This window comes from Ruegeria sp. AB11 (assembly GCF_056536325.1).
The window spans coordinates 1,480,001-1,537,671 of sequence record NZ_JBQFJO010000001.1; the positions used below are offsets into that span (position 1 = coordinate 1,480,001).

The window sequence follows — 57,671 nt, forward strand, 5'->3', positions numbered from 1 at the left end:
GAACTGAAACATCTAAGTACCCGGAGGAAAGGAAATCAATTGATACTCCCCTAGTAGCGGCGAGCGAACGGGGACCAGCCGAGCCAGATAAGTGACTAGAACACGTTGGGAAGCGTGGCCATAGCGGGTGACAGCCCCGTATAGGAAGCTTTGATGGACGTATTAAGTAGGGCGGAACACGTGAAATTCTGTCTGAAGATCGGAGGACCACCTTCGAAGGCTAAGTACTCCTTGCTGACCGATAGCGAACCAGTACCGTGAGGGAAGGTGAAAAGCACCCCGACGAGGGGAGTGAAACAGTACCTGAAACCGAACGCCTACAATCAGTCGGAGGCTCCTTGCGAGCTGACGGCGTACCTTTTGTATAATGGGTCATCGACTTGGTCTCACGAGCAAGCTTAAGCCGTTAGGTGTAGGCGTAGCGAAAGCGAGTCTTAATAGGGCGAATGAGTTCGTGGGATCAGACCCGAAACCGAGTGATCTAGGCATGGCCAGGTTGAAGGTAAGGTAACACTTACTGGAGGACCGAACCCACATCCGTTGAAAAGGATCGGGATGAGCTGTGCCTAGGGGTGAAAGGCCAATCAAACTCGGAGATAGCTGGTTCTCTGCGAAATCTATTTAGGTAGAGCGTCATCCGAATACCCCGGGGGGTAGAGCACTGGATGGGTAATGGGGCCCCACAGGCTTACTGATCCTAACCAAACTCCGAATACCCGGGAGTACTAGATGGCAGACACACTGCGGATGCTAACGTCCGTAGTGGAGAGGGAAACAACCCTGACCTACGACTAAGGCCCCCAATTCATGGCTAAGTGGGAAAGCAGGTGGGACGACCAAAACAACCAGGAGGTTGGCTTAGAAGCAGCCATCCTTTAAAGATAGCGTAACAGCTCACTGGTCTAAATAAGTTGTCCTGCGGCGAAGATGTAACGGGGCTCAAGCCATGAGCCGAAGTCTAGGGATGCGTAAGCATCGGTAGCAGAGCGTAGTGTGACATAGAACCTTGTCTATATTGCCGCCGGTTATGCGGCGCGAGTAATCGCGCTCAAGTAGCCGAATAGGCGGTAGCGCAGACATAGGTTCTTTCGATGAAGCCGGGGCGTGAGCCATCCGGTGGAGAGATCACTAGTGAGAATGATGACATGAGTAGCGACAAAGAGTGTGAGAGACACTCTCGCCGAAAGTCCAAGGGTTCCTGCTTAAAGCTAATCTGAGCAGGGTAAGCCGGCCCCTAAGCCGAGGCCGAAAGGCGTAGGCGATGGGAACTAGGTTAATATTCCTAGGCCAGGAGGATGTGACGGATCACAGGTGTAGTTCAATCTTATCGGATTGATTGGGCTGCTGAGTGGTTCCTGGAAATAGCCCTCCATCAGACCGTACCCTAAACCGACACAGGTGGACTGGTAGAGCATACCAAGGCGCTTGAGAGAACGATGTTGAAGGAACTCGGCAAAATACCTCCGTAAGTTCGCGAGAAGGAGGCCCGGTTCCTAGGCAACTAGGGGCTGGGGGCACAAACCAGGGGGTGGCGACTGTTTATTAAAAACACAGGGCTCTGCGAAGTCGCAAGACGACGTATAGGGTCTGACGCCTGCCCGGTGCCTGAAGGTTAAAAGGAGAGGTGAGAGCCTTGAATTGAAGCCCAGGTAAACGGCGGCCGTAACTATAACGGTCCTAAGGTAGCGAAATTCCTTGTCGGGTAAGTTCCGACCTGCACGAATGGCGTAACGACTTCCCCGCTGTCTCCAACATCGACTCAGCGAAATTGAATTGCCTGTCAAGATGCAGGCTTCCCGCGGTTAGACGGAAAGACCCCGTGCACCTTTACTACAGCTTCGCACTGGCATCAGGATTGTGATGTGCAGGATAGGTGGTAGGCTTTGAAGCGGAAACGCAAGTATCCGTGGAGCCTCCCTTGAGATACCACCCTTCGCACTCTTGATGTCTAACCGCGGTCCGTTATCCGGATCCGGGACCCTGCGTGGCGGGTAGTTTGACTGGGGCGGTCGCCTCCTAAAGCGTAACGGAGGCGCGCGAAGGTTGGCTCAGAGCGGTCGGAAATCGCTCGTTGAGTGCAATGGCAGAAGCCAGCCTGACTGCAAGACTGACAAGTCGAGCAGAGTCGAAAGACGGCCATAGTGATCCGGTGGTCCCGAGTGGAAGGGCCATCGCTCAACGGATAAAAGGTACGCCGGGGATAACAGGCTGATACTGCCCAAGAGTCCATATCGACGGCAGTGTTTGGCACCTCGATGTCGGCTCATCTCATCCCGGGCTGGAGCAGGTCCCAAGGGTACGGCTGTTCGCCGTTTAAAGAGGTACGTGAGCTGGGTTTAGAACGTCGTGAGACAGTTCGGTCCCTATCTGCCGTGGGTGTAGGAGACTTGAGAGGAGTTGCCCCTAGTACGAGAGGACCGGGGTGAACGATCCACTGGTGGACCAGTTGTCGTGCCAACGGCAGTGCTGGGTAGCTATGATCGGACAGGATAACCGCTGAAGGCATCTAAGCGGGAAGCCCCCCTCAAAACAAGGTCTCCTGAGGGCCGTGGAAGACCACCACGTCAATAGGCCGGAGATGTAAGCGCAGTAATGCGTTCAGTTGACCGGTACTAATCGCCCGATAGGCTTGATTTGATCCAGTAATGGAAAGACAAAATCAAACCAGAAGCATACACCGACCTTGAGTTGGACAACGTTGATTGATGTGAAACCCCGTAAGGTGACATAACAACCGTGCGGCAACGCGCATTCGCTTCGCGAATACGCTGCCTGCCGCGCGTCGCCTTTTTGCACTGCAAAAAGAGCGATGGGGATTTTCCTCGGTTTGGTGGTCATAGCGCAAGTGAAACACCCGGTCCCATCCCGAACCCGGAAGTTAAGCACTGCCGCGCCAATGGTACTTGGGCTTAAGCCCCGGGAGAGTAGGTCACCGCCAAACCTAGTAAAATCCCCCTTCTCTCTAACACGATGATACAAATCTGACTCTGACGCGGGATGGAGCAGCCCGGTAGCTCGTCAGGCTCATAACCTGAAGGTCGTAGGTTCAAATCCTACTCCCGCAACCGCTTTTATCGAACCAGCCGCCGCAAGGCGGCTTTTGTCGTTCTGAGATGTTCCCAACGCCATCAAGCCCGCCAGTTCCCCAATGAGTTCAATTGTATATGTCCCATATTCAGGGACCAATCGAATCTCTGATAGCCGACAATGGCATATATTCAGAGAGGTTCTTAGTGTCATTTCGCAGTTTGTGGCAGTTGGTTGAATCTATGAATACCTCCCGTAACTTATGGACCGATTTTTCAGTGGCTTTATCGCAATGAACTATCACTGGGCGGATCTAGGAGACCCGCTTCCTCTATACCATGTTACTAGGTAGTAGCGCGCTAGAAGCCCCCTTTTCTAACAGTCCGTAACTATCGTCCGTCGTTCGGCAAACCTACCCGTTGAGTTATCATACTATCGGAATCTCAAAATTTCGATTAATTTGAAGTTACGTGCCCCAACTCAATCAAACCTATTTCTGAAGGAAAGGGAGCATAGTTTTGTCTATTGATTTTCCAAATTGGCCGCCAGAACCTTACAACTCTGACAGTTGGCCACCACCGTGGCTTAGATTTGAGCGCGAGTATCCAAATTCGGAGCGGCGTTCGCGACTAATATCGCATTCCGATGCGCCGTATATCGCCATCGCAACGGATGAAGAGTCTGATCGGGAAACACTTGGAGCTATTGCATCGGACTATTTGGATAAAGTTGAAGATTATCTAACAAGACATGGGCAATCGTTGAATTGGCCTGAAGGGTGGGGCGGAAATCAGTTTAATGACAACGCCAAAGCTGGAAACTGGGACTTGGTTCACTGGCTGAATATCTGGCCTCCGGTTGACAGTGGTGCGGATGACAACCCACCTCAAATTGCGTCATGGAACCTGTCCCACGATGAACTCCACAGATTGCCAGCGACAATAGTTATGGTGGCGACGGAATTCATAAATAATCAGGGGGAACCTGCCGAGTTCTCTATCGGTGTCAGCGTTCCTATGCTGGTTGAGAAAACTGATGGCGGTAAACTCCGTTTCATCATTCGCTCGTTCACAGCAGAGTACCCGGTTGTATCGCAACAGAGTTGGTCGACCGTGGATGCCAAGGCCGCTTTTCCGTCTCGAGAGGAACGCCAGATCGAACTTGGGGCGCTTACAAATGATTTGGTAAACTACCCATCTGATATCTTGAATCAAATTGGAGCCGCGGCTTCCGTTGAACCGAGGTCCATCGATCTAGAGCAAATCTTTGTCTTGTCCGATGTTGACCCGGATTTTCTGGAAGAACCGGTTGTTATAGAAACAGTTTCGAAAGCGCTTGGGTCAATCGAGCGATTTCCAAATCGTTTGAGCTATTTGGTAACCAACAAGATTAAGGCAATTCCAAATGACGGTGCGCAACAGAGGCAATTCCACTTCGAATTGCTATCCACTGAAAATTGCCCACTGATCACCCATATAGGTGAGGGCGAAGCAAAAATCTGGACTCAAGTTCCACCTGCTTCGAAATTACCCTTTGATCCTGCAAATCCCGCATTGCCTTACGAGTGGGATCGAAGGCGACCCACTCGTACAGATGATTTCCTTGATCGATTCAGAGAGTTGGGGAAACTGACGAACGGGAATGAATTGACGCTGGAAGATCTGGGGTTTCGTGTTCGACGATGCCCAGATTTTGTTCCGGGAGACCAGGATGGACTTGGCAATCCAGGACCGACCAAAGTTTTGAGGCTACCTGCGAACAAGGAGATTCTACTACGAAGTAATGAGTATTCAGCGTTACTTGCCTATGTTAACTGCGTTGAATTTTTCGAATTGTTGAGATCGTTTGGAATTATCTTGGACGATTTCGTTGTTCGGGCAGAAAGGGACATCCAGATCTTTTACCGGTACGGTATTGCTCCGGGTCCTGGCAAAGATGGGCGAACGGTGAACGCACAGGTCGCCTATGACTGCAAATCTGATGCTGCGACGTTGCCGACAATTCGAATGAATCTCGCACTTGCAGAACTGACACGTTGGGACCGGCCATTGAACAGTGACGGAGAGCGTACCTGGGCGCAGCCCCTTGGCCTCGCGACTGACAAGCGCTGGATGCTTCATGAGTTTGGGCACTATTTGTTGGCTGCGCGTCTTGGGAAGCTTGAATTTGATTTTGCGCACAGCGCCGGTGACGCAATGGCCGCTATTGTTTGTGATCCGGAGTCTAGGCTGGCTGACCCACGAAATGGTGTCGCTGGAAGCTATCGCGGAATCACATTTCCATTCGTCTTTTCAACGCGTCGCCACGACAGATCCCCCACGTTAGGTTGGGCGTGGTACGGAGAATTGAACCGGTCTGTTATTGAGTCACCGCCGACTGGTTGTGATGACCTGAAGGGTTATTTGACAGAACAAATTCTTTCGACAACGCTCTTCCGGCTTTATCGCGCACTGGGTGGAGATTCGATGGATGCGGACGCACCGGATGTTTACCTGCGCCAACGTGCGTCTTTTGTGACGATGTATTTGTTGGTAAGGGCAATCCAATCATTCGGACAATCACCATCTAGGGCAGAAATGCTGGAGCTCGCGATCGAACAAATTGACCGTTTGCAGGCTGGAGTGATTGAAATGCCTCCAAGCCCAGATCTACCAAATAACCTACCCCAACCGGATGGTTGGAAAGGGGGTATGGTCCACAAAGTGGTACGGTGGTCATTTGAAACGCAAGGCATGTTTGTCGAGAACATTGAAGAGACGCATAATGGCATGGGCAAAGCGCCTGACGTCGATGTCTATATCGAAGATTCCCGACCGCTTAGAGAAATGGTGAACGGAAGTTGGTTCAATTACGGCGTGGGCAGTTATTGTCCGGTCTCGCTAGATTGGCGTGATGATGCGCAATGGATAATGCCGGATCAGGTGATTTTCGGGAATCGTGGATCGGTTGCAGCTGAGGGCTGCACGCTTCGCCGCTGGTATGGGGTGGTCTTTAATCCCGAGGAGGATTGGGGTCTTTCCTCCATTATTATCTGGCTTCCGCTCTTTTCACAGGAAGACAATTTGCCGGACATTGGAGCAGGCGACAGGCGGGTTCTGCCGTTCAACGACGAGGGCGAAGCCCTGGCTGAGATTAAGCGAATAGTGTACGCCGACCGACCGCAAGGTAGCACAGCGTATGGTCTGGCGCTTTATGAAATCACTTGTCCAGACGATCGTGCCAATACAGATCCGCTGCAAAGCCTTGGGGTTGCTGTCGGGACAACATCCAGCAACCTACCCAAAACACCCCGAGCGTTGACCGACCTCGTAGCTAATGACAATAACCTTGGGTTGCGGGTTATTCAGTTCATATGACTTCCGGCACAGGATCACTGTCCCATGGCGTGGGCCATTCGACTTTTGACGCGTCCAGCACCGTCATCAGCGTCGGACAATCGATACCCGCTATTGGATTTCCATCGACGTCTGTGTCGTTGGCTCTGTCAAACAGGGCATCCCAAATACCTGCAGCCAGATGGCGACTGGCCGTACTGTCGGTCGGGTAGTGCACGCCAATACGTTCTCGGTTCACTGCTATTCGATGCGCAATTGCAAGCAGTGGTGACTTTATGGGCGCGGTCCCGCGCAAGTCACTCCATCGTGGTTTCCGAAGCAGTTGCCCATCCTCTGGGCTTGGAACAATATCCGCACCATCAATCGAAACTTTATCTTTCAGCACTCCGTAGCGGTAATAAATTCCCGGTATTTCTAGCAAAAGAAGCGAAATGAAATGCGCAAGAAATGAATGTCCGCTTGGGAATGCCGGATGTGCGGGTGGGCCGAACGGTACAGTCAGGCCGGGGCGGAGGATCGATGGTCGCACTCTTTTGTAATGTGCTTTGTAAGCCATGTAGATCACGTTACCTATTGCCAGCCCGACGTTTATCAGGTCGAGCGTATTGGGGTGATCAAACGAATTGATGCCCAGAAAATGAATGAGATAATCCGGTAGACCATCTGCCTGGACGTCGCTTTCCACAAGATAGTTCCACCGATCGTCCTCCATATAGATTTTGAGTTTCTCCAACTCGCCCTTGATAAATAGGAACGCGGCCAAATTCTCAGCGGCTGTATCTCCGGGTTGCCATTTCAGGTCGTTTGCTTCCAGCCAACGCAGCTTAATCGGGTCGATACCTGGCGGGATGCGGCCAAGGGAAATCGGTAACCATTTCCCAAATTGCCCAGCGATTTCAAGGGCTGCGAGCGTACCGGGCTCACTCCGGTCAGCGGCGCGCAGCCACTCACCCAATTGCGGATCAAACGGAAGTGTCCAGAAACGCAAATCCGGATCCCAGTCGGCGGTCGTCCATTCCAGCGGGTCACTGTTAGGTTGGTAGGGATTGATTATGAATTCGAGCGGAAATGGAGTTTCACCGGAATTGTCTGGTGTGAAGTTAAGCGACCAAGGCAACAGCGCCAGTTCAATGGGGGTAGCATAGTAGCTACGGATAAAGCCGATGCCACCGTCAGCTCCGACCGGGATCGCACCCATGCCCATGCCGTTACCCATGCCCATGCCCATGCCGTTACCCATGCCCATGCCCATGCCGTTACCCATGCCCATGCCGTTACCCATGCCCATGCCCATGCCGTTACCCATGCCCATGCCCATGCCGTTACCCATGCCCATGCCCATGCCGCGACCCATGCCCATGCCACTACCCATGCCCATGCCCATGCCGTTACCCATGCCCATGCCACTACCCATGCCCATGCCCATGCCCATGCCCATGCCGCGACCCATGCCCATGCCACTACCCATGCCGTTGGCTGTGTCCTTTCTAGAAGTCATTGGAAATCCCCCTATCGAATAATATGGACTTGAGATTTCGTCGACTCAAAGTCCTCTAACGCGGCAAACCCGCAATAAATAACCCACTTTTTAGGGCCAATTTGTCTTCTCTACGTACAAATGGATACCACGAAACAAACCGATCCACCGAGAAATCTTTGTCGAGCCTTAGAATCTCGGCTCCAACGGCCCGTGCCTTTTCCTCTTGACCGTTCATTGCAAGACTGGCCGCCAGAATTCTCAAGGTCGCAATAAAGCGAGAGTTGACCTGACGTGCCTTCTGCAACCAGGAAATCGCTTCAGCATAATTTCCCGAGGAAAACTCGGCGATTCCAACCCCGGTCCACCAAGTAAAGTTCAAGGTGTCAAACGGGCTTAGTTTAAATGCATTCTGAAACCGGGGTATCGCCTCGTCTCTTCGGCCTAAATACGACAATGTTACTCCACTGGTTGCCCAGCCGAGTGCATTATTCTGATCGAGGGACAGGGCCAGATCAAACATCGACATCGCTTGATGCGGATCACCCTCAATGAGGCTTGTCAGATGCCCAGCGACCACTTGGCAGAAAGGATCATCAGGATCCAATGCGATGGAATGTCTGGCATGCTCAACAGCCAGCAGTTTGTCGCGCTCAGGATTGTTGGAGCGTTCCTCGCCAACGAGGTAATTCAATCGCCAAGCGGAGTAAGCATAGGCTCTGGCATAGGTAGGATCCAGTTCCATAGCCCTTTGCAACGCTATTCCGGATTGATGATACCCCTCATCTGTGAACCGATACAGTTCTGATGCCGCCTTGAGAACGCAATCATACGCATCAAGGCTATGGGTAGAGCGATTTCGAACGCGTTCAATCCCGTGCGCGTTCAGGCGGGGCTCGAATGAGCCGACAACTGCGGCAACTATTGTGTCTTGAAAATCGAACAGATCTTCGGCGGTCCCGTCGAACGACTCGGACCAGATTGATCGGTTCAAGGCAACATCAACCAATTCCGCTGTAATCCGAAGCCGATTGCCCTGTCGGCGCACGTTTCCATCCATTACATAGTTTACGCCCAACTGCGCCGCGATCTCCTGGAGATCAATCGATCGATTGGCAAAACGCAATGTGGAGGCGCGGGCGATTACGTGAAATGCATGGCTGCGGGATAGGCCGCTGATAATGTCTTCGGTGATCCCTGATCCAAAATACTCTTCCATTTCATGGCCAGAAGACGCGCGAAATGGCAAGACGGCCACTGTAGGTCGCGATGTCCATTCAATGAAAGGTTGGTGTAGGCTCGCGCTTTCTGAGGAAGAAGTTTCCAGTGGCACAACCTGAAACAAGTGGATAACTCGATTGATGTTTTTTAGTCGCGGCGTACCAATATCTCTGAAGCGAACATTGATCTTACTTCCTGCCAGTTCTCGAACCAGTCCTGTCGCAACGATTTGACCCGGCGCTGCAGCGTCATGAATACGCGAGGCAATGTTGACGCCGTCACCCAATATGTTTCCGTGGCTCACCAAAACATCTTCGACATTTACTGCAATCCTTAATTGCAAATTTTCACGGGTGCCCCTTTGCGCCTCTGGATGTGGTTTCTTCTGAGCGTCGACAGCCCATTTCAAGGCAGCCACCACGCTGCTGAATTCAACGAGGATCGCGTCTCCGACAGTTTCGACCAATCGGCCATCATATTGCTTAAGCAATGGCAACAGCAACTCTTCTCTGAGCGATTTCCACTGGTTGCTTGTCCAAACATCGTCTTCTGCCATTAGGCGGGAAAAACCGGCAACATCTGCGAACGCGACAACTGCAAGCCTGCGCGTTTCAGAAATTGGAGGTTCGTTTTCACTCGCCATTGAAAGTCTTTCTGAAGAATCCTGTTCGTTGTTTATGAATGATAACTTGAAGGCAGAGTAACGATAGGATTGTCTTCGGTCTATTGCCTCATCTAATGAATGGCGTCTTCTAACTGCTCTGATATAGTCGATATGCTTCTTTTGCCGAACGTTTTGGCTTCTATGACTTCCTGTTTGGTCATAGGGCGGATCATCTTGGAATAGAAACTAATTCTAAAAAATCGTGCTGAGGCGGCGCGAGTACCTTCGACTAGCAGACCGATGCTTGAATAAGTGGTCGAGGGCTTTTTGATTTGAGGCTTCAAACCAGACATTGCAACCGTATTCGACAACGGTGGTTGCACCCTCCCGAAACCACTTTTACCGAACCATCCGCCGCAAGGCGGCTTTTGTCGTTTTGGGCCAGCCCAACCATTGCTGCCAGGGCACCCTCCAGTTCGATCTGCACGCCATCCCGTTCATGTTGGATCGTAACACGTTCGATCAAGCCCCGAATGATCTCCAAAGCCACTGTGCGGATAGACGGATCCGATAGCGCCTGTGCCAGATCAGTGACCTTGGAGCGATAGAGTTCAGACAGATTTGGGTGCAGTCGCACCGGCGATGGCGCGGGCTCAGACAGCTTCGCATCAAGTTCGGCGATCTGCGCTTCGAGATCTTCAAGCCTGGCCTGAAGAGCTGAGGCGCGAATGCCTTTTGCAATCGCGTCATAAAACCCATTCAGTTTGCGCGCAGCTTTGTCCCGCTCGGATTACTGACGGGTCCGGGCTAGGCTAAGTGTCTTTGGGGTCTCAAGCTCGTCGAGGACTTTGGTCGCACGTCGAAAAGCTTACGTGCATCAAGGCAGTACCGTTTGCTCAGAAAGCGCTGGTTGAGACGAGGCGATCCCCTCAAAGGTTGCACACAGGAAAGAACAGGAAGGGAACAATTTGGTTAGGTTCTGTGTCGAGCCGCTGACCCGAACCGCCTGCGCTATTGGTGGGCTGCGGTGTTTAGTTGTCCTTTTGAGTTACGTGATCATAGCTCCACAAAATGGTAATCTTAAAAATCGCGTCAAGAATTGACGGAATCCGTCTCACGGCACTCAGTCTGCCCGCAGTTTGGCCCATACATGGTTTTCAAGAATCAGACCGTGCGACTGGGTTCTGGTTATTTCTATACAGGACGCGTACTGTCACGTACGATCAACTCGACGTCGACAATACTGACTTCATTGTCGTCGGCTTGTCCGTTTAACCTGAGCATAAGCCGCTCAGCTGCTTGCATTCCGATTTTGTGACGGTCTTGGTGGATAGTTGTCAGAGCTGGCACGTAATACTCAGACATTTCAATATCATCAAAGCCAACAACGGAAATGTCCTGTGGAACGGAAAGTCCACCCTGTTGCAACCCGGAAATCAGGCCGAAAGCAACCATATCAGCTGCACAGAATACAGCGCTAGGGCGTTCCGGCATTGCCAGAATCTGCGCAGCTGCCGCATGTCCGGATTCTAATGAAAAATCTCCCCTAATGATCCATTGGGGCCTGGATTGAAGATTGAGCCTTTCCCGCTCTTCAATCATGCCCGTCCGCCGAGCTCGGGTCAGGACATTGCCTTCGGGGCCGGTAACATGAGCCACACTTCGATGGCCCAGCTTGTGAAGATGCCGGATTGCCAATCGTGCGCCTTCGGTATTATCGCTCCGAATGGACGGGAATGTTGTATCGGTGCTCCATTCGCAGGCAAAGACGATCCTGTCTGCCACGTTGGCCGCCCGGCAGTGATCCAGCACCGATTTGGATACCGAGCCGTCAAGCGAAATAACACCATCTATGCTGCCATCCAGGAATCGGCCAGCAAGATCATTTTCGATAATCGGACTGCTTTCAGTGTCGGTGATGAGGACTTCGAGGCCGCTGTTTTCAAAGCCGTCATTGATGCCTGACAGAACCATCGAGTAGAACGGTTTTGCCAAGTTTGGCACCAAAACGAGTACAGCTCCCGCTTGTCTTGTTCGCAAGTTTCGTGCGGCGCGGTTCACCCGATAACCTGTTGTTTTGATGGCTTCAAATACCGCTTTTCTCGCCTTTTCGGATAAGAGGTCGGGTTTGCTCAAGGCCCGACTGACGGTGGCCGTCGAAACCTTTGCAGCTTTTGCGACATCCTGAATTGTAGCGGGTTTTTGGGCCATGTGGTCAGATCGCTCCTGAAATATATTCTTGACAACTCGCATCAGCTGCCGTGATTATGTAATCGATTTCATAACTCGAAATCAATTGAACTTAAGCTGTTTCTCCAATCATGGACCAAAACGGCGCAGAGGGGGGCGAGGAACTGTCATTTGGATCGATCATAAACTCTAAGCTCAGAGAAATTTGTAGTATCTATGGCTTGGGACTGGCATCCGGCGCCGCGCCCGCAAGAGCATATTCCTATTTGTTCGTGGGATTTAGTGAGAGCTCTCGGTCTGGGTATCAATTTGGCAATTTCTCCCCTTTTTTACCACACGATGTAATCGATTACAGAGTTGCAATGTTTGGTCTTCCACACGGTGACGGCACTTTTGGCTGGAGGTGTAAGTGATGACTGCTTTCGGAACTATTCGTGCTGCTGTAATCGGTGCCGGTTTCATTGGGTCGTTGCATATACAAATGTTACGACGTCTTGGAGTTCAGGTGGTTGGTGTCCTAGGTTCGAGCGCTGAGCGAGGTTCTCTACGCGCCCGAGAATTGGGTGTGCAGATGGCCTATCCTTCGATCGATGAACTGGTCGCAGACAAGACCGTCGATGTGGTGCATGTGACCTCACCCAATCATGCGCATTACCAACAAGTGTTGGCCATATTGAAGGCTGGCAAGCATGTGGTTTGTGAAAAGCCACTGGCGATGACATCCAAACAATCCGCTGAAATGGTGTCAGTCGCAATGACGTCCGGAAAAATCGCCGCAATCTGCTACAACATTCGGTTCTACCCATTGAACCAGCACGCACATGCAATGGTTCGTGACAACAAGCTTGGGGATATTCGGTTCGTAAGTGGGCAATACCATCAGGACTGGCTGGCCAAGCGTACCGATTGGAACTGGCGATTGCAGTCCGAGATTGGCGGTGCGCTGCGATCGGTCGGGGATATCGGGACACATTGGGCCGATCTAACGGGCTTCGTATCCGGCCTGAAGATTGACGAGGTCTTTGCCGAACTTGCCAACTTCATCTCCGAACGCGAGCGCCCTGTAGGATCCATAGAAACATTCTCCGGTGCCAGCGGAGAAGCCGACACCGTGACTGTAGATACCGATGACGCCGCAATGATCCTGATCCGCTATGTGGGTGGCGCGAAAGGAGTGATGTCGACGAGTCAGGTAAATTTTGGCCGAAAAAATGCTCTGCGTTGGGATATTACCGGATCAAAATCCAGCGCCGCTTGGGACAGTGAAATGCCCGAGCAATTGTTTATCGGGCACCGCGACGAACCCAATCAAAATTTGATGCGGGATATTTCGCTGATGAACTTTGCCGGTTCGGCTTCGGCGACTTTGCCACCGGGGCACGTCGAAGGATTTGCCGACAGCTTTCATGCGTTTTTTCGCGCCGTGTATTCGGACGTTCTAAGCGGGGGGCGGCAAGCCGGCTCAACCTGGGCAACATTCCAAGACGGGCATGAAGAGATGCTCTTTTGCGACGCCGTGCTTCGATCCTCCAGAGAGGGGCGATGGGTTCAAATTCAAGAAATCCGGAGTGAACTATGAAACTTGGGCTTTTGACAGCACCATTCGAGGACATGCCGTTGAAGGATGTGGCATCCTGGGCGACGGTGAGCGGATTTTCAGCTTTGGAAATCGCGTGCTGGCCTTCGCTTGGCGGTGAAAAGCGGCGTTATGCCGGGACGTCACACATCGACGTCAGTGATCTGACGCAAGTGCAGGCCTCGGAGATTACAGGCATGCTGACTGATCTGGATATCGAGGTATCCGGTTTGGGCTATTATCCAAACCCGTTGCATTCAGATCCCTCTCACCGTGACGAAGTTATCTCTCATCTGAAAAAGGTGATCACGGCGGCGCAGATCATGAACATTTCTGTGGTCAATACTTTTGTCGGCGGAGACAGAAGCTTGAATGTAGATGAAAACTGGGATCGGGCCCGGGTCATCTTCGCTCCGATCATCGCCCACGCACAAGAAGCTGGTGTCAAACTGTGCTTTGAAAATTGCCCGATGATCTTCAGCTACGACGAATGGCCCGGCGGCCACAATATCGCTCATTCACCAATGATATGGCGGCGCATTTTTGAAGAATGGGGTGATGCCGTCGGAATGAATTTCGACCCAAGTCACTTGGTTTGGCAAATGATCGACCAGGGGCGCTTCATCCGTGAATTTGGTTCGAATATGGAACACGTCCACGCCAAGGACGTGATGATTGACCGTGAAGGTTTGTACGAACGCGGCGTAATGAGCGCAGGCATGGGGTGGCAGGTGCCTCGCTTGTGCGGCTTGGGCGATGTCAACTGGCCGGAGTTTTTCTCGGAACTCTACAGGGCCGAATATGACGGCCCAGTTATCATCGAACATGAGGATCGGCTGTTTGAAGGTTCGGACGAGAAGGTGAAGCGTGGCTTCACTCTCGCCCGTGATGTTCTGCAGCCGTACATCAAATGACGAGGGCGCCAAGCCCCTGAAGTAAAACAACAACAGAAAGGGAAACAACATGCGAAATCTTAAGATGACCCTGACAGCTTTTGCGTTGGGTAGTACAATGGCGACTTCTGCTGCCGCTGAAAGCTATACGATCGGTGTGTCCAACACCGTGCAGGGAAACGGCTGGCGTGAGCAGATGATCTGTGCCATGCGAGCACAGGCTTTGGTCGAGGGCGATGTGGCGAACCTTATTGTGTCTCATCGCAATACGGACAGTGCAGGTCAGCTCGAAGATCTGAACAATTTGATTGCGGCAGGTGTTGACGCGATCGTCCTGAACCCGTCGAACCCGGACGCGTTGAACTCGGCAATTGATACGGCGATCAGCAAAGGGATTGTGGTTGTCGCGGTAGACGCAGGCGTATCGGCAGAAGGGGCTTATATCCTGTCCAACAACCAGGAGCAGTACGCTTATCTGGGCGCGAAGTGGCTGTTCGAGCAACTTGGTGGTTCGGGAGACGTTGTCTACATGCGCGGTATTGCCGGTGTCTCGGCGGATACAGATCGCGACAACGGCTTCAAGCGTGCGTTGGCCGAGCATCCTGATATTAACGTCGTGCATGAGGTCTTTACCGGCTGGCAGCAAGACCAGGGCAAGCAGCAGATGTTCGATTTCCTTGCGACAGGTGTTCCTTTTGATGGCGTCTGGACCAGTGGTATCGACAACGTGATTGTCGACGCTATTGTCGAATCTGGCGCACCATTGGTGCCGATCGTCGGCGCTGACAATGCGGGGTTTGTTCAATACCTGACAGAAGTTGAGGGGCTGAATGGAGCGGCGGTGACCAATCCGGGATCTGTCGGGGGTGCGGGCGTGGCACTTGCCGTTGACGTCCTGAATGGCAACGCTCCGGCGGATAAACTGGTGTTGGTCGATCCGGTTCTCTGGGAAAACGCCACGGACGAGGGCCGGGCCGTTATCGAAGCAGCGCAGAATCCGAACCTCGATCCTGAATGGCCTGTCTCCGTTATGGTTCCCGGTTGGACTGATTATACGATGGATCAGATCATTGCGTGCGAAGGTCCGGAATCCTGATCAGAAACAAGCGACCTCCGAAATCTATCGGGGGTCGGTCACTTAGAACTGAGATAGACGATGTCAACTGTCAAACCATCTCAACACATTCTAGATGCTGCCGGTGTATCGAAGAGTTTCGGTGCCGTACACGCGTTGACCGATGCCAGTTTGCATGTGAGCGCGGGTGAAATCGTGGCTCTCATGGGGGCCAACGGTGCAGGTAAATCGACATTCGTAAAGATATTGACCGGTGCGCTTCGCCCAGATGGAGGCGAGGTACTCATCAAAGGCACCGCCGCCCATGTGGGATCACCGGCCGAGGCGCGGGCATCGGGACTAGTCCCGGTATATCAAGAACCGTCGCTCGTGCCCGACTTAAGTGTCATCGATAATCTCCGGCTCACGAATACACCGGTGGGAGATTTCAAACATTTTGTAGAGCACTTGGGGATCTTAGACCTGTCGCTAGAAGCGATGATTTCCGCATTACCACTGGCAACGCTCCGCGTTCTCGATCTTGCAAGGGCGCTCGCGTCGAAACCGGACGTTTTGCTGCTAGACGAGATGACAGCGGCCCTCCCAACAGATTTGGTTGAGCGTGTTCTTTCAGTCGTGCGGAAGGCGGCCAACGAGGGTTGCGGTGTGGTCTACATATCCCATCGGTTCACAGAAATTTCTGCCATTTGCGATACCGCAACAGTCTTGCGAGACGGAAAAACCGTGGGCCAGTTAAAGATTGAACCCGGCGTTGAAGACCGGGTGGTTGAACTGATGCTGGGTGCCAAGATCGAACTTGGACAACGCGAGGTCGGCAAGGAAAGCGGTTTTCGAACTGAGACACCGCGCGTACGTGTCAAAGAGATCACTGCCGGGCCAAAGCTCGAAAATGTGTCCTTTGATCTCTTTGCCGGGGAGGTGCTTGGCGTGGTAGCCCTCGAGGGTCAGGGTCAGGATGAACTGTTTGACGTTCTTGCAGGGTTCGAAAAGCCGTCTGCAGGGATCATCGAAGTCAACGGCGACCCTGTGAGTTTCTTTCACCCAGCCGACGCGATCGCACTGGGATTGACGTTTGTGCCCGGTGATCGGGCCGATGCGCTAATGGCCGAGCGCTCTATCCACGAAAACATAGCCTTGCCGTTCTCGGCGCGTATGCGCAATTGGGGGGCTCTGAAACGACGGCACGAGAAATCGCGCGTGGCACATGCGATTGAACGCTTGCAGATCGACACACGCGCGCAAGGTGAAGTTCAACGATTGTCGGGTGGAAACCAACAAAAGGTCACCATTGGCCGATGGCTTGCCAAAGGCGTCGAAACGCTTCTGCTATTCGATCCGACGCGCGGCATCGATGTGCGAACGAAGCGCCAGATTTATCCACTTGTCCGCGAGCTCGCGGAACAGGGGGCAGCCGTCTTGTATTACACATCCGAGTTGGAGGAGGTCCCGCTGGCGTGTGACCGCGCGGTGGTAATTTTCAATGGTCGGGTCGTTGATGTGATCGACGCTGAAAAGGCCAACGAACAGACCCTAATGCGAGCGGCATACGGGCTTTCGAAAACGGAGAAAGTGGCGTGAAGATGCTTTTTTTGCGAAACGCGTGGAGCCTTGGGCTGCTCGTTCTCTTTCTGGTCTTGATGGCCGTGGCGAGGTCGATTCAGCCGGACTTCGGTATATCAGGCCTCGAAAGCCTGTCGCGTGCCGCATTGCCTTTTGCATTTGCGACGGCAGGCATGGCCGTTGTGGTTCTGGTCGGTGGTATTGATCTGTCGGTCGCTTCTATGATGGCTGTTTGCTCAGTTACCGCAGCAGTCTTGATGCCGGAAATTGGTGGGCTTAGTGGCCTCGTCGTGGTCCTGTTGTTAGGTGCCGCGATGGGAGCGATCAATGGTGCCTTAATCGTTCTGACCCGTGTTCCGGACATAGTGGTGACCTTAGCCATGCTGTTCGTGTGGGAAGGGACAGCATTACTGATACTGGAATCACCGGGTGGGAGCGTACCTGACTGGCTGCGACAAGCCATCAGCGGGGATATCCTGATACCCGGGCTGCCGAAGGCTTTTGTTCTGATGGTGCTCCTTGTCGTAGTGATCTGGATGCCTTTGCGAAAATCCAAAACAGGTCTGGCGATTTATGCGACAGGTAGCCTAGAGAGCGCTGCGTTTCGTTCCGGCGTAGCTGTCGGGCGAACTCGAGTACTCGCCTACGGTATATGCGGGGTTTTCTGTGCACTTGGAGGATTGAGCCTAGCATCTCTGACCGGGATCGGAGAGCCGGTCCCAGGACCATACCTTTTGGCGTCGGTCGCGGCTGTCGTTTTGGGCGGGGTAGTGCTTGGGGGCGGTCGTGGCGGTCTATTGGGGCCAATCATCGCGGTTTTCGTCCTGAGAATAATCCGAACAATCCTGACCTTGGCGGGCGTGGACCCTAATGTAACGACAATTGTGGAAGGTACGGTCATGGTCGCCGTCGTCATGCTTGCCACCATTGTAACCTATAAGGGAGCCAGGGCATGAGTATGGTGTCTGATGTAACGATGACGGTGCGCTTCGGCCGGTTCGTCAGAGCCAATCCTGTCATGCCATTGATCGCGTTGCTGGTCTTCTTGATTGCAGTACTGGAGGTCATGAAACCAGGAATGATCATTCCGTTACGCGGCGGGCGAGATGGATTGATATCAATCTTCTGGGTAGGCAACCTGATTAAGTTTGCAATTCCGCTGGCCATGTTGGCTGCCTGTCAGGTCTTGACCATGTTGACGGCCGGTATCGACCTGTCGGCTGGGGTTGTCGCCACAGTGGCAGCATTTGTCTGCGCAACTCTTTCACCGCTCATTGGGGTGCCCCTTGCGATCACGATAGCCTTGGGGGCAGGGGGGCTCGTCGGTTTGGTCAACGGGATTGGGGCCGGCGTCGTTCGTGTTCACCCATTGATTATGACGCTTGGAACCGGCCTGATTGCAACAGGGTGCCTGCAGGTTTATCAGCGGTTCGTAATTTCGACAGGCACCGAAATTCCTGAGATGCTTTTGTGGTTGGGTACCGGACGGACATTTGGTTTACCCAACGGATTGTTTTTGTTTGTGCCCTTCGCTGTTGGCATTCTATGGGTGATGCGGTTTTCCGGGTTCGGACGATTGTTGTTTGCGCTTGGCTCAAACGAAAATGCGGCGAAGGTTTCGGGTGTCCGTTCGTGGCAGGTTTTGGTGGCTCTTTACGCGTTATCCGGTTTGATCGCAGCGCTCGCGGGTTTGCTTTATCTCGGGATGATCCGGACCCCATCACTCAGCCTGGCGAACCCACTATTGTTGCCATCGGTCGCGGCAGCAGTAATTGGCGGTACTTCAATTTTTGGAGGGAGAGGAAGCTATGGCGGCGCAATTGTCGGTGCGCTCATTCTGCGCGTTGTTGATACTATGCTAACGCTTTTACAGATGCCTCAGGGGGTGCGGATTCTTATCTTCGGCCTGATCATTCTGGCAGTAACCACTATTTATGAGCGGATCATCGGTCAAAGCTAGGTGTTCAGTCCCGGCATCTGGTTTGACAGAGCGTCATGCAATCGGCACGCAAACAGAAAAATAGAAACTACATCGAGATACTCGGGTGAGTTTTACTGAAGTTCCAAGTGCTCTCTCATAGGTATAGGCCCATTTTCTCTGTAAGCAGACCTTCGCCGCGCCAGTCCCGAATGACCGCTTTGCGGGACATGGACGAAACCGCTCTCGCGGTAATGGCGATTGTGGCGGGACTTACGCGCTGATTTGAGCGGTGGATTTGGTGGATAGGCGCGCCTGTCTGACGATTGGGACCTTCTCAATCTGATGACAGGAGGTTTCGATGTCAGATCATTATGTTCCTAAACTACGCCAACGTTTTGTCGAAGACATGCAGATCAAGGGACTGCAAGCAAAGACGCAGACGATGTATCTGCGTGCGATGCGGGACTTCACCCGGTTTTTGGGGCATGCACCCGATAGCGCAACGCCGGAGGAACTGCGAGCGTTCCAGCTTGATATGAAGGAACGGGGTGTCGGTGCGCCAACCTTCAACAACCGTCTGACGGTGCTGAGTTTCTTCTTTGCGACCACGTGCCCGCGCCCGGAGATGAAGCGGCATATGCGGTATCAACGGGCCGCCAAGAAGATCCCGGTGGTGCTGAGTGCGGAGGAAGTGTCGCGCATTCTGGAGGCCGCGCCCGGACCAGGTCTTCGTTATCGCGCAGCCTTCAGCGTTGCCTATGGCGGCGGGCTGCGCGCCAGCGAAGTCACCCATTTGAAGCTCGGCGACATCGACAGCGACCGGATGTTAATCCGCGTCGATCAAGGAAAGGGTCGCAAGGACCGTCATGTCATGCTGTCGCCGAGCTTGTTGGAACTTCTGCGCGACTATTACCGTGAGGCCCGGCCCGCAGGTTGGATGTTCCCCGGGCGCAACCGGGTCGATCCGATATCGACTAAACAGTTCAACCGGGCCTTCGCGGTGGCGCGCGACTTCGCCGAGATCAAGAAGAAGGTGTCGCCTCACACGCTCCGGCATAGCTTTGCGACGCATCTGCTGGAGGGCGGGACGGACATACGTGTAATCCAGGTTCTCTTGGGACACGCCAAACTGGAGACCACGACGATCTACACGAAGGTGGCGACCAAGACGATTCAAGATGTGACCAGCCCACTTGATCTGCTGGTGAGCCGGGAGGCCGGTCCCGGTTAGGTCGCGCCCAGATACCCCGGCCAAAACTGGAGGTTGCGGATATCTTCCGCGCCCATGGGGCTGCCTATCGTCGGGACCATGCCGGACACCTGAACCTGCCGCAGCTCAAAGTGATGTCTGCCATCGAGAATTGCCGGACCGCCGCGCTCGGCGGGCACGTTGCGGCCTGCACAAAGTGTGATCATCACCACATCGCCTATAACTCCTGTCGCAATCGACACTGTCCGAAGTGTCGGGGCAACGCAGCACAGGACTGGATGCAGGCACGGATGGAAGATCTGCTACCGGCCGAGTACTTCCACGTGGTCTTCACCCTGCCATCCCAGATCGCCGACATCGCATATCAGAACAAGGCAGCGGTCTACGGTCTGCTGTTCAAGACATCCGCGCAGACGCTCCTGACCATCGCTGCTGACACCAAACATCTGGGCGCTCGGATCGGCATGACATCGGTGCTGCACACATGGGGATCAGCGATGACCCATCATCCGCACGTGCATGTCATCGTGCCGGGAGGCGGGCTGTCGCCGGATGGCACCTCCTGGATCGGTTGCCGTCCGGGGTTCTTTCTGCCGGTGAATGTCCTGTCGAGGCTGTTTCGGCGCTTGTTCCTCGATGGGCTGGTCAGATTGCATAAGGCAGGTAAGCTGCGCTTCTTCGGTAATCTGGTGGGATTGGCAGACCCGGATACCTTCGCTGCCCATCTCGCGCCGCTGCGCAAAACCGATTGGGTCGTCGCCCTTCGGCGGGCCGGAAGCGGTGCTGGCCTATCTAAGCCGTTATACCCACCGCGTGGCGATCTCCAACCATCGTCTGGTCAGTGCCGACGCGGGCACCGTGGTCTTCCGGTGGAACGACTATCGCATCAAACGCGGAGACAGGATGAAGGTCATGCGCTTGCCAACGGACGAGTTCATCCGCCGCTTCCTGATCCACGTTCTGCCATTCGGCTTCCACCGCATCAGAAACTCGGGCTTTCTGGCTAACGGCATTCGTCGCAACAGGATCGCGAAGATCAGGCGTTTGCTGAATGCAGAGCCAAAGCCCGATCAAACACCGGATGAGGTAACCAGCGCCGAATGCGATGATCGACCCGCGCACCAGTCTTGCCCAAAATGCGGCAGTACCATGATCGTTATCGAGGTCTTCCTGCGCGGCCAAGCACCCAAATCCTGGCACCACCATGGGAGGATGCCGCATGAACAGCCCAACCCAATCGGCCTCGCAACGAAAAGGCACCGGACCATTCAGTGCGGCCACCTCTCCAAATCATGCGCGCCATCAGGCCCGCAACCTCATGGCGAGAGGCCATCCAATCAGGCAGTATCGGGAAAAAAGGCTCTCATACACCGCCCGTCGTCAAGCAGCCGTTCACTCTAAACATTCGGCATCCCAGCTGTAGCCCACAATCCCCATAGCTCCAAAACAGCCCGCGCTTTCCTCCTTGTCGGATTTGTCGCCGCTGCAGCTCGCGCTGACAGCAGCCACAAACCATAGACAGAGTCGCCGTCCACTCAGCACAAAGCAATGACCGCTCTCAACCCAAAGCGGACCTTCAAAACCGATTTTGAAATATCCGAGATGTGAACAAGTCCGTTCATTCTCATTCGCCGCTGCAACACCCTTAACCGGCCCGGCCGAGAATTTTCGGCCAAGCGTCCCTTCGAACGATCGTAAAGCCGTTTCTTAATTGGATATTGAGACAATTACGCTGGTTTCTGGGTTCAGATCATCGTTCGGATCCGTCAAAACGCCGGCTGGAAAGGAAACCGAGATAGGTCGATCTTTAGTATCAAGGCAGAGCATGTGGTTATTGTCCCCGTCACCCAGATCGGCCAGCGCTGCGGGCGTAACTGTGCGTTGAGATCCATCTTCGACCTCTACGATGATACTGTACAGATCACGTTCCACATTGCCAGGTTCCTTGCCGTTAGCCAGCGTAACGCCACCCGCCCAAGTTACCCGAATGGCCTGTACGATGTTTTCACTTGGACAAAGGCTTCCTCTGGTTCGGCGTGGCCCCAAATTTCCGACCAAAGTCCAATCTTCAACAACCTCGGCAAAGATCAATGACGGCCCGTCTTCCAGAGGAGTCACGGCGACAGTGGCACCTCGAAAATCAAGCGTTCCATCGATGGAATGAAGGTGTCCAATAATCTCGACTTCAACCGGTGGATCCTCGGAAACGTTACCAAAATCCCCGATGAGAAGCACAGTGCGCAATTCACCGGGATCGGTAGCAGGCAACACTGACGCGCAGTGCATTGTTCCGATCTGGCCTGACTTTGTTATGACTCTGAAGTCACCAGCCTGCAAAGTTTCCAGATCTACCTGGGTAGAAAAAATAACAGGCATCCCGTCTTTGCCCCTGGAACCTCTGCAAATCAGATTTGCTACACGGGGCAACGCCTCGAGCCCGTGGAACGCAGAAAGCAACTCGGCCTCTTGCCCTCCAGCTGAACTCGGCAATCCGAGGTTTGGAGTTGTATCTTCAAGTTCTCGACTTGAGACGTCCTTTGCGCATAAAGCCGTGCCTGACAAGACAAACGCAGTGGCAGGTGCGAACAATCTGATCGCTTGGCTCCATTTCCTAAACTGCTTCAGCAATTAGGTTTTTCTCCATGTTTGGTCCGCGGCGCTGCGGGCTTACGAGCTGTTACGTGTAGGAATTCAAGAAACACACGCAAACAAGTTTGGTCTAACTTGCTGCTATGCGGTCGCCAACAACGCATCGGAAAGCTCGTATTCCGAAAGTGCCCCAGGTGCACCTATTGCAACAAGCCTTGTTTCGGGTTTTCGGTGGCCCCATGCGCCATCCCTTGCGATGTCCATGCGCTTTCCGACAACCTGTACAAGAATGCGATGATCCGGATCCTCCTCGCTAAAAACAAAGCCCTTGAGGCGATAAACGTCGCCCGGAAGCTTTCGAATTGCACTCCGAAGAGAAGACAAGCTTATCGGGTGTTCAGCTTTCATCATAGTTGTTGAGAAGCTGTCCGAGTGATCAGAGTGGTGGCAACCACAATCCGGTCCATGCTCGTGATGATCGGGTATTTCTGTTTCTAGCTGTTCGGCGGCAAAACGACCAACTGAAAGAAGTATATCCAGTGGGACGTCTGCGTTGACAGCTTCGACCAGGCGATATCGACGGAAGCGAGATCCGAGCCAATCGTGCACCCTTTGAACAGCCGCCCTGTCGACGAGGTCGACCTTGTTCAAAATAACCATGTCCGAAAACGCAATTTGACGGAGCTTCAGTTCCATTTGTTCTGGTGCAGCAAATAGTTGTTCCGCATCGACAAGACACATGAGGCTGTCCAAGCGGATCATGTCCCGAAACTTTTGATCTGTAAATGTCATCGCGATTGACGATGGATCCGACACTCCGCTTGCTTCAAGGACGATGTATTCTGGTTTCTCAGGCCGGGCGAGAACGGCTTCTACCGTTTCGATCAGGTCATCTCGGATCGAGCAGCAAACGCAGCCATTCGCAAGGCTCATCACATCATCTTCGAGACCGACGACCAAGTCAGCGTCAACGTTTATTGATCCAAAGTCATTCACCAGAACCGCAACCCGCAACCCGTGATTGCCTGTCAGGATGCGGTTCAAAAGTGTTGTCTTACCGGCTCCAAGAAAGCCGGTAAGGATCGTTACGGGGATTGCGGAAGACGACCCAAATTCGATCATGTCGTTACTCCGCCTTCTTCTTGCGGTTCGGGATCACGTCATCGACCTTGATTACGAAATCACTGGGCCACTCTGGATCGGGAGCCCGGAATACATCAGCTGGGTAGTATTCTTTAGGATCGATCTCCATGTCCCGGTACTTCTGGTCTTGCTGTTCAGCACGTGATGACCGCGGTGCTGGCGGCTTGATTTCATCTGGCAATGTGATCTTGCCTTCTGCTTCCATCTTGCCCAATTCGCGGAATGGCGCGACCGAACCAGATTTTCCGGGAAGTGTCGCCTTCCGATACCAGATTGCATCTTTGGTGACGTTGACGACGGCGACGTCCAAACCCCAAGCGAACAGCCCATCGTAGTGGGCACGGATTCCCGCCAGCATTTCGGCATCGATGTCCTCGTCTTGCGTATAGTGGGTTACCATTGCAAGCCGCGGGCGCGCCTCAGCCATCATCTTACCGACCGCATAGTGCGATGTATGGTGCGTATCGATTGTGTAGTTGAACAGCTCTTGCGGCAAACCGTATTTGTAGGTCATCAACTGACCGATATCCTGTCCGGACATTTCGGTCACAAACACATCGACGCCTTTTCCGTATTCAAGGCTCAGTTCATCAGGGCGGCCATCGCCGGTCCAAACAAAGCTCAGGCCATTCCAATCCAGCCGATACCCCACAGCACCGTCTTTGGCGTGGCTACGAGGCCAGGACCGAACAGTCACGCCATCTTGGTCATAAACAATGCCGCCTTCTTGGCGGAAATCGAATTCGTTAACTTCGATCTCGTAGCCGTCCCCAATCGGGAACACATCGAAGGCCTCAAGATGCCATTTGAGCATCTGCTGCATGCCTTTCACCATTCCGGCTGTACCAAGCTCTGGTGTCCGACCAGAGGGGCCGTGAATGCGCAGCGGTGTGTATCCTCCGGACCAAGCCCGAAATGGGTAAATGTAAGGGATGTCTGCATAGTGATCGACATGCAGATGCGTGATGAAGATGTCGTTGATCAACTGACCTGGAACCTGCATCCCGATGATGTTGCGGACGCAGCCCGAACCGAAATCGAAGAAGAACCTCTTTCCGTTCCCCAACTCGACCATAATGCAGGTTCCAGCCTGATCTTCGCGGGGCGGAAATGGCGTCGAACCACAGAACGATATCCGCATTTCGTCGGGCCCGAGGTCCTCGGACAGCGGGAAATAGTTCGCGTTCGAACCTGTCATGTATTCGGTAGGACGGAAGTACTCCGGCAGAGTGATGCCCCCGGCAGGCCGACCGCCGTAAGGGTTCTTTAGGCTTTCGCCCAGTGGCCCATCACCGGGGTGCGCCTGTGCAGTTCCTGTACCGTAGCTAACGGCACCGGTTGCGACCGCACCTGCTGCCAGTCCCTGCATAACGTGTCGCCGGGTGGGGTTTTCGATGTCGTCAGATTTCTGGATTTGTTCGTTCTTAAGTTCTTTGCCGTTGTCTTCTTTTGTCATGGCTGTGCCCTTAGTTGGAAATGCTATGAAGGTTGCGCTTCACCATCCGGCGAAGCTCGTTCACGAGTTCGGATCTGATGTGGGCCCATTCCGCGCGCTCTGTGGCTGTGATCGATGTGTCATCCAACAGCGCAGTAACTTTCCTTAGGTCTTCGATTGCCTCGCTGAGCAACGCATCCGTTTCGATACGCCCTGAAAGCGCATCGGAAAGATCTGGAAGCTCGTCACTCAGTTCCCAAGTCACTGGATAATCCCCGGTTCCCACTATCTATTCTCACATCAAGATGAGTGCGGTTGACGGCATGCGCCAAGTGAGTCACCGTGAGTTGGGGGTGAGTTTGCTTTGAACCAAGCCAATGAATTGCCGATAGATCAAGATGTTGCACCGCCATCGCCGGAGCTTGTTCGACAAGCACTTCAGAGCGTTGTTTCCGGCGTAGCGTTCCAGGCTTCGCCTCGACTCCAGCAGTTTCTTACTTACGTGGTCGAAGAAACTCTCGCAGGTCGCGGTGCCCAGATCCGAGGCAAAGCAATCGCGGTCGAAGTCTATGGTCGGAGCATTGATGGCACCGGTGGTCGAAACCTTGTCCGCGTCGAAGCCAGGCGACTGCGGAGACTGCTACATGAGTTTTATGAAGATCAATGGGACGGTCAGGGAGTTCGAATTTTTGTTGATTCCGGCGGATACAAGCCACGGTTTTCGCAAGGAAGGGCGACAGAAGGCGAAAACACAAACGCTCAAGACAGCGATTTGCTTGGCAGGCATCGACGTCTACAGCAAGTGCTACCAATTGGGCTGGGTTGCCTGGCGTTGATTGCGGTGACTGGATTTTGGCTCGCTCGGAATAACAAGGTGGTTTTGCCCTCAGCGCAAACCATCGAACAGGCTGAGCGAAGCGCGCTTGGCGAGCAGTCTTTGACAAGGCTTCAGGCGGCTAATCTTGCGGATCAAGCCCGAGGCATGTTTTTTCCTGTTTTTGATATCAAGCGCCAGAAAATAGCACTGGGAATGTTTAGGCATGCCGTGGAACTCGACCCCGCACTCTCCGACGGCTATGCAGGATCGGCGCAGGTCCTGGCGACTTTGGCCATGCTGTCTCCTGACAAGGCACAACGAGACGTCCTCTTTAACCAAGCTGCCGAGATGTCCGGAAGAGCGCTTGATCTATCTCCCACCGATGCGTGGGCAAACGGTGCAAATGGTTGGGTATTGGCCACCCAAAACAAACCAGTCGAAGCTATGAAATACGCGGGACTGTCGGTCGAGCTTGCGCCGAATGATGGTCATATTCTGGATCTTGTTGGCATCACCGCCATCATGGCGAACGCTCCGGATCTTGCGGCTGAGGTTAGCGATCCAGAAAGATACAGGTCAGGATCGGGCCGCTTTGGCGCGCGAAATATTTGGGGTGTATCGCAACTGATGCTCGGGAACTACGAAAGGGTTGTCGAAGCATTTGAAGGAGCACCCGCAGCCGGTGCGCCTGTAAGTGCTCCTTCTCTCCTGTTCCAAGCCGTTGCGCACGATCAGTTGGGACATACCGAAGAAGCTCAGCGACTTATCACCGAAATGCGAAAAACGTGGCCGGAGTTTCCATCTGAGTTTCTCGTCGGCATGATCTTCCACAATGATGACGCAACGCGGGAAGCTATATTGGATACTCTGATCAGATACTGATGAAACGCGTCGCATCGTTGTCGATGCAAAGCGTCATAGTTGCTGTCGCAACGCTTGGCTGCTTATTTCCGTAATTCGGGCAACGCGCATCATCGGCCAAAGTGGGCTCGAAGCGGATGTTCAGTGATTTCAGCCTGATGTCTGCCATGCGGACACAATGGTCGGTCACCTCGGCCATTTCATTGCAGGGGTTGCACGGCGTTGGTCTCCGGGACAACCTTGGTCTTGAATTTACCCAAGCGGAGTGGCCATCTGTCGACCGCTTCAATCAATCAACTTCTAGAGTTCCTTCTTTATGGCCCTGCACGAACGCCCAAGGGCTACACATAGATAGCTTGTTAGGTGAAAAGTTTCGTTGCTGTTCGGCAAAGGCCAAATCCTGCTCCCGCAACCAAATTCCAAACAACCCGTTCGATCTACAAACAGTCCACCAAACTGCTTGCTTCACGATCAATCCTCCTCAGCAACATAACCGGAAACTCAGACGGGCAAATGTAAGCGTTGCATCTGCTCCCCTTTGACAACTGACCTATCACGCTGCATCGTCTCGCAATGGGCTATCCCTCCAACCACCCCCAACGACCCGACGATGCCGCCGCAGGCATTGATGTCACCGATGACTTTGAGCGCTTCAATCAGCGTAATGATATATTTACCCGCGCTTTTTGGGATGAGCGTATCCGCAGCAAACAGACCGACGCCTTCTTTGCCTCGTATCGCATGGAAGCCATTCCGCGTCGTGGGGATGGTTTCACCCAACGCGACTTTGCGCTTAGAAACGCGGCTTGGTTGATTTCAGACTTGATCTCCGAAAGAGGAGGGGAGACCGGCAGGCGCGAGGGCTTCCAAGCCCCCATCAACAATGACACACCTGTGGCTCCGACACAGCACCCGATAGACGACCCTGTCGCGATGGCAAGGGAGGTTAAACGAATTGCGAAATTCTTTGGGGCCGATCTCTGTGGCATCACCGATATGGATGACCGTTGGCTTTACGCGACCCGAGTTGACACTCGCGACTTCTCTGATGCGCCCAACGATTTGCCGGATGGCATGACATCCGTCATCGTGATGGGCCATCAGATGGATGAAGACCTTGTGGCTACATATCCGTCTGCCCTCGCGGGAGCTGCCACTGGACGCGAATACTCCCATGAGGCCAGTATCGTGATGCAGCTTGCAGCCTACATCCGTAATCTGGGCTATGAGGCCACGGCCTCTATGAATGACACCGGTCTCGTGATCCCTTATGCGATCAAGGCGGGCTTGGGAGAATATGCCCGCAACCAGATGGTGATAACACCTGAATATGGTCCGCGATTGCGGTTCTCCAAGATATTCACCAATCTTCCACTGGCACATGATCCCCCCAGGCCTTTGGGCGTACGTGCTTTCTGTAGCATTTGCACCAAATGCGCAGATGCCTGCCCGGTCAAAGCGCTCCCTTACGGAGCGCCGGAGACAACCGAGGATCTCTCGGCCATAAAGGGTGTGCGCAAGTGGACTTCCGACGCGGCTAAGTGCTTTGGGTTTTGGGCCAAACTGTCCTCCGACTGTGCAATTTGCATGCGCGTCTGTCCGTTCAACCGCGACTTTACGCTATTGCGCCATCGTTTCTGGTTGGCACTGGCGCTTTCACCTTTGCGCAGATTTGCCCTTTGGCTTGACCGTAACCGCGGCAAACGCGCCAAGCCGACCGATTGGTGGGAAAACCCCTGAGTTCAACATGAAATTTGGCCGATCACCGGAGCAATCGAATTGTGGTCCGCTCCGGTGCTCCCCAGACTGTTGGACACGTATTCAAGGGCGAAAGTCAGCAGTTTTGATCCGGGAACGAGGAGCCGACCGCCTCGAATACAATTAGCTCAAAGACTTAGCGGCAAAATTTTTTCCACGAGCCCGTTAGATATGATATCATAAAAATCGAATATATTGGAGTCACAAAAGACTCTGGGAACTCGCTGAGTATTTTTTGCTTTTTGGGGGGCATTATGTATCGAATTTCTGCTTGTTTTCTAACTCTTATTCTTGCGCCGACCGTTGTGCTTTCTGACGCTGTTCCAAGCGAACAGGCAGTCGAAGGTTTGTTTTCCAATCAACCATATTCGCCGTACGCACAGCGTTCTTTCCCTGAACGCCCGCTTTGGGGTGATACACATCTACACACCGGGCTGTCATTAGATGCGGGAGCATTTGGAAATACCCTGCTACCCGATGAAGCTTGGCGTTTTGCAAAGGGAGAGCAGGTCATTTCCTCCACAGGGCAGCCCGTAAGGCTGGCCAGACCATTGGATTGGATGGTTCTGACAGATCATACGGACCTCATGGGCTTTGCTCCGGATTTGCAAGCTGGTAAACCCGGTGTTCTGGCTGATCCAAAAGGGCTGGAATGGTACGAAGGCTACAAAGCAGGAGGCGAAGAGGCCGGGAAAACAGCCTTCGACATAATTACCAATTTCTCGCAAATGACCCTGCCAGAAGTTCTGTTGGAGTCTTACAGCCCCGGCGCCGACGCTTTTTCCTTTACCTGGGAACATATTGTCCTTGCGGCCGAGCGGCACAACGACCCGGGTAATTTTACTGCATTCATCGGGTTCGAATGGACTTCGGTGCCTAAGGGTTTCAACCTGCACCGGAACGTCATGCTGCGCGATGGGCCAATCCGTGCCTTGCAGATGGTGCCACCGGTCACACAACCACCCTACGGCGATACCGATCCAAAAGCGCTATATGCTTGGCTTGAAGAATATCAGGAGAAAACCGGAGGACGCGCAGTTGCGTTTGCACATAACGGCAACCTTTCAAACGGGTGGATGTTCCCAACCGAAGATACCTATCACGGTGGCAAGGTCGACGCGGATTACGTAGCCGCCCGCGCAAAATGGGAGCCTCATTATGAAGTCACTCAAATCAAAGGTGACGGAGAAGCGCATCCGTTCCTGAGCCCAGACGACGAATTTGCGGATTACGAGAACTGGGACGTCGGCAATCTCGACATAACCGAGCTGAAGACCGATGACATGCTAGCAGGGGAGTACGCCCGAGAAGCTCTGAAACGAGGATTGCTGCTGGAAGAAAAGTTTGGCGTGAATCCCTATAAATTTGGCATGGGGGGCGCGACGGACAGCCATACGTCTTTGGCCACTGCCGAAGAAGACAACTTCTTTGGCAAGTCGGTCAGCGTTGAACCGTCGGCCTCGCGGATCAAGCACCCTTTCATTGCGAATGATCTCGGTGAAATACCGGGCGACCTTTTGGTGGCATCCGGATACACGGCAGTTTGGGCCACCGACAATACGCGTGCTGCGATTTTCGACGCGTTTAAACGACGTGAGACATACGCGACAACAGGTCCTCGGATCGGTCTGAGGTTTTTTGGTGGTTGGGATTTCAGTGAAGCTGATGTTGAGACCCGTTTTCTTGCTAATGTTGGTTATACCAAAGGCGTTCCAATGGGTTCGGACATGCGCCCACGCGAGGGAGATGGTGCACCTTCATTCCTGATCGCTGCGCTGCGCGACCCTGTGGGTGCTAACTTGGATCGTGTGCAGGTGATCAAAGGCTGGCTTGATTCTGAAGGCGCCCTGCAGGAAAAGGTCTACGACGTTGCGTGGTCGGATGATCGTGTTGCAGATGATAGCGGAAAGGTTCCCGCTGTGGGAAATACAGTGGATGTTGAAGCCGCCAGTTGGGCCAACACAATCGGTGCCTCCGAGCTTGTGACCGTTTGGTCCGACCCTGAATTCGACCCAAATGCACGGGCATTTTATTATGTACGCGCATTGGAAATTCCGACTCCGCGTTGGATACTGTATGACAAGCTAAGATATGGTATCGACTTGCCCGAGGATGCGGTGCTGACGCATCAGGAACGCGCGTATTCATCACCGATTTGGTACACGCCGGCAGAGTGATCAGCATTAATCACATTAGTATAAGTCGAGGTGGCGATAGTTGCCTCGGCAGAAGCCTATAATTCTGCAGCGCGACAAGAGCCTACTTTATTGCAAAAATTAACTCGCTGATGTCAGCATTGGTACGTAGAACCAGATGCATTTCACGCAGGAGCCTGCATGCGCCTATTGAAAGAACCTTTGTTTCATTTCTTCCTGATTGGGGCGGCTATATTCATTTGGTTCCATATAGTCGCGCCGGAAAATGAGACCACCGAAAATCTCGTGACAATATCAATCGACAAAGATGATGTCGCGCTTCTGGTTACTCAATTTGAGGCCAGGTGGAAACGCCAACCAAACGAAGCTGAACTGCAAGCGTTGATCGATGCATCAATTCGTGAAGAAGTTTTGGTCAGAGAAGCAAGAAAGCTTGGGCTGGATCGCGGAGATAGCGTGATCAGATCGCGGCTAAGCCAAAAGATGGATTTTCTTACTGAAGCGATTGCTGCATCAGTTACCCCTGAAGACGAAGATTTGGAGGCCTATCTTCAGAAGAACCGTGAAAGATACGCGACGTCCAAAAAGGTAGCCTTCAATCAGATCTTTCTTGGCGAAGCGCCAGGTGACGCTGCGATCGCAAACGCGTTGAGCGCGGTGCGTGAGGAACAAGAGCTTCCTGAATTTGGGCGTTCAACATTACTGCCTGCCTCAATGCCTTTGACTGCAACTCGGGTTGTCGACTCGGTGTTTGGCGCCGGGTTTTCGAACGGTCTAACTGAACTCGAACCAGGTCAATGGGGAGGGCCGATCCAATCAGGTTACGGCGTTCATCTTGTTCAAGTGGTCGCTATCGAGTCTGCTCAAATACCGCCGTTATCAGAGATACGCAAAGCGGTCCTACAGGATTGGCGTCGCACCATGAGTGCAGATCTGGCAAAAGCGCAATATGAGGCGCTTGCTGATGCCTATGAGATTGTGGTGCCCGATATCGCGGGACCAACCAAATGAGACATTTGGTCTGTATGTTAATTGCGTTGTTGTTCGTGTGGCCCGAAGCCGACGCCAACGCACATGCGCTTGATCCGGGATATTTGGAAATCCGTCAAATCGCGTCAAACACATGGAGCGTTCATTGGCGAAAGCCCGATGTGAATGGTCAGCCAATGGCGATTGACGCAGTGCTGCCAAATGGTTGCGCTCCGTCACGTGGTCCGGAAGCAACACGTGACAGTCGGGCCTGGGTTTCATCATGGGTCATGGAGTGTCGTGAAGATATTGCGGGGAAATCCATTGCGATTGAAGGCTTGGAGGCACAAAGAAACGATGTTTTGGTGCGCTTGCACCCCTTAGAGACCGCACCGACGACCCTTCGTCTCACCTCAGATACAGCAATCCAAACCATACCTCCTGAACAGACGACATGGTCAGTTTTCGTATCCTATTTTCAATTGGGATTTGAACACATACTGGAAGGCTGGGATCACCTTTTATTCGTGTTCGCGCTGTTTATTCTGGTCCGAGATGTCTGGAGACTGGTAGGAGCCGTAACAGCTTTTACACTAGCGCATTCAATAACTCTGGCGCTGGCGACCTTTGGTATTTTGAATGTTCCTGGGCCACCGGTCGAAGCAGTAATCGCGCTTTCAATCGTGTTTCTGGCGATGGAGATTGTCAAAGGTGGTGAAGGTCGCTTCCGACTTTCCAAGCAAAAACCGTGGATTGTTTGCTTTGGGTTTGGCCTTTTGCACGGCCTTGGTTTTGCAGGTGCCCTGGCAGAAATTGGACTACCACCAAACGATATTCCGGCAGCGTTGCTGGCATTTAATCTCGGTGTTGAGGCTGGTCAGTTGAGTTTCATCGCTGCGCTGGCCGTCTTCACTGCGATTTGGCGCTTGGTTGCCTCGCCGACTGGTCGAGGACCGGTCGTTCTCACCGCCTATGGCATCGGATCGGTTTCAATGTACTGGCTTATCGAGCGCTTAAGCGGTTTCTAGTGTCTACGACCCCAATCAAGAAATCACCCGAGAGGTGCGGGCCAATAAATAACACTGTAGGCTTGAACAAAGGACCACTCTCAGGGCGCTGAACACAACTAGGCGATCCCGGAGGCCGACAATTCGAGAGAACTGAGGCAAACGAGGGTCAATCAAGCAATTTAGCATAGCCAATTAAGACCATTGACAGATCGCCAGTGAAGCAAAGGTATGCCCTGATCTGCGCAACAAACCCTGGCAAACGGCCGTACTATCCCATTGTTTTCGTTTTGGGGACAACATTAACCGAACATGAACAATGTATTTTCGCGACGTTCAACCGAGATGAGGCATAGTGCTCTATAGAGTTGAACGAGCGAGTTATTGTTCAATTGCAAATGAGGGGAAACGCATGATCAAGTCTGCCTTTATGACTGAAGAGCCCGACACTGTTGCTGTGATGCAAACCTCTGGCAGTATCGCTGCGGACAAGTTGCCAACCAAACGCCCTACAATCAGCGGTCGCTTCCCTCCTATCGAGAATGCACTAACAGAAATTATTAAAAACAAGCGACTTTCTGAGGCGCAAACCAACGTCTGAAGGTAGTTCAGTCGACCCTTGTTCAATTCCTGATACTCGTCCTAAACAACGGAATTGACAACAGAATCCCGCCTAAATTAGGCGGGGTTCTTTCTTTTGGTACTATAAGAAATCGTGGGTTGTAGCTCACAAAGCATAGTTCAATGCCAGTAAACCAAGGGGCGGCCATTCCGCTTATGATAAAGTAAATGACCGCCCCGGCCTTTGGTGCTTCCGTGAGTTGTCTGCACCGTTAGAAAGTTATACCTGAGATTTGCGGCTTCGATTACAAACCCAGAAGCGACTTGACCTCTTCTTCAACGGCATCGGTAACAGGTTTGTTGGCCGCCGCTTCCAAGGCTTCGCGCTCGGCTAATTCTTGTTCTTCAACAAGTTCAACCAGTTCCCGAACCTCTTCTGTCGCTTCTTCATATTCTAATGCTGCCTGACGTTCCTCATTGAGGTCCTGCGCCTCCTCAATTGAACCTTCCAGATCCATCCGCGCTTGTTCGAGTTGCTCTTCGATCACAGGGTCCGTTCCGCCGGCATCTTCCAAAGCCTGTTCAAGTTCGTCAACAAGCTCTTGATTGGTTTGAACATCATCTAATGCGACTTCTAAATCTTCTTCGATCTCCGCGACAGTACGCTCTGGTGGTTCCAGCCCGGTAAGCTCTTCCAACTGTTCTGCAAGATCCTCCCGCAAGAGATCTCCGGCCAGCACCGTGTCACGATATGTCGCTATTCTTCCGACACGTGAATTAGGTGAAGCATTGGCCAAGGCTGTCGCACTTGCGTTCGCAGCATTAAGCGCACCCAGTTCAGAAGGGTGGGCACCAAGAAGCGCCGCCATCCTGTTACCCGTGGGCCGAACTGCGGGGCGAACAGATTCTTCGACAATCAAGTTTTCTGTAGTCTGCTTGTTGGTCTTGGATGTTTGCTTCCCACTGCTGGTGGTGTGTGTCCTGGAATTTGCAGCGCCTTTTGATTTGCCGCTTCCATTAAAAAGATCTTTTAGTGAAAATCGACCGCGGTTCTCTGAAGTGGAACGCGAAGACTTGCTCTTTGAATCGCCGAAAATGGATTTTCCGGAATTTCCAACTTTGCGGTTTCCGTCAGACCCTTTCTTATTGTTTTTGTTACCAGCTGAATCGCGATCGCCTTTGTCGGCACCACCATTGTTCCCGCTGTTCCCGTTTCCACCGGAATTGCCGCCGCCATTACCCCCGCCGTTGCCTTTTCCTTCTTTGGCAATGGCAACATCCGGCATTGCGACTGCAACAATAACGGCGGTCGATCCCAGCAAAGCGATAGCCACTGCAGAGGCTTTTATGGGGCTGAGGATAGAGGTTTTCATATCAGTCTCCTTGGTGGAACAACAGCGGCGCTTTATTCTAAGAAATGGCGTGCTGTGTTCGAATGCTGCAATTCACGTACGAATCGTCTGATCTCTCAATCATTTAACTTGAGTGCGCTTGAACGCAGGGCTAACTTCTTGTTCATCACCGGTTCACGTCGATTCACGTATCTTTTGACCTGCAAGTGTGAGGAAGTAGATGCGTGCAGCGGTTATATTGACGGTAGTAAGTTTGCTTGTTGCTTTACCTGTTAGGGAAGCAACCGCCGACGTCCGTGAGCTTAAACAGAGCGAACTGCGCAAAGCGACCCTATCGGGTAATACGATTCGGCTTGCACGGGTCATCAAAGGCGTCGCAAAAACTTACGGAGGCACACCTGTTGATGCCCGCGCGTTTCAAGCGGGTGAGATTTATTATCGAATTCTTGTAAAAAAGCCGGATGGAAAAATCTTTAGCGTGATTGTGAATGCGCAGACGGGCACCGTTGTGTCCAACCGGTCTGGGGTCGGCAATCAGATTTCGAAAGCAGCGCGTTCCAATTCGACCAAAGCCAATAGCAATCGTGGTAACCGCAATGGGCCCGGATCAGCTGCAAACCGTGATAATGGGAATGCTGGTGGCAATGGAAATGATACCGGAGGCGGCGGTGGAAATGCCGGTGGAAACAGCGGCGGTAACAGCGGTGGAAACAGCGGTGGAAATTCTGGCGGAAACGGCGGAGGTAATGCTGGCGGGAACGGCGGGGGTAATGGCGGCGGCAATTCCGGTGGGAACGGGAATGGCAGAAATTAGGACTTAAACCAAAGCGATTGTGCCTGTAGTTTTAAGATATGAGAATACTTCTGGCTGAAGATGAACCCCAACTCTGCGAACAGATCAAAAAACTTCTGGGGGTCGAGGGGCGTGTGGTGGATGTGGCCCATAATGGAACGGACGCTCTTCATTTGGGCGCGACCGAACCATATGACATGATCATACTCGACATTGGGTTGCCTGAGCGGGATGGAATTTCCGTTTTGCGCGAATGGCGCAGCTCAGGTGTTAAGACACCGGTATTGATACTGACGGCCCGTGACGGTTGGAGCGAGCGTGTCGATGGTCTTGATGCGGGCGCAGATGACTACATGACCAAACCGTTTCACATGCCGGAACTGGCCGCGCGTGTGCGGGCAATTCTACGCAGGCAGAGTGGTCAGCTGAATCCGGTTATCGAAATGGGAGACGTTTCGCTGGATACCAGGAACGGGCGAGTCAGTGTTGCGGGGATTCCGGTCGATCTAACCGCGCAGGAGATTGCAGTGCTAACCTACCTTGCGCACAACTTGGGGCGCATGGTTTCCAGAACTGAATTATCGGAACATATATACGAATACGACGGTGACCGAGATTCAAACACTATCGCCGTATTCATTACCCGGCTACGCAAGAAATTGGGGCCTGATCTCATCACTACGGTCAGAGGACGCGGCTATATGATCGATACCGCCTGATGCTATCGCTGCGCCATCGCGCCCTACTTAGTGGGCTTGCGACTGCCACAGTGTCGGTAGGTGTCGGAACGTTGGTCGTTTTCTCCTACATCAATACGAGGGTGCTCCAGCAGTTTGATGAAACGTTACGTGACCGTCACACTCAGTTAGTTGTTGGACTAAGTGTCACCACCGACACTCCGGATGTCCTGAGAGAGCTGATATTCGACCCCGCATATGGTACGCCTTATTCAGGCAGATATTGGCAGGTGACGAATAACAAAGGCGACATCTATACATCGGCCTCATTGTTCGACGAAACGATCGCAGAGCCCACGCGTACTGGCAACGAAGCAACCATTTGGAACACGCTAGGACCAGACAATGAAGCTGTTCGCAGCATTTATCAGAAAATCACCTTTGAAGACGGAACGGAATGGGGCGTGAGCGTTGCGGAAAGCAGGCTCGAACTGCTAAGCGAACGTCGGGCTGCACAATCAAACCTGCTTCCAGTCTTTGGGCTGGTTGGGCTGATTGGTGTTGCGGGCTCTCTTTTGTTGATGTCTGCGGTCATTGGCCCGCTCAGGAAATTGCGTGCTGACGTTGCCCATCGCTGGGACAACGGAGACGACCTGAAGCCGGATGATTATCCCGAAGAAGTATCGCCGCTTGTGGAAGACCTCAATCAGCTGTTGCACCGAAATCGCGAGATCGTTTCGAGTTCTCGACGTCAGGCCGCAGATCTGGCCCATGCACTTAAGACGCCAACATCGATTCTCCGAAACGAGTTGTTGAACTTGTCGGAATCCGGATCCGATACCGGGCCCGCGGAAGAGGCGCTGGCACGTATAGATTCCCAACTTGGTCGAGCGCTTGCACGCATGCGTGCGTCAAATACCGCCGAATTGACCCATTCGCGAACGGATATCTCGAATTCGGTCGAAAGGCTATCTAAATTTTTTTCAATTATGGCAGAGCGCGAAGGCAAATCTCTAACTTCAGACCACCAAGCCGGTCTTTGGGTCAGCGTCGACACTCAGGACATTGAAGAGGTGTTGGGTAACCTTCTCGACAATGCCCTGAAGTGGTGCCGAACGACAATTCATATCTCGGCACATCGTGATGGGCGCAACATAAAAATCTGTATTGAGGATGATGGACCCGGCATTCCAGAAGAGGCGCAATCAGCCGTGCTACGATCTGGCGGGCGCCTGGATACCTCTGTCAGCGGGACTGGTTTGGGATTGGCTATTACTGTCGATCTGCTGAAGGCTTATGGTGGTACGCTTAAACTTGGCGTTTCGGAACGCCTCGGCGGTCTTGGTTGCGAAATACTGATACCTGAACGGAAGGACGACCGACATTTGAGTCGCATATAGCTTTCACTTTTAGGTATGAAATCCCACTCGCGCTCTCGATAAATAAGATACTTGTACCGAGGCTTGGATGAGCGGCGGCAGGTTAGGGGAGACTGGTAAGATTTTCGTATCTCGGGTCTACCGCTCCTTGCCCATCACAGATATATCCCCTCGCAACTGCATATCCACATGAGGCCCGCCATGAACTTTGACCGTTCCATCAAGATCGCACCGTCGATCCTGTCGGCAGATTTCGCAAACTTCGGACAAGAGATTCAGGCCATTGAAACGCAAGGCGCCGATTGGGTTCATGTGGATGTTATGGATGGGCATTTTGTGCCCAACCTCACATTTGGCCCCCCGGCGGTCAAAGCATTCCGACCACATGTGAAGACGGTTATGGATGTGCATCTGATGATCTCACCGGTCGATCCATACATTCAGGCTTATGCCGATGCTGGGGCTGATGTGCTCACAGCTCATGTTGAGGCCGGGCCGCACTCGCATCGCACGTTACAGGCCATTCGCGCCGCCGGGATGAAAGCAGGTATTGCCTTGAACCCGGGAACACCAGCTGAGGCGGTAGAGCATCTGCTGGATCTGACCGATCTGGTTTGTGTTATGACCGTTAACCCCGGTTTTGGCGGGCAAAAGTTCATTGATATGACCGCCAAGGTGCGCCGTTTGCGTCAGATGATTGGTGACCGCCCGGTGCATATCGAAATAGATGGTGGTGTCGATCCCAGCACCGCACCTCTGGTTGCAGCCGCCGGTGCAGATGTGCTGGTCGCTGGCTCGGCTGTTTTCAAGGGTGGGTCAGTTTCAAATCCGTCTGTTTATGGCGACAATATTCGTGCAGTTCGCGCAGCTGCTGAAGGTGTACTGAACTAATCCCAAACGCACCTGTCATGTATTGGCGTTTCTTTGGAAACGCCTTCTCTTGCTCCGCCCGGCAACATTGGCAATTTCAATATCTGGCGGGCAAGGAGGCCTAGATCTCAACTTGCTTTGTTGAGATCGTCAAAACAACGACCTTCGGTTGCCAGTTTTTCAAGCAAAGGCGCGGGCTGCCAATAATATGGATCTTCTCCTGACCACCGGCGAATGTCATCCAACACGTTTGACAGTCCCTGCAAGTCGGCCCATTTCAATGGTCCGCCCCAATATCGTGGAAATCCATAGCCATAAAGCAGCGTGATATCCACATCCAGTGGTCTGCGGGCGATCCCCTCACCAACTACCTTTGCCGCCTCATTCACCATCGCAATCATATAACGACGCACGATCTCTTCGTCGGTGAACTCTCGTGGAGAGATACCTTTGGCGGCGCGCTCGGCTTCGATCAAAGGCATGATTTCAGGGTTGGGTCTTCTGTTTCGATTCCCCTGCTCGTAGACATAATATCCTTTGCCGGTCTTCTGACCAAAATTCCCTGCTTCGCATAGTTTATCGGCATAGAAGCTGTCACGCGCACGTGGGTCCAGGCCCGAAGCCCGTTTGCGTTTGCGCGCGGCCCAACCGATGTCTAGCCCGGCAAGGTCGGAAACCGCAAATGGCCCCATTGCAAATCCAAATCCGGTCAACGCGGCATCAATCTGAAAAGGGCTTGCCCCATCCAGAACCATGTGATCAGCGCAGGTTCGGTAGGCGTTGAGAATACGGTTACCGATGAAACCGTCGCATACGCCAGCCCTGACGGATACTTTCCCTAACCGTTTGCCCAAAGCAAATCCTGTCGCAATAACTTCGGGCGCAGTGTGGTCCGCAACAACGATCTCAAGCAATTTCATCACATGTGCAGGTGAGAAAAAGTGCAGACCGATCACGTCACTGGGCCTGCCTGTGGATGCTGCAATTTCGTTCAGGTCGAGATATGAGGTGTTTGTTGCCAGCACGGCACCGGATTTACAGGTCGCATCCAGTTTTGCAAAAACCTGTTTCTTGATCTCCATATCCTCAAAAACGGCTTCTATCACCAAATCAACGCCACTCAGCGCATCATAGTCCGTGGACAGGGTTATCCTGTTCTCCAGAATTTCCACTTGCGCGTCCGGGCTCAGCTTTCCGCGTTTCACTGCACCCGCCAGATTTGCTGCGATCCGGTCTTTTGCAGCCTTGGCTGCGTCCACCGACATTTCAAGCAATACAACCGAAAGCCCTGCCAGCAGAGCGGATGTGGCGATGCCTGCGCCCATCGTACCTCCTCCGACAACACCTATCTGATGAAGCTCGCGGGGTTTGATCCCTTGTAGTTCCGGGAGTTTGGAGACAGCGCGCTCAGCAAAGAAGGCATGGATCAGCCCTTTTCGCTGATCTGACGCCATCAGCTCGGTGAACAGTTCCCGTTCGCGAGCCTGTCCTGCTGCAAAATCATGGGCTTCACAGCTGGCTTGCACAGCACGCACGGCAATCGCAGGCGACAGCTGCCCCCGTCCTTTCTTCAATACGGCATCATAGGTCGCGTCAAAGTCGATCGGCGTTGGTTTAGCCATTTCGCAGACAGGTCGGCGCGGTGCGCCCGTATCAAGTAGATCTCGTACGAAGGCCAACCCAATCTCGCGCGGATCTCCGTCCTGAACCTTGTCCAGCACGCCCATCTGTAACGCTTCAGAGGCCTGCACATGGCGGCCTGTGGTGATCATGTCCAATGCGGCCTCGACGCCAGCAACCCGTGGCAATCGTTGCGTTCCACCCGCGCCGGGGATGATGCCAAGGTTGACCTCGGGTAGCCCGACTTTTGTTAATGGGGGCGCAATACGGTAGTGACAGGACAGTGCAACCTCAAGCCCGCCGCCAAGCGCTGTTCCGTGTAAAGATGAAACCACCAGAAGCGGTGATGCTTCAATGCGATCGCAGAGCGCGGGTAACCAAGGATCCTGTGGCGGCTTGCCGAATTCGCGAATATCAGCGCCGGCAAAATAGGTCCGCCCCTCACCGTAAATCAAAACGGCCCGTACGCCATCAGCTTCAGCACGCTCAATCCCTGCCAAGAGGCCTTGGCGTACTTCTGCACCCAGAGCATTTACCGGCGGGTTATTTGCCGACAAAACCGCGATGTCGCCTACTTTTTCATAGCCAATAACCTGGGACATTTGTTCCTGCCTCCCGAAAAGATATGCGTTGTGGTCCATTCAACCCGATTTGCCACGCAGTCAGAGACTGAACCGTACTGAGGCAGTATTCAACCCTTTAATCGACCAACCGTTCGGTTTTTGTGCTACGGTCGCAGCGTTACCAACATGTGAAACGCACATCATCAGCGTCGGGCTCAACTGAACTCAAGGGGGCAGAATTGGACTCAGTCAAGCATGTCGGGCAGTATTCCGCTGTCGGTGTCATTTAATAAGGGAGCTACAAGATGTGTGATGTATGCGTAATGAATGCGGTAAAAGATCGGATGCTATCTCGGCGTTCTTTCTTTAAAGCCGGGGCCGCAATGGTGGCTGGAACCGCACTAAGCTCGGCTGCGACGACACCTGCAATGGCGATGGGCCATGGCGAAGTCGTAGACATGACACATATATATGATGCTGATTTTCCGACCTATTTTGGCGAACCCGGAATTGAGGCAACTCAAGCCTTCAACTTCAAGGACCACGGTTTCAATCTATTCAATCTCGCTGTAAATGAACACACAGGCACGCATATCGATGCGCCGCTACATTTCTCGGCCGATGGTCAGTCGGTTGATGAAATTCCTGTATCCAATCTGGTATGCCCACTTTGCGTAATTGATATCGCTGCGCGGGCAGCAGAGGATGCGGATGCTCAGGTTACACCTGACGATCTTGAGGCCTGGATCTCTGCAAACGGTCCGATCCCAGACGGTGCTTGCGTCGCGATGCATTCAGGTTGGGGAGCTAAATCCGCAACGCCAGACTTCCGCAACGCAGACGCCGAAGGCAAAATGCACTTTCCGGGTTTCCATGTCGAAGCCGCACAGATGCTGATGGATGGCACAGGCGCTGTTGCCTTAGCGGTGGATTCCCTATCCCTCGATCACGGACCATCAGCCGATTTTGCTACTCACTACGCGTGGCTACCTACGAACAGGTATGGCATTGAAAATCTTGCAAACCTGGACAAAGTGCCAGCCAGTGGAGCGACATTGATTGTGGGTGCGCCAGCTCATCGCGGGGGGTCTGGCGGTCCGGCCCGCATATTTGCGATGGTCTGAATTTCGTCGTCATTCATGCCAAGTATTAAAGCCCGCAAATCTGCGGGCTTTAATAATTTAGCCGCCCTAATATGTTACCATTATCCTCAAAAACTTAAAATCATGTTACATTTTTCTTGCTGCGAATCGCGGCGTTGCTTATTAACCGACCTATCGGTCACTTAATCACGCGACATAATTCTCGGAGCCCTCGCCCAATGGACGCCTTTATCTGCGACGCGCAGCGCACACCAATCGGACGGTATGGCGGCAGCCTCAGCCAGGTTCGCACGGATGATTTGGCAGCGATCCCAATTGCTGCGCTGATAGCGCGAAACCCTCAGGTTGATTGGACAGGCATAGACGACGTGATCTACGGCGACGCCAATCAGGCTGGGGAAAGCAACCGCAACGTGGCGCGGATGGCGGCGTTGCTGGCGGGGCTGCCGATGGATGTGCCTGGAACGACCATCAACCGACTTTGTGCTTCTGGTATGGATGCGGCAGGTATGGCGGCCCGCGCGATCCGCGCCGGGGACTATGACATGGCCATCGCCGGGGGTGTCGAAAGCATGTCGCGCGCACCATTTGTGATGCCCAAAGCGACGTCCGCCTTCTCGCGCGCTAATTCAGTCTACGACACAACAATCGGCTGGCGTTTTGTGAACCCCAAGATGAAGCAAGAATTCGGTATCGACTCGATGCCCGAAACAGCAGATAACGTAGCGGAAGCTTACGGTATCAACCGCTCCGATCAGGATGCGTTTGCCGAACGCAGCCAGGCCCGCTGGGCCGCGGCGCACCAGACCGGGGTGTTTCAGGAGGAGATCACCCCGGTCACAATCCCGCAACGTAAGGGCGATCCTGTGGTGGTCGATACGGACGAACATCCGCGTCCTGGAACCACAGCCGAGAAACTGTCGGGCCTGAAGGGCATCAACGGGCCGGAAAATACCGTCACGGCTGGGAACGCTTCGGGCGTAAACGACGGCGCGGCGGCGATCTTGATGGCGAATGAATCCGCAGCGGCAAAGAACGATCTGACCCCAATTGCCCGCGTTGTCGGAATGTCCGTTGCCGGGGTCGAACCGCGCGTGATGGGCATCGGTCCTGTTCCAGCCAGCCGCAAGGTACTGGCCCGCGCGGGTCTCAGCATCGATCAGATGGATGTGATAGAATTGAATGAGGCATTTGCCTCGCAAGGCCTTGCTACGCTTCGCGAACTGGGGGTGCCCGATGATGCGCCCCATGTAAATCCGAACGGAGGCGCCATTGCGATCGGGCATCCGCTTGGGATGAGTGGCGCAAGGTTGGTTATGACCGCTGCTTATCAACTGCGCCGCACGGGCGGGCGCTATGCGCTGTGTACCATGTGCGTCGGGGTAGGGCAGGGTGCCGCACTTATTCTCGAACGCGTGTAAGGGAGGAGACCTCACATGTATGCTCAGATGATCAAGACAGCCGGAACAGGCGTGAAATCCCGCGAAGAGATGACCGAGCAGGAGCGCGCCTTTCAGGACAAGATTGACGCCGATATCAAAATCGAGCCCAAAGACTGGATGCCCGATGACTATCGCGCGACTCTTATCCGTCAGATTGGCCAGCACGCGCATTCCGAGATTGTCGGCCAGTTACCCGAAGGCAACTGGATCACGCGCGCCCCAACACTGGAGCGTAAGGCGATCCTATTGGCCAAGGTGCAGGATGAGGCCGGGCATGGGCTGTATCTCTATTGTGCGGCCGAAACGCTGGGCGTCAGCCGGGACGAGATCACCGAGATGCTGTTGGATGGCCGCATGAAGTATTCGTCGATCTTCAACTACCCGACATTGAACTGGGCTGATATCGGCGCGGTCGGATGGCTGGTCGATGGTGCCGCGATCATGAACCAGGTTCCGCTGCAGCGGACGTCCTTTGGCCCCTATTCGCGCGCTATGATCCGCATCTGCAAGGAAGAGAGTTTTCACCAGCGTCAGGGCTATGATGCGATCCGCAAGATGGCAGAAGGCACGCCAGAACAGCGCAAGATGGCGCAGGATGCATTGAACCGGCTCTGGTATCCGTCGCTGATGATGTTTGGACCTTCCGACAAGGAAAGCGTGCATTCAGCGCAATCTATGGCTTGGAAGATCAAGATCAATACCAATGACGAGCTGCGCCAGAAATTCGTGGATCAGACCGTGCCGCAGGCCGAGTATCTCGGCCTGAGCATTCCCGACCCCGACCTGAAGTGGAACGAAGAGCGGGGCCACTACGACTACACCGACCCGGACTGGTCCGAATTCTTCGATGTGATCAAAGGCAACGGCCCCTGCAATGTCGATCGTTTGGCCGCGCGCAACAAGGCGTGGGACGATGGAAAATGGGTGCGCGATGGGTTGTTGGCCCATGCCCGCAAGAAACGAACACGAAATCTGGCCGCAGAGTAAACCCAAGGAGGATACCAAATGAACAATGAATGGCCCCTGTGGGAAATCTTCATCCGTGGTCAGCATGGGATGAGCCACCGTCACGTCGGCTCGCTGCATGCGCCTGACGCGGAGATGGCAATCAAGAATGCGCGCGACGTCTATACCCGCCGCAACGAAGGCGTGTCGATCTGGGTGGTCGAGGCCAACAACATTTCGGCCTCTTCGCCTAGCGACAAAGGCCCGCTTTACGAGCCCAGTGAGAGCAAAGTGTACCGTCACCCGACCTTTTTCGACATTCCCGATGAAGTGGGGGCAATGTGATGACCCGGGACGAAGCATTCCTGCAGTTTCTGCTGCGGATGGGGGATAATACCCTGATCCTCGGCCATCGCGTTAGCGAATGGTGCGGCCACGCGCCGGTGCTGGAGGAGGATATCGCTCTGGCCAACACTGCGTTGGACCTGATCGGTCAGACCCAGATGTGGTTGGGCCTCGCCGGTGAGATCGACGGCGGCAAAAGCGCCGATGACCTGGCCTTTTTGCGCGACGCATGGGACTTTCGTAATGTGTTGCTGGTCGAGGTCCCGAATGGCGATTTCGGGCGCACTCTGATGCGCCAGTTCCTGTTCGATGCGTGGCATTCGATCATGCTGGGGCGATTAATGAAATCATCCGACGAGCGGGTCGCGGCGATTGCTGCCAAGGCCAGCAAAGAGGTCACCTATCACCTCGAACGCTCTGGCGATACGGTTGTGGGGCTCGGCAATGGAACCGAGGAAAGCCACACCCGGATGCAAGAGGCGCTGGACTATCTCTGGCCCTATGTAGGCGAGATGTTTGCCAGCGATGATGTTGATGCTGAGATGGTTGCGGCGGGGATTGCTCCGAACCCGGCATCTCTGCGAGCAGAATATGACGCTCTGATCATGCGGGTTCTGAGCGAGGCAACGCTGACCATTCCCGAAAGCCGCTTTGCCCATAAGGGTGGGCGTGACGGGCGGATGCATACCGAACATCTGGGCCATTTACTGACACAGATGCAGTGGCTTCAACGCGCCTATCCCGGCGCCGCTTGGTAAGAGCGCATGAGGGCATCGACTGATCAGGTATGGGAGTGGCTGGACGCTGTTCCCGACCCCGAGATCCCAGTGATCTCGGTCGTCGATCTGGGCATTGTGCGTGATGTGCAGTGGGACGATGACACGCTGTTGGTCACAGTCACCCCGACTTATTCGGGCTGCCCGGCGACTTCGGTGATCAGCATGGATATCGAAACCGCGTTGCGTGATCACGGGATTGACGATTTGCGGATCGAAACAAGCATTGCGCCCGCGTGGACCACCGATTGGCTCAGTGACAAGGGCCGTGCCCGGCTTGAGGAATACGGTATCGCACCGCCCCAGCCCGCAGGTGGCCCCGAACGTTGCCCACATTGCGGCAGCAAAGCGGTCGAGAAGGTCAGCCAATTCGGCTCGACCCCGTGTAAGGCCCATTGGCGCTGCACCGACTGTTTGGAACCTTTTGACTATTTCAAGTGCATCTGAGGGAGGATCACCGGATGGCACGCTTTCACGATCTGGAAGTCACCGACATTCACAAAACCATCCGCGACGCGGTGGTGGTGACGTTGAAACCGGTGAACGGCTCGGCTGAGGAATTCGATTTCACCCAAGGCCAATACCTGACCTTCCGTCGCGATTTCGACGGGGAAGAGTTGCGCCGATCCTACTCGATCTGCGCTGGTAAGGATGAAGGCATTCTGCAGGTCGGCATCAAGCGCGTCGATGGCGGGGCGTTCTCGACCTGGGCCAATACTGACCTGAAGGTGGGTGATACGGTTCAGGCGATGCCGCCGATGGGAAGCTTCCACACGGCAATCGATCCAACCGCCGAAAAGCAGTACCTGGGCTTTGCCGGTGGGTCGGGTATCACCCCGGTCTTGTCGATCCTGAAAACAACGCTCGCGCGGGAACCGCATTCGCGGTTCACATTGGTCTATGCCAACAAGGGCGTGAACACGATCATGTTTCGAGAGGAGCTTGAAGATCTAAAGAACCTCTATATGGGGCGCTTGAACGTGATCCACATTCTGGAATCGGATGCGCAGGAGATCGAGTTGTTCACCGGTTTGGTCACGCAAGAGAAATGTGCCGACCTGTTCGAACACTGGATCGACATCAAGAATGTCGACACAACCTTTATTTGCGGCCCCGAGCCCATGATGCTGGGCATCGCTTCTGCCCTGCGTGCACATGGGCTGGATGATGGACAAATCAAATTCGAGCTTTTCGCCAGCGCCCAACCCGGTCGGGCTAAGCGCAAGGTAAGTGGTGTGGACACGGCGTCTCAGGCCAACCAGACCAAGGCCTCGATCACAATGGATGGGGCAACGCAGTCAATCACCATGTCCAAGGATCAATCGGTTCTTGATGCCGCGTTAGAGAATGCGATGGACGCGCCTTACGCCTGCAAAGCTGGGGTGTGCTCGACCTGTCGTTGCCGTGTGCTCGAGGGCGATGTTGAGATGGTCGCCAATCACGCATTGGAAGATTACGAGGTCGAAAAAGGATACGTCCTGAGCTGTCAGGCTTACCCGCTGACCGACAAAGTAGTCGTGGACTACGATCAATAGACCGGAGGGAACGATGGCTGAAGACATGACAATCGAGAGCTATTTGGCAGCGGGTGGTGTTCTGAGTAATCCCACCAACGTGCCTCCGCGCTACCGCGCAGAACTCATGAAGCTGATGGCGACCTTCGTGGATAGTGAGCTGGCAGGTGCTGCGGGTTTTGCCGACATCATCAATCAGGGCCCTGGCATCAAGGAACGCATAGCGGCGGCAAAGATTGTGTTGGAAAAGACCGACAATGCGGATCGTGTGCTGAAAATCATGGGCGAGTTCGGGGCCAACACTGATCGCTATGCAAACCATCACCCTTGGACCAAGCGTCTGGATCGCGATGCGGATATTGGGGCGACCCGGTCCGAGCACGATATGCGTCTTGCGGTCTTTAACTATCCGATCGAAGGGTGGGGCGATGCTGTGGTGATGAACCTGCTGATGAGCCAGGCGGTTGCTGTTCAACTCGCTCAATTCTCTCAGATATCTTATCAACCTTTGGCCGAAGCCTTCCGGGATATCGCTCCGATCGAGGCGCGCCATGGAGAACTGGCCCTTGAAGGCGCGCTCAAGCTGATCGAACAGGGGAAGGCTGCCGAGATGCAGGCGTCAATTGACTATTGGTGGCCCCGCGTGGCGGCCAGTTTTGGGGCCGGGGCTGCGGAGAAAATCGAGACGCTGCGCAAGCTGGGGTTACGGCAACTGACCGGAGCCGAGATGAGAGATCAGTGGGTGGCGAAGGCGACTGAGCAGGTCGCGAGTCTGGGGCTGAAAGCGCCCTGACTTTCAGGGCTGACGCTTGCGGCTAAGCAATCCGTATTTCACGGCCAACCCACGCAGAGATCGCCGTTTGCCTCGGTCTTTCTTCGCTGATTGTGTCTGCGCGCCAGCCTTCCGGTTGAATTCGAACACATCAATCACGCGTTCGGCGCAGCCACAGGCTTCGCCTAAGCCCACTTTGGCGAAATAGAATTTATCGAAACGATCAGGGCGTTGCATAAGGGTCCTCCGCCCTCATTCAAACCTATTTGGGTGGAAGAACCAAATCAACTCTGTTCCAGCCGCCTGTCAAAGACCGTCAACACCCGACAAAGTCAGATCACTTACCAACGCAGCATAATCGCTGCGCGCATCAGAATCCGCGCCGGCGTTCCACATGTAGAACCAATTCAGCATACCAAAGACAGACATGGTGGTTGCCCGCAGTTTTGCCGCGTCATCCTCGAAAGTGGCCGGTGATATACTGGCAATGATGTCACTGACGAACTCGACCAAATCCCGCTGATAGCCACGCAGTAGTTTCTGCTGTTCCTCGGACAAAGCAGACATACCGCTGGTTTGCACCCGGTGTTCATCATCCACGCCCTGATAGGCCAGCAGGATTTCCCGCACCACGCGTCTCAGGCGATCCGCTGGCTCAAGCGCTTCAAGGTCCAACCCACAAATCTGATCACGCAGTTGCAGCAAATAGCTGTCGAGTATGTCAAACAGGATCGCGTCCTTGCTATCGTAATAGTGATAGATATTGGCCTTGGATATTCCGCATTCACGCGCCAGTTGAGACATCGACGCCCGATCAAACCCCTCCTGCGCGAAGACGCGGGCGGCAGATTTCAGGATGCGAGCCCGCTTGTCGTCATGGTCTTTTGCTATCGTACGCGCCAAATCCTGACCCTCCGATTCTGTCTTAACTATCGCGATTGTCGATTACGCGACGGGCCTTGCCCTGCGAGCGTTCAACCTCGCCCGGCTCGCCTATATCGATCTCGGTCGAGATGCCAACAACCTCTTTGATCCGCCGCGACAGCATCCGGGCTGCCGCAGTTTTGCTCAGCTCATCCGCGGCATCCGGCGTTGCCTCGACATGTACGCGCATCGCGTCCATCCGTCCGGCTTTGTAAAGCTCGATCTGGTAATAGGGTGCTAGACCGCCGGTTGCCAAAACCTGCTCTTCGATCTGGCTGGGGAAGACGTTTACGCCGCGCAGGATGATCATATCGTCCGAACGGCCGGTGATCTTTTCCATCCGCCGCATCGACCGCGCCGTGCCGGGCAACAGCCGCGTCAGGTCGCGGGTGCGATAGCGGATCATCGGAAGGCCCTCTTTGGTCAGCGTGGTGAAGACCAGTTCGCCAATCTCACCGTCGGGCATGACCTCTCCGGTTTGGGGGTCGATGATTTCTGGATAGAAGTGATCTTCCCAGATCACCGGTCCGTCTTTGGTTTCGACGCACTCATTGGCGACGCCAGGTCCCATGATCTCGGACAAGCCGTAGATATCGACGGCATGCATGTCGAAGGCCTGTTCAACCTCAGCACGCATGGAATCCGTCCAGGGTTCAGCACCAAAGACGCCCACAGCCAGAGAACATTCGCGCGGATCTAGGCCAACCTTATGATACTGTTCAAGAATATTCAGCATATAAGATGGCGTCACCATGATCCCGTCGGGCTTGAAATCAGTGATCAGATCAACCTGCTTGGCGGTTTGCCCACCGCTCATCGGAACGACGGTAGCCCCCAGGCGCTCAATCCCGTAATGCGCACCCAAACCACCGGTGAATAGGCCATAGCCATACGCGTTGTGTACCATGTCACCCCGGCGCAACCCGCTGGCACGTAGTGACCTTGCCACCAGATCGGCCCAATTATCGATATCGCTTTGCGTATAGCCCACCACGGTTGGCTTGCCCGTGGTCCCCGATGAGGCGTGAACACGGATGATCTGCTCACGCGGAACGGCAAACAGGCCGAAAGGATAGTTTTCCCTCAGATCGTTTTTGTAGGTAAACGGAAAACGCGCGAGATCACTGAGAGATTGCAGGTCATCAGGATGCACCCCAGCCTCATCAAACCGCTGCCGGTACATAGGTACGTTTTCATAGGCATGGCGCAGCGACCATTTAAGCCGATCCAACTGTAAGCTGCGAATTTCATCAACCGAGGCGATCTCGATCGGATCAAGATCCGCCTTATTCGGAGTAAGATCCTTCATGCCATCCCCCTCATCTCAGGTCTCGTCAAACACCGGGCCTTTGACCGCGCGGGAAAAGCCCCGAAACTCTGCGATCTTTTGGCCGGTCTGGTTGGTTACGGTTACGTCATAGATGCCGCTGCGCCCGGTCAGGCTCAGTTCCGTTGCACAGGCCGTCAGCAGGTCACCGGATCGCGCGGGCGCGACGTAGCTGATCACATTGTGCTGCGCGACTGTCGATTGGTTGCGGCTGTTGCAGGCAAAGGCAAAGGCACTGTCGGCCAGCATGAAGGTTACACCGCCATGGCAAATACCGTGCCCATTGCAGTGATGGTCCTGAACGGCGAGCGTCAGGATCGCGGTCCCTTCGTCAACTTCGCCCAATTCCATGCCCGCCCATTTCGAGGCATTGTCTCGCCCCCACATTTCGGCCGCGGCTTTTTGGGCGCGCTCCTTTGGCGTCATCTTATTCTCCCCGAAAGACCGGCGCGCGTTTTTCCAGAAACGCTGTGACACCTTCAGCATAGTCCGCGCTTTCACCGCAGGTTTTCATCGCGTCTGCTTCAACCTCCAGATGGTCGGTCAGGGAATTCATGGCTGCTGCCTGAATCGTCTGTTTCGTCAAGCCAAGTCCCAGCGTTGGACCATTGGCGAACTGTTCCGTCATCGCTCGCGCCTCAGTCATCAGGTCAGCGTCAGGGATGGCCTTCCAGATCAGCCCCCAATCCGCAGCCTGTTGCGCGGGCAATGTCTGCCCGGTCAAAGCCAGCCCTTTGGCCCGTGCCTCACCTAGCAGGTGGGGCAGATGCCAACTGCCCCCGGTATCGGGGATCAGTCCCACTTTGGAAAACGACTGTATGAACTTGGCAGATTCGGCGGCCAGTACCAGGTCACATGCCAAGGCGATATTGGCACCCGCGCCTGCCGCAACACCATTGACGGCGCAGACGACGGGGAAATTCAGCGACCGGATTAGGCGCACCAGAGGTGCATAAAACGTGCGCACCGTGTTGCCCAGGTCTGGCGGGCCCTCCATCGTTGCAGGGTTTCGATCCCCCAAATCCTGCCCGGCACAGAACCCGCGTCCGGCCCCAGTCAGCAACACAGCGCGGGTTCCACCATCGCGCGCGGCCTCAAGCGCGGCGCGCAATGCATAGTGCATCTCATCCGTGAAACTGTTCAGGCGATCTGGGCGATTGAGTGAGATTTCAACCCATTGCCCCATATTCTGCGAAATAATCGTATCAGACATGCCCGGTTCGCTTTTCATAAGTTACAACAAACTTCTTGCATAAACCGAACGGTTGGTCAATAAATTCTATAGCCGTTTGTGACTCGGCGATCAGAAATGCCCTCTGGCCTACGCGCTGAACTGCTTTTCTCGTCGTTGATAGTTACAAAACGTACCATTAACACATTCACGACTTGCGCTTTTGAGGAGGAGACCCGGTCATGAAATTCACCAAGCTCACCACGCTGCTGGCTTCGGCAACATTGGCGGTGTCAGGCACTATTGCTTTTGCGGCTGACTACACCCTGACAATTTCCAGCTGGGCCCCACCCACCCACGGCATCAATGCGAAGATGTGGCCCAAGTTCGTCGAGATGGTGGAAGAAGCCACTGACGGGCAGGTTACTGCAGAACTCAAGCTGGGCATCGCTCCGCCACCGGCACAGATGGACCTGATCATGGACGGCGCCGCCGATGCCTCGATTATTTTCCACGGGTATCAGCCCGGGCGTTTTGTCACCACCAAGCTGATCGAACTGCCAGGCTATGAAGGCTCGGCCGAGGACGCTTCGGTTGCTTACTGGCGCACCTACGATCAGCATCTGAAAGCTGCTGACGAGCATCGTGGTGTAAAAGTCATCGCCCTGCACACACACGGGCCTGCGCAGCTGCATTCCAGCGCGCCGGTCACCACTCTGGATGAGGTTTCGGGCCTGAAAGTCCGCATCCCAGGCGGCGTTGGCGGAGACGTCGGTGCGGCGCTGGGCGCGACCGGCATTCAGGTGCCCGCCCCAAAAGTCTATGAAACACTGGCGTCCAAGGCCGCTGACGGCGTCGTTATGCCTTTGGAATCGCGCAAGGGTTTCAAGCTGACCGAAGTTGCACAGAACGTCTATGAGATGCCCGGTGGCCTTTATCGTGGCTCGTTTGCCTTCATCATGAACGAAGACACCTTCGCAGATCTGCCGCCCGAGCTGCAGACGGCGTTGGAAGAAAACGTATTCGGTGAACCGCTGAGCCGTGAGATCGGCAAGATCTGGGATGAGATTGATGCCACAGGTCGCGAGGCAACCGAGGCGGCAGAAGGTAATGCCATCAACGCTGCCACGGACGCGGATATGGAGAAGTTCTCGGCCATCGCCGAAGACATCCGCGGCAAGGTCATCGCCGAGGTTGACGCAACAGGTGTCGACGCTCAGGCCGCCTATGACATGATCAAATCGGAAATGTCCTCGAACTGATCCAACTTCAGGGCGGCCTTTGCGCCGCCCTGACTTACCCTGCGCGAGTTTCCCATGACCCCGATAATCCAGCTTGTGCGACGCGCCAGCGCCCTTCCCGTGATCGTGGCGTGCATCGCCCTGTTCATCCTGATGGCAATGACATTTTGCGACGTGATCCTGCGTTCGGTCTTCAATGCGCCCATTGAGGCCGCAACCGAACTGACGCGGATATTGATGGCGATTCTGGTGTTTTCAGTCCTCCCGATAGTCTCCACTACCAACGGACATATCGCGGTCGATCTGACCGACGGGTTCTTCCACCGTCTGCACCTGTCGCGCACGCGGGACGTGGTGATCTATGTGGTGAGCGGCATCATGCTGTTCTGGCCGGTCCAACGCGTCTGGGTCCTGGCCGAGCGGGCGCGGGACTATGGGGATGTGACCGAATATCTTTCAATCCCCACCTACCTGATCGGCTGGTTCATTACCCTGTCAGTTGCCATCACCGCACTGGTGATGATCGCCACCGGGCTGCTAAAGGCCTTCGCCCCAAATACTCTGTCGGAGCCTATGTAATGACCGCAGCGCTGATCGGATTTGCGATTGTATTGATCCTGGTGCTGGTGCGCCTGCCCATCGTCTTTGCCATGGGACTGGTCGGCACATTAGGCTTCGCCTACGAACGTGGCGGCTCGATCTTTGATGAGCGCGGGTTGAAGGCTGCCATGTCTATGGTGGGCCGCCAGATTACTGACACTGCTCAGGATTATGGTCTGTCGGTGGTGCCGCTGTTCATCCTGATGGGCCTGTTCGTGAACAAAGGCGGTATGGCGCGCGAGCTTTATGCGGTGTCCAACGCTTTCTTGGGCCACATGCGCGGCGGAATCGCTATGGCCACGGTCGCAGCCTGCGGCGGGTTCTCGGCCATTTGCGGCTCGTCTCTGGCCACCGCCGCGACCATGTCAAAGGTCGCGATGCCGCAGATGCGCCGCTATGGCTATTCAGACGAACTTTCGACCGCCTCGATTGCAGCTGGTGGCACGTTGGGCATTCTGATCCCCCCATCGGTCATTCTGGTCATTTACGGGCTGTTGACCGAAACCTCGATCGGGAAACTGTTCATGGCGGGCATCATACCCGGCATTCTCGGTATCCTCTTCTACCTTTTCGCCGTGCGCTGGACCGTTTGGCGCAACCCCGAGGCTGGGCCAGCCGGGGAACGCGCCACCTGGTCGGAGCGTATCCGTGCGCTGGGCTCGGTCTGGGCCGTGCTGCTGTTGTTCTTTCTGGTGATCGGCGGGCTGTACGGAGCTTTCGACTTTGAGCCGCTGAACCTGACCTTCTCACCCACCGAGGCTGCAGGCATGGGCGCCGCCGGGGCCTTCTTGATCGCTCTGTTTCGAGGCGGTCTGACTGTCGGCTCAACCTTTGAGGTGCTGAAAGAGACTTGCTTTACCGCGTCTGCTTTGTTCGCGGTGCTGATCGGCGCGCAGATATTTTCGAACTTCATCAATCTGGCCGGCTTGCCCGAGGCCCTGATTGCAATGGTCACGGCCTATGATGTGGCACCGTTTGTCGTGATTCTGATGATCCTTGGTATCTACATCATTCTGGGCTGCGTCTTCGAATCCCTCTCGATGCTGTTGCTGACGGTCCCGATCTTCTTCCCGCTGGTCACGTCGCTGGGCTATGATCCGATCTGGTTCGGTATCGTCGTTGTGGTTGTCACCGAAATCTCGCTGATCACCCCACCCGTTGGTCTGAACGTTTTCATTCTGAAAGGCGTTGTGGGCGACGTCTCGACAGGCACCATCTTCCGCGGCGTTACACCATTCTGGGTTGCCGATATCTTCCGCCTTGCGCTGATCGTGCTGGTGCCCATCGTGGTGCTGTATCTGCCGGAGCAAATGGGCGCGCTGGGGCACTGAGCCCCGCCTCATCAAACAGGAGAACATCATGTCCCTGCATCAGATTTCCAGCTTTGCCGCTGGCACTTGGGTCGCGCCCGGAGAAGGCGCACGCACCATCGCATCCGCCATCACCGGCGCACCGTTTGCCAGCGCTGGCAACGCGGCGCTCGACGTGCAGGCGATGCTTGATTATGCACGCAACACCGGTGGCCCAGCCCTACGTAAATTGACGTTCCATGATCGCGCGCGGATGCTCAAAGCGCTGGCGCAAGAGCTGTCAGCGCATAAACAAGCGCTCTACGATCTGAGCTTTGAGACTGGTGCCACGCAGAAGGACCACCTGATCGACATAGACGGTGGCATGGGCACGATGTTCGTCTTCGCCTCTAAGGGTAGGCGCGAGATGCCGGACGCGCAGTTCTACCTGGATGGAGATATCGAGCAACTGTCGCGCAACGGCACGTTTCTGGGGCAACATATCTGCACGCCATTGCAAGGCGTGGCGGTCCACATCAACGCATTCAACTTCCCGGTTTGGGGCATGTTGGAGAAACTCGCTCCAACACTTTTGGCGGGCGTTCCTGCCATCGTGAAACCAGCTACCAATAGTTGTTATGTCACCGAACTGGCCGTGCGGATAATTCTGGACAGTGGCATCCTGCCCGCCGGTGCGCTGCAATTGGTGTCAGGCGGGTTGGGAGATATGCTCGATCACTTAAGCTGTCAGGATGTGGTCAGCTTCACCGGTTCGGCGAACACCGCGTTGAAGCTACGGCAGACACCTGCGATCTTGCAGAACTCGGTCCGGTTCGTTGCTGAGCAGGATAGCTTGAATGCTTCAATCCTCGGCCCGGATGCAGAGCCCGGCACGTCGGAATTCGATCTGTTCGTTAAGGAAGCCTCTCGTGAAATGACCACCAAGGCGGGCCAGAAATGCACCGCCATCCGACGCATCATCGCGCCCGATAGTCAGGTCGATGCCGTGATTTCCGCGCTCTCGGAACGGTTGGCGAAGATCACCATCGGCGATCCGCGGGCCGAGACCACGCGCATGGGCGCGCTTGTGTCGAAGGGGCAGAAGGCTGACGTGCTGGAAAAGGCAGCTTTGATCGGGCAAGAGGCTGAACGGGTTTATGGAAATCCCGACGCGTTCGACCTGAACGGCCCCGAAACTGGCGCCTTCGTTCCCCCGATGCTGTTTCACTGCGCTGACCCCGACAAAGCGCAGCGCGTGCACGATACCGAGGCGTTCGGCCCGGTCTCAACCCTTATGGGCTATCGCGATCTGGATCATGCGGTGGCACTGGCCAATCGCGGGCAGGGGTCTCTGGTCACCTCACTGATCACCCACGACACTGAGGTTGCGCGGGATGTGGTGATGGGGGCCGCGGCCTATAACGGGCGGATTTACATCAACGACCGCGATTCGATGGCAGAATCGACCGGCCACGGTTCTCCGCTGCCGCATATGGTGCATGGTGGGCCGGGCCGTGCGGGCGGCGGTGAGGAAATGGGCGGAGTGCGTGGTGTGAAACACTATATGCAGCGCACCGCCATTCAGGGCTCACCGCGCATGCTCAGCAGTATCGGAGCTAAATGGGTGCCTGGGTCACCTGAAATCCAAGGTCCGGCACATCCGTTCACACGTAAATTCGGTGAGTTGCGGGTCGGAGAGACGCTGCACACAGCCTCGCGCACTGTCACGCTTGAGGATATCGAACACTTCGCCAGATTCACCGGCGACACGTTCTATGCCCATATGGACGACAACGCGGCGGCGCGAAACCCGTTCTTCCCCGGTCGTGTGGCGCATGGCTATCTGTTGCTCAGCTTCGCAGCTGGCTTGTTTGTTGAACCGAACGAGGGGCCGGTGTTGGCCAATACCGGGCTGGACGGGTTGCGGTTCATGAAGCCGGTCGTCGCGGGGGACAGCATCAAAGTGCGTTTGACGGTCAAGCAGAAAACCCCACGCAATGACGATTATGGCGAGGTTCGCTGGCACGTGTCCCTGACCAATCAGGATGGCGAGCCGGTTGCAGAATACGAACTTTTGACAATGAATGCCCGCTAACTCGTTAGCGTAACCTGTTTTTCTTATTGGGCCTAATGGGTTAAACTGGTCCCATGACCAATCAAAGCTCATGGTTCGAAACGGCCGTAGCCGACCTAGTGGATCCGCAAGACCAGCGGGTCTGGTCGATTATTGTCTCTTTGTTCGGAGATATGGCACAGGAACCGGGCGCGCAGATTTCGGGCGGCGCGCTGACCCAGATTATCGAACCGATGGGCATCAAACCCGAAGCGATCCGGGTGGCGCTCCACCGTTTGCGCAAGGACGGTTGGATCGAGAGTGACCGGATCGGTCGCGTCTCGCGCCATGTCCTCTCGGAATTTGGCAGAACCCAATCAGCGGCCGTCACACCGCGCATTTATGCGCGTGACTCGGCGCCTGTCGAACATTGGCATCTGCTGATTGCCGAGGACGGAACGGGTACGCAGGTGCTTGACGATGTAATGCTCAGCGATGACTACATTCCAATCGGACGCAACATAGCAATGAGGGCAGGTGCGGCTCCGCTTCAGGCGGAAGGATTACTTGCGCTGGATATCTCGCCGCAAACAGCCCCGAAGTGGATTCAGGATCGGTTATGCCCACCCGAGCTGCGCGCTTCGTGCCGGGCATTGCTAACTGCAGTCCAGAACGCAGCAAAAACTCACCCCGAGGAATGGACACCGACACCATTGCAGAGCGCCACATTACGGACTCTGCTGGTGCATCGATGGCGGCGTGTGGTGCTGCGCCAACCGGACCTGCCTGCAGCCTTTTACCCACCTGATTGGGTCGGCCCTGCCTGTAGAAACAGCATTATTCGCATACTTGATCTGCTTCCACGGCCCTCAGCTGCCATTCTAAGCGGGAGCGGTTGACCAAACGGCACTCTGTTCAAAATGCGTTTGCGACCTTTATCATCTGATCAGCCGAGTGGAGCGCCAACGGAGGAGGCCGAAGGATGACGAAGCAAACAGATATGCTTATCATCGGCGCAGGTTTTTCCGGGCTGATTATGGCAATTGAGGCGCGAAAGCGCGGCATCGCAGATATTGTAATATTGGAGAAAGCAGCCGACATCAGCGGTACATGGCGAGAAAATACTTATCCTGGCGTCGCCTGCGATATCCCCTCGCATCTCTACTCGATGGCGACATATATGAACCCGGATTGGAGCAGCGCCTATGCAGGTGGCGCCGAAATCCAGTCCTATTTGCAGAAAATCGCGCGGGATGAGGGGCTGTACCAACTCTGTCACTTTCATCGGAAACTCAAATCTGCGCGGTGGGATGTTACGCGATGGCAGGTCGAGACAGAGGACGGCAACCATTGGCCAGCGCGATCACCGATCCAGACCTGAAAGCCGCGCTGACGCCTGACTACACAATTGGATGTAAACGCATCCTCAGCTCAAATGACTGGTATCCGGCACTGGCACAAAACAACGTGGATGTGGTGCCGCATGCCGTCTCCAGGGTTGAAGGTGATCACATCATCGCGGGTGACGGC

General features: G+C 54.4%; 49 protein-coding genes, 1 tRNA gene, 2 rRNA genes and 1 pseudogene (2 of these 53 running past the window's edge). 38 read left to right on the top strand and 15 right to left on the bottom strand.

The window, feature by feature from the left end:
• From ACR3EJ_RS07565 to ACR3EJ_RS07580, 4 genes are all read left to right on the top strand, one after another.
• Positions 1-2,637: ribosomal RNA gene (locus ACR3EJ_RS07565) — 23S ribosomal RNA — on the top strand; it begins 226 nt to the left of the window's first position.
• 189 nt (positions 2,638-2,826) lie between these two features.
• Positions 2,827-2,941: ribosomal RNA gene (gene rrf, locus ACR3EJ_RS07570) — 5S ribosomal RNA — on the top strand.
• A gap of 50 nt (positions 2,942-2,991) precedes the next feature.
• Positions 2,992-3,065: transfer RNA gene (locus tag ACR3EJ_RS07575), tRNA-Met, on the top strand.
• Between the two features lie 480 nt (positions 3,066-3,545).
• On the top strand, positions 3,546-6,383 hold the full coding sequence (locus ACR3EJ_RS07580; RefSeq protein ID WP_170547669.1) for a hypothetical protein: 2,838 nt from the start codon (positions 3,546-3,548) through the stop codon (positions 6,381-6,383).
• On the opposite strand, the gene ACR3EJ_RS07585 is transcribed toward ACR3EJ_RS07580, so the two are convergent.
• The 4 genes from ACR3EJ_RS07585 to ACR3EJ_RS07600 all read right to left on the bottom strand — a co-directional run bounded on the left by ACR3EJ_RS07585 (position 6,376) and on the right by ACR3EJ_RS07600 (position 11,875).
• Entirely contained in the window at positions 6,376-7,860 is a 1,485-nt protein-coding gene (locus ACR3EJ_RS07585) for a phosphatase PAP2 family protein (RefSeq protein WP_480422906.1), read from the bottom strand. The two genes, ACR3EJ_RS07580 and ACR3EJ_RS07585, sit on opposite strands and share 8 nt — an antisense overlap.
• Before the next feature lie 55 nt (positions 7,861-7,915).
• Positions 7,916-9,703, bottom strand: a complete 1,788-nt coding sequence (locus ACR3EJ_RS07590; protein ID WP_010438704.1) for an adenylate/guanylate cyclase domain-containing protein — start codon at positions 9,701-9,703, stop codon at positions 7,916-7,918.
• 301 nt (positions 9,704-10,004) lie between these two features.
• The gene (locus ACR3EJ_RS07595; RefSeq protein WP_170547632.1) at positions 10,005-10,301 is read right to left on the bottom strand and encodes a hypothetical protein; all 297 of its coding nucleotides are present in this window, start codon (positions 10,299-10,301) and stop codon (positions 10,005-10,007) included.
• A 557-nt stretch (positions 10,302-10,858) separates the two neighbouring features.
• The gene (locus ACR3EJ_RS07600; protein ID WP_170547630.1) at positions 10,859-11,875 is read right to left on the bottom strand and encodes a LacI family DNA-binding transcriptional regulator; all 1,017 of its coding nucleotides are present in this window, start codon (positions 11,873-11,875) and stop codon (positions 10,859-10,861) included.
• Between the two features lie 391 nt (positions 11,876-12,266).
• Here ACR3EJ_RS07600 and ACR3EJ_RS07605 point away from each other — a divergent pair, with 391 nt between their 5' ends.
• The 8 genes and pseudogenes from ACR3EJ_RS07605 to ACR3EJ_RS07640 all read left to right on the top strand — a co-directional run bounded on the left by ACR3EJ_RS07605 (position 12,267) and on the right by ACR3EJ_RS07640 (position 21,312).
• Positions 12,267-13,433 carry a Gfo/Idh/MocA family protein gene (locus ACR3EJ_RS07605; RefSeq protein WP_170547628.1) on the top strand — a complete coding sequence of 389 codons (1,167 nt, stop codon included), beginning with the start codon at positions 12,267-12,269 and terminating at the stop codon, positions 13,431-13,433.
• Positions 13,430-14,344: a sugar phosphate isomerase/epimerase family protein gene (locus ACR3EJ_RS07610; protein WP_170547626.1), complete on the top strand. Its 915-nt coding sequence runs from the start codon at positions 13,430-13,432 to the stop codon at positions 14,342-14,344. Before ACR3EJ_RS07605 ends, ACR3EJ_RS07610 begins: the two co-directional genes overlap by 4 nt.
• 49 nt (positions 14,345-14,393) lie before the next feature.
• The gene (locus ACR3EJ_RS07615; protein ID WP_170547624.1) at positions 14,394-15,419 is read left to right on the top strand and encodes an ABC transporter substrate-binding protein; all 1,026 of its coding nucleotides are present in this window, start codon (positions 14,394-14,396) and stop codon (positions 15,417-15,419) included.
• 60 nt (positions 15,420-15,479) lie between these two features.
• Positions 15,480-16,976, top strand: a complete 1,497-nt coding sequence (locus ACR3EJ_RS07620; protein WP_170547622.1) for a sugar ABC transporter ATP-binding protein — start codon at positions 15,480-15,482, stop codon at positions 16,974-16,976.
• 2 nt (positions 16,977-16,978) lie between these two features.
• Positions 16,979-17,914, top strand: a complete 936-nt coding sequence (locus tag ACR3EJ_RS07625) for an ABC transporter permease (RefSeq protein WP_170547633.1) — start codon at positions 16,979-16,981, stop codon at positions 17,912-17,914.
• On the top strand, positions 17,911-18,918 hold the full coding sequence (locus ACR3EJ_RS07630) for an ABC transporter permease (protein ID WP_170547620.1): 1,008 nt from the start codon (positions 17,911-17,913) through the stop codon (positions 18,916-18,918). The genes ACR3EJ_RS07625 and ACR3EJ_RS07630 overlap by 4 nt, the downstream gene beginning before the upstream one ends.
• A 319-nt stretch (positions 18,919-19,237) precedes the next feature.
• A complete protein-coding gene (locus tag ACR3EJ_RS07635; protein WP_170546198.1) occupies positions 19,238-20,110 on the top strand; it encodes a site-specific integrase in 873 nt (290 codons plus the stop codon).
• A gap of 11 nt (positions 20,111-20,121) precedes the next feature.
• Positions 20,122-21,312, top strand: a pseudogene (locus ACR3EJ_RS07640) (IS91 family transposase).
• Between the two features lie 484 nt (positions 21,313-21,796).
• Here the strand turns inward: ACR3EJ_RS07640 and ACR3EJ_RS07645 are convergent.
• From ACR3EJ_RS07645 to ACR3EJ_RS07660, 4 genes are all read right to left on the bottom strand, one after another.
• Positions 21,797-22,375, bottom strand: a complete 579-nt coding sequence (locus ACR3EJ_RS07645) for a hypothetical protein (protein ID WP_480422907.1) — start codon at positions 22,373-22,375, stop codon at positions 21,797-21,799.
• Between the two features lie 444 nt (positions 22,376-22,819).
• Positions 22,820-23,800, bottom strand: coding sequence for a CobW family GTP-binding protein (locus ACR3EJ_RS07650; RefSeq protein ID WP_170545857.1), 981 nt, complete (start codon positions 23,798-23,800; stop codon positions 22,820-22,822).
• Between the two features lie 4 nt (positions 23,801-23,804).
• A complete protein-coding gene (gene gntH / locus ACR3EJ_RS07655) occupies positions 23,805-25,277 on the bottom strand; it encodes a guanitoxin biosynthesis MBL fold metallo-hydrolase GntH (RefSeq protein ID WP_170545854.1) in 1,473 nt (490 codons plus the stop codon).
• Positions 25,278-25,287: 10 nt separating this feature from the next.
• Positions 25,288-25,521, bottom strand: coding sequence for a hypothetical protein (locus ACR3EJ_RS07660; RefSeq protein WP_170545851.1), 234 nt, complete (start codon positions 25,519-25,521; stop codon positions 25,288-25,290).
• A 319-nt stretch (positions 25,522-25,840) separates the two neighbouring features.
• On the opposite strand from ACR3EJ_RS07660, the gene ACR3EJ_RS07665 reads away from it, so the two are divergent.
• The 7 genes from ACR3EJ_RS07665 (at position 25,841) to ACR3EJ_RS07695 (ending at position 33,425) form a co-directional block, all read left to right on the top strand.
• Positions 25,841-26,092: a hypothetical protein gene (locus tag ACR3EJ_RS07665; RefSeq protein ID WP_170545848.1), complete on the top strand. Its 252-nt coding sequence runs from the start codon at positions 25,841-25,843 to the stop codon at positions 26,090-26,092.
• A gap of 38 nt (positions 26,093-26,130) precedes the next feature.
• Positions 26,131-26,955 (top strand): tetratricopeptide repeat protein, encoded by an 825-nt coding sequence (locus tag ACR3EJ_RS07670; RefSeq protein ID WP_170545845.1) that lies wholly within the window; start codon positions 26,131-26,133, stop codon positions 26,953-26,955.
• 552 nt (positions 26,956-27,507) lie between these two features.
• Positions 27,508-28,674: a 4Fe-4S double cluster binding domain-containing protein gene (locus tag ACR3EJ_RS07675; RefSeq protein WP_170545843.1), complete on the top strand. Its 1,167-nt coding sequence runs from the start codon at positions 27,508-27,510 to the stop codon at positions 28,672-28,674.
• 272 nt (positions 28,675-28,946) lie between these two features.
• Positions 28,947-30,869, top strand: coding sequence for a DUF3604 domain-containing protein (locus ACR3EJ_RS07680; protein WP_170545840.1), 1,923 nt, complete (start codon positions 28,947-28,949; stop codon positions 30,867-30,869).
• Between the two features lie 159 nt (positions 30,870-31,028).
• Positions 31,029-31,859: a peptidyl-prolyl cis-trans isomerase gene (locus tag ACR3EJ_RS07685; RefSeq protein ID WP_170545837.1), complete on the top strand. Its 831-nt coding sequence runs from the start codon at positions 31,029-31,031 to the stop codon at positions 31,857-31,859.
• Positions 31,856-32,845, top strand: coding sequence for a HupE/UreJ family protein (locus ACR3EJ_RS07690; RefSeq protein WP_260023161.1), 990 nt, complete (start codon positions 31,856-31,858; stop codon positions 32,843-32,845). The genes ACR3EJ_RS07685 and ACR3EJ_RS07690 overlap by 4 nt, the downstream gene beginning before the upstream one ends.
• A 391-nt stretch (positions 32,846-33,236) precedes the next feature.
• The gene (locus ACR3EJ_RS07695; RefSeq protein ID WP_170545834.1) at positions 33,237-33,425 is read left to right on the top strand and encodes a hypothetical protein; all 189 of its coding nucleotides are present in this window, start codon (positions 33,237-33,239) and stop codon (positions 33,423-33,425) included.
• Positions 33,426-33,690: 265 nt separating this feature from the next.
• Here ACR3EJ_RS07695 and ACR3EJ_RS07700 read toward each other — a convergent pair whose 3' ends face one another.
• Positions 33,691-34,758 carry a hypothetical protein gene (locus ACR3EJ_RS07700; RefSeq protein WP_170545832.1) on the bottom strand — a complete coding sequence of 356 codons (1,068 nt, stop codon included), beginning with the start codon at positions 34,756-34,758 and terminating at the stop codon, positions 33,691-33,693.
• 575 nt (positions 34,759-35,333) lie between these two features.
• Between ACR3EJ_RS07700 and ACR3EJ_RS07705 the strand changes: the two genes are divergently transcribed.
• The 4 genes from ACR3EJ_RS07705 to rpe all read left to right on the top strand — a co-directional run bounded on the left by ACR3EJ_RS07705 (position 35,334) and on the right by rpe (position 38,477).
• A complete protein-coding gene (locus ACR3EJ_RS07705) occupies positions 35,334-35,558 on the top strand; it encodes a hypothetical protein (protein WP_170545829.1) in 225 nt (74 codons plus the stop codon).
• 31 nt (positions 35,559-35,589) lie between these two features.
• On the top strand, positions 35,590-36,249 hold the full coding sequence (locus ACR3EJ_RS07710; protein WP_170545826.1) for a response regulator transcription factor: 660 nt from the start codon (positions 35,590-35,592) through the stop codon (positions 36,247-36,249).
• Positions 36,249-37,607 carry a sensor histidine kinase gene (locus tag ACR3EJ_RS07715; RefSeq protein ID WP_170703643.1) on the top strand — a complete coding sequence of 453 codons (1,359 nt, stop codon included), beginning with the start codon at positions 36,249-36,251 and terminating at the stop codon, positions 37,605-37,607. The genes ACR3EJ_RS07710 and ACR3EJ_RS07715 overlap by 1 nt, the downstream gene beginning before the upstream one ends.
• A 180-nt stretch (positions 37,608-37,787) precedes the next feature.
• Complete coding sequence (rpe, locus tag ACR3EJ_RS07720; RefSeq protein WP_170545820.1) at positions 37,788-38,477, top strand: ribulose-phosphate 3-epimerase; 690 nt, start codon at positions 37,788-37,790, stop codon at positions 38,475-38,477.
• Between the two features lie 107 nt (positions 38,478-38,584).
• On the opposite strand, the gene ACR3EJ_RS07725 is transcribed toward rpe, so the two are convergent.
• The gene (locus ACR3EJ_RS07725; RefSeq protein ID WP_170545817.1) at positions 38,585-40,678 is read right to left on the bottom strand and encodes a 3-hydroxyacyl-CoA dehydrogenase NAD-binding domain-containing protein; all 2,094 of its coding nucleotides are present in this window, start codon (positions 40,676-40,678) and stop codon (positions 38,585-38,587) included.
• 266 nt (positions 40,679-40,944) lie between these two features.
• On the opposite strand from ACR3EJ_RS07725, the gene ACR3EJ_RS07730 reads away from it, so the two are divergent.
• The 8 genes from ACR3EJ_RS07730 (at position 40,945) to ACR3EJ_RS07765 (ending at position 47,557) form a co-directional block, all read left to right on the top strand.
• A complete protein-coding gene (locus ACR3EJ_RS07730) occupies positions 40,945-41,763 on the top strand; it encodes a cyclase family protein (RefSeq protein WP_170545814.1) in 819 nt (272 codons plus the stop codon).
• A gap of 197 nt (positions 41,764-41,960) precedes the next feature.
• Entirely contained in the window at positions 41,961-43,163 is a 1,203-nt protein-coding gene (gene pcaF / locus ACR3EJ_RS07735) for a 3-oxoadipyl-CoA thiolase (RefSeq protein ID WP_170545811.1), read from the top strand.
• 15 nt (positions 43,164-43,178) lie between these two features.
• Positions 43,179-44,171: a 1,2-phenylacetyl-CoA epoxidase subunit PaaA gene (gene paaA, locus ACR3EJ_RS07740; RefSeq protein ID WP_170545809.1), complete on the top strand. Its 993-nt coding sequence runs from the start codon at positions 43,179-43,181 to the stop codon at positions 44,169-44,171.
• An 18-nt stretch (positions 44,172-44,189) separates the two neighbouring features.
• Positions 44,190-44,474, top strand: a complete 285-nt coding sequence (gene paaB / locus ACR3EJ_RS07745) for a 1,2-phenylacetyl-CoA epoxidase subunit PaaB (RefSeq protein WP_010437865.1) — start codon at positions 44,190-44,192, stop codon at positions 44,472-44,474.
• Positions 44,474-45,232 carry a 1,2-phenylacetyl-CoA epoxidase subunit PaaC gene (gene paaC, locus ACR3EJ_RS07750; RefSeq protein ID WP_170545806.1) on the top strand — a complete coding sequence of 253 codons (759 nt, stop codon included), beginning with the start codon at positions 44,474-44,476 and terminating at the stop codon, positions 45,230-45,232. Before paaB ends, paaC begins: the two co-directional genes overlap by 1 nt.
• 6 nt (positions 45,233-45,238) lie before the next feature.
• The gene (paaD, locus tag ACR3EJ_RS07755; RefSeq protein WP_170545803.1) at positions 45,239-45,697 is read left to right on the top strand and encodes a 1,2-phenylacetyl-CoA epoxidase subunit PaaD; all 459 of its coding nucleotides are present in this window, start codon (positions 45,239-45,241) and stop codon (positions 45,695-45,697) included.
• Between the two features lie 14 nt (positions 45,698-45,711).
• The gene (paaE, locus tag ACR3EJ_RS07760; RefSeq protein WP_170545800.1) at positions 45,712-46,785 is read left to right on the top strand and encodes a 1,2-phenylacetyl-CoA epoxidase subunit PaaE; all 1,074 of its coding nucleotides are present in this window, start codon (positions 45,712-45,714) and stop codon (positions 46,783-46,785) included.
• A 13-nt stretch (positions 46,786-46,798) separates the two neighbouring features.
• Positions 46,799-47,557: a Phenylacetic acid catabolic protein gene (locus ACR3EJ_RS07765; protein ID WP_170545797.1), complete on the top strand. Its 759-nt coding sequence runs from the start codon at positions 46,799-46,801 to the stop codon at positions 47,555-47,557.
• Between the two features lie 3 nt (positions 47,558-47,560).
• Here the strand turns inward: ACR3EJ_RS07765 and ACR3EJ_RS07770 are convergent, their stop codons facing one another.
• The 5 genes from ACR3EJ_RS07770 to paaG all read right to left on the bottom strand — a co-directional run bounded on the left by ACR3EJ_RS07770 (position 47,561) and on the right by paaG (position 51,000).
• Positions 47,561-47,773 (bottom strand): hypothetical protein, encoded by a 213-nt coding sequence (locus ACR3EJ_RS07770; protein ID WP_170477700.1) that lies wholly within the window; start codon positions 47,771-47,773, stop codon positions 47,561-47,563.
• A gap of 69 nt (positions 47,774-47,842) precedes the next feature.
• A complete protein-coding gene (locus tag ACR3EJ_RS07775) occupies positions 47,843-48,439 on the bottom strand; it encodes a TetR/AcrR family transcriptional regulator (protein ID WP_170545794.1) in 597 nt (198 codons plus the stop codon).
• A 22-nt stretch (positions 48,440-48,461) separates the two neighbouring features.
• Positions 48,462-49,769: a phenylacetate--CoA ligase PaaK gene (gene paaK, locus ACR3EJ_RS07780; protein WP_170545792.1), complete on the bottom strand. Its 1,308-nt coding sequence runs from the start codon at positions 49,767-49,769 to the stop codon at positions 48,462-48,464.
• Positions 49,770-49,784: 15 nt separating this feature from the next.
• A complete protein-coding gene (paaI, locus tag ACR3EJ_RS07785; RefSeq protein ID WP_170545790.1) occupies positions 49,785-50,213 on the bottom strand; it encodes a hydroxyphenylacetyl-CoA thioesterase PaaI in 429 nt (142 codons plus the stop codon).
• Position 50,214: 1 nt separating this feature from the next.
• Entirely contained in the window at positions 50,215-51,000 is a 786-nt protein-coding gene (paaG, locus tag ACR3EJ_RS07790) for a 2-(1,2-epoxy-1,2-dihydrophenyl)acetyl-CoA isomerase PaaG (RefSeq protein ID WP_170545788.1), read from the bottom strand.
• Between the two features lie 200 nt (positions 51,001-51,200).
• On the opposite strand from paaG, the gene ACR3EJ_RS07795 reads away from it, so the two are divergent.
• The 7 genes from ACR3EJ_RS07795 to ACR3EJ_RS07825 all read left to right on the top strand — a co-directional run.
• Positions 51,201-52,220: a TRAP transporter substrate-binding protein gene (locus tag ACR3EJ_RS07795; RefSeq protein ID WP_170545786.1), complete on the top strand. Its 1,020-nt coding sequence runs from the start codon at positions 51,201-51,203 to the stop codon at positions 52,218-52,220.
• Between the two features lie 54 nt (positions 52,221-52,274).
• The gene (locus tag ACR3EJ_RS07800; RefSeq protein WP_170545784.1) at positions 52,275-52,778 is read left to right on the top strand and encodes a TRAP transporter small permease; all 504 of its coding nucleotides are present in this window, start codon (positions 52,275-52,277) and stop codon (positions 52,776-52,778) included.
• The gene (locus ACR3EJ_RS07805; protein WP_010437888.1) at positions 52,778-54,130 is read left to right on the top strand and encodes a TRAP transporter large permease; all 1,353 of its coding nucleotides are present in this window, start codon (positions 52,778-52,780) and stop codon (positions 54,128-54,130) included. The genes ACR3EJ_RS07800 and ACR3EJ_RS07805 overlap by 1 nt, the downstream gene beginning before the upstream one ends.
• A 28-nt stretch (positions 54,131-54,158) precedes the next feature.
• On the top strand, positions 54,159-56,183 hold the full coding sequence (paaZ, locus tag ACR3EJ_RS07810) for a phenylacetic acid degradation bifunctional protein PaaZ (protein ID WP_170545781.1): 2,025 nt from the start codon (positions 54,159-54,161) through the stop codon (positions 56,181-56,183).
• Between the two features lie 53 nt (positions 56,184-56,236).
• On the top strand, positions 56,237-57,040 hold the full coding sequence (locus tag ACR3EJ_RS07815; RefSeq protein ID WP_170545779.1) for a PaaX family transcriptional regulator C-terminal domain-containing protein: 804 nt from the start codon (positions 56,237-56,239) through the stop codon (positions 57,038-57,040).
• A gap of 83 nt (positions 57,041-57,123) precedes the next feature.
• Positions 57,124-57,522, top strand: coding sequence for an FAD-dependent oxidoreductase (locus ACR3EJ_RS07820; RefSeq protein ID WP_260023147.1), 399 nt, complete (start codon positions 57,124-57,126; stop codon positions 57,520-57,522).
• Positions 57,492-57,671, top strand: partial view of an NAD(P)/FAD-dependent oxidoreductase gene (locus ACR3EJ_RS07825; protein ID WP_260023146.1) — the start only. It continues 507 nt past the right edge of the window; 180 of the gene's 687 nt are visible here — the first part of the coding sequence; the start codon lies at positions 57,492-57,494; its stop codon lies beyond the right edge, outside the window. The genes ACR3EJ_RS07820 and ACR3EJ_RS07825 overlap by 31 nt, the downstream gene beginning before the upstream one ends.

What these genes read in the sequence shown, in the direction of transcription:
- paaD (WP_170545803.1), top strand. Translation starts at nt 45,239, where the DNA reads ATGAGGGCATCGACTGATCAGGTATGGGAGTGGCTGGACGCTGTTCCC.
- ACR3EJ_RS07805 (WP_010437888.1), top strand. Translation starts at nt 52,778, where the DNA reads ATGACCGCAGCGCTGATCGGATTTGCGATTGTATTGATCCTGGTGCTG.
- ACR3EJ_RS07685 (WP_170545837.1), top strand. Translation starts at nt 31,029, where the DNA reads ATGCGCCTATTGAAAGAACCTTTGTTTCATTTCTTCCTGATTGGGGCG.
- ACR3EJ_RS07680 (WP_170545840.1), top strand. Translation starts at nt 28,947, where the DNA reads ATGTATCGAATTTCTGCTTGTTTTCTAACTCTTATTCTTGCGCCGACC.
- paaB (WP_010437865.1), top strand. Translation starts at nt 44,190, where the DNA reads ATGAACAATGAATGGCCCCTGTGGGAAATCTTCATCCGTGGTCAGCAT.
- ACR3EJ_RS07585 (WP_480422906.1), bottom strand. Translation starts at nt 7,860, where the DNA reads ATGACTTCTAGAAAGGACACAGCCAACGGCATGGGTAGTGGCATGGGC.
- paaI (WP_170545790.1), bottom strand. Translation starts at nt 50,213, where the DNA reads ATGACGCCAAAGGAGCGCGCCCAAAAAGCCGCGGCCGAAATGTGGGGG.
- ACR3EJ_RS07625 (WP_170547633.1), top strand. Translation starts at nt 16,979, where the DNA reads ATGCTTTTTTTGCGAAACGCGTGGAGCCTTGGGCTGCTCGTTCTCTTT.
- paaK (WP_170545792.1), bottom strand. Translation starts at nt 49,769, where the DNA reads ATGAAGGATCTTACTCCGAATAAGGCGGATCTTGATCCGATCGAGATC.
- ACR3EJ_RS07730 (WP_170545814.1), top strand. Translation starts at nt 40,945, where the DNA reads ATGTGTGATGTATGCGTAATGAATGCGGTAAAAGATCGGATGCTATCT.
- ACR3EJ_RS07590 (WP_010438704.1), bottom strand. Translation starts at nt 9,703, where the DNA reads ATGGCGAGTGAAAACGAACCTCCAATTTCTGAAACGCGCAGGCTTGCA.
- ACR3EJ_RS07645 (WP_480422907.1), bottom strand. Translation starts at nt 22,375, where the DNA reads ATGCACTGCGCGTCAGTGTTGCCTGCTACCGATCCCGGTGAATTGCGC.
- gntH (WP_170545854.1), bottom strand. Translation starts at nt 25,277, where the DNA reads ATGACAAAAGAAGACAACGGCAAAGAACTTAAGAACGAACAAATCCAG.
- ACR3EJ_RS07800 (WP_170545784.1), top strand. Translation starts at nt 52,275, where the DNA reads ATGACCCCGATAATCCAGCTTGTGCGACGCGCCAGCGCCCTTCCCGTG.
- ACR3EJ_RS07700 (WP_170545832.1), bottom strand. Translation starts at nt 34,758, where the DNA reads ATGAAAACCTCTATCCTCAGCCCCATAAAAGCCTCTGCAGTGGCTATC.
- paaC (WP_170545806.1), top strand. Translation starts at nt 44,474, where the DNA reads ATGACCCGGGACGAAGCATTCCTGCAGTTTCTGCTGCGGATGGGGGAT.
- paaZ (WP_170545781.1), top strand. Translation starts at nt 54,159, where the DNA reads ATGTCCCTGCATCAGATTTCCAGCTTTGCCGCTGGCACTTGGGTCGCG.
- ACR3EJ_RS07605 (WP_170547628.1), top strand. Translation starts at nt 12,267, where the DNA reads ATGACTGCTTTCGGAACTATTCGTGCTGCTGTAATCGGTGCCGGTTTC.
- ACR3EJ_RS07695 (WP_170545834.1), top strand. Translation starts at nt 33,237, where the DNA reads ATGATCAAGTCTGCCTTTATGACTGAAGAGCCCGACACTGTTGCTGTG.
- ACR3EJ_RS07650 (WP_170545857.1), bottom strand. Translation starts at nt 23,800, where the DNA reads ATGATCGAATTTGGGTCGTCTTCCGCAATCCCCGTAACGATCCTTACC.
- ACR3EJ_RS07765 (WP_170545797.1), top strand. Translation starts at nt 46,799, where the DNA reads ATGGCTGAAGACATGACAATCGAGAGCTATTTGGCAGCGGGTGGTGTT.
- ACR3EJ_RS07705 (WP_170545829.1), top strand. Translation starts at nt 35,334, where the DNA reads ATGGGCCCGGATCAGCTGCAAACCGTGATAATGGGAATGCTGGTGGCA.
- ACR3EJ_RS07635 (WP_170546198.1), top strand. Translation starts at nt 19,238, where the DNA reads ATGTCAGATCATTATGTTCCTAAACTACGCCAACGTTTTGTCGAAGAC.
- paaE (WP_170545800.1), top strand. Translation starts at nt 45,712, where the DNA reads ATGGCACGCTTTCACGATCTGGAAGTCACCGACATTCACAAAACCATC.
- pcaF (WP_170545811.1), top strand. Translation starts at nt 41,961, where the DNA reads ATGGACGCCTTTATCTGCGACGCGCAGCGCACACCAATCGGACGGTAT.
- rpe (WP_170545820.1), top strand. Translation starts at nt 37,788, where the DNA reads ATGAACTTTGACCGTTCCATCAAGATCGCACCGTCGATCCTGTCGGCA.
- ACR3EJ_RS07725 (WP_170545817.1), bottom strand. Translation starts at nt 40,678, where the DNA reads ATGTCCCAGGTTATTGGCTATGAAAAAGTAGGCGACATCGCGGTTTTG.
- ACR3EJ_RS07610 (WP_170547626.1), top strand. Translation starts at nt 13,430, where the DNA reads ATGAAACTTGGGCTTTTGACAGCACCATTCGAGGACATGCCGTTGAAG.
- ACR3EJ_RS07815 (WP_170545779.1), top strand. Translation starts at nt 56,237, where the DNA reads ATGACCAATCAAAGCTCATGGTTCGAAACGGCCGTAGCCGACCTAGTG.
- ACR3EJ_RS07795 (WP_170545786.1), top strand. Translation starts at nt 51,201, where the DNA reads ATGAAATTCACCAAGCTCACCACGCTGCTGGCTTCGGCAACATTGGCG.
- ACR3EJ_RS07675 (WP_170545843.1), top strand. Translation starts at nt 27,508, where the DNA reads ATGGGCTATCCCTCCAACCACCCCCAACGACCCGACGATGCCGCCGCA.
- ACR3EJ_RS07615 (WP_170547624.1), top strand. Translation starts at nt 14,394, where the DNA reads ATGCGAAATCTTAAGATGACCCTGACAGCTTTTGCGTTGGGTAGTACA.
- ACR3EJ_RS07690 (WP_260023161.1), top strand. Translation starts at nt 31,856, where the DNA reads ATGAGACATTTGGTCTGTATGTTAATTGCGTTGTTGTTCGTGTGGCCC.
- ACR3EJ_RS07600 (WP_170547630.1), bottom strand. Translation starts at nt 11,875, where the DNA reads ATGGCCCAAAAACCCGCTACAATTCAGGATGTCGCAAAAGCTGCAAAG.
- ACR3EJ_RS07630 (WP_170547620.1), top strand. Translation starts at nt 17,911, where the DNA reads ATGAGTATGGTGTCTGATGTAACGATGACGGTGCGCTTCGGCCGGTTC.
- paaA (WP_170545809.1), top strand. Translation starts at nt 43,179, where the DNA reads ATGTATGCTCAGATGATCAAGACAGCCGGAACAGGCGTGAAATCCCGC.
- paaG (WP_170545788.1), bottom strand. Translation starts at nt 51,000, where the DNA reads ATGTCTGATACGATTATTTCGCAGAATATGGGGCAATGGGTTGAAATC.
- ACR3EJ_RS07715 (WP_170703643.1), top strand. Translation starts at nt 36,249, where the DNA reads ATGCTATCGCTGCGCCATCGCGCCCTACTTAGTGGGCTTGCGACTGCC.
- ACR3EJ_RS07620 (WP_170547622.1), top strand. Translation starts at nt 15,480, where the DNA reads ATGTCAACTGTCAAACCATCTCAACACATTCTAGATGCTGCCGGTGTA.
- ACR3EJ_RS07770 (WP_170477700.1), bottom strand. Translation starts at nt 47,773, where the DNA reads ATGCAACGCCCTGATCGTTTCGATAAATTCTATTTCGCCAAAGTGGGC.
- ACR3EJ_RS07665 (WP_170545848.1), top strand. Translation starts at nt 25,841, where the DNA reads ATGGCACCGGTGGTCGAAACCTTGTCCGCGTCGAAGCCAGGCGACTGC.
- ACR3EJ_RS07710 (WP_170545826.1), top strand. Translation starts at nt 35,590, where the DNA reads ATGAGAATACTTCTGGCTGAAGATGAACCCCAACTCTGCGAACAGATC.
- ACR3EJ_RS07820 (WP_260023147.1), top strand. Translation starts at nt 57,124, where the DNA reads ATGACGAAGCAAACAGATATGCTTATCATCGGCGCAGGTTTTTCCGGG.